The organism is Microbacterium sp. TWP3-1-2b2, assembly GCF_049896145.1.
GTDB lineage: Bacteria > Actinomycetota > Actinomycetes > Actinomycetales > Microbacteriaceae > Microbacterium.
In genome coordinates, this window is record NZ_JAFCTS010000001.1 from 2,733,202 (window position 1) to 2,789,497 (window position 56,296).

Sequence of the window (56,296 nt, forward strand, 5' to 3'; positions counted from 1 at the left end):
GCTCGGACTGCTGCCACGGCAGGCGCAGACCTCCGGTTCGATCCGGCTCGGCGGCGAGGAACTGCTCGGGATGCCGCGTCGCGCGCTGAACCGCGTCCGTGGCAACCGGATCGCGATGATCTTCCAGGATCCGTCGGCGTCGCTGCATCCACAGCTCACCGTCGGCACGCAGCTGACCGACCACATGCGTGTTCACCTCGGCCTCAAGGGCAAGGCGGCCGAGCAGCGGGCGATCGAGCTGCTCGACACGGTGCAGGTGCCACGAGCTGCGGATTCACTCGGCCGCTACCCGCACCAGTTCTCCGGCGGGCAGCGTCAGCGCATCGCGATCGCATGCGCTCTGGCGTGCGACCCCGAGGTGCTGCTGGCGGATGAGCCGACCACGGCGCTCGATGTCACAGTGCAGGCCGGCATCCTTCAGCTGCTTCGCGACCTCGCGCTCGAGCGGGAGCTCGCCGTGCTGCTGGTCACGCACGATCTGGGCGTGATGAGTGCGATCGCCGACGACGTCGCCATCATGAAGGACGGACGCATCGTCGAACGCGCCGACCGTGCGACGCTGTTCGCCGATCCGCAGCACGAGTACACGCAGACGCTGCTCGCCGCGCTCCCGGGTTCGAGGATCGAAGGAGCAGGCGATGAGTGACGCCCTGGTGCTCGACGCGCAGGGCGTCGTGGTCCGTTACCCGGGCTCCCCGCCCGTGGTCGCCGTCGACGATGTCTCGGTCCAGGTCTCGGCCGGGCAGACCGTCGCTCTGGTCGGCGAATCCGGCAGCGGGAAGTCTTCGCTCGCTCGCGCCGCCGCGGGGATCGAGAAGACGGCCGCCGGCACCGTGCTGTTCAACGGGATGTCGGTGTCGACCATGGGCTTGCGGCGCCGTTCGACTGCGCTGACCGGCATCCAGATGGTCTTCCAGGATCCCTCGACGTCACTGAACCCCCGTCGCCGCATCGGGGCTCAGATCAAGGACGGCATCCAGACCGCCCTGGCTCGCGGCGATGAGGGCTCACGTGTCGAGGAATGGCTCGAACGAGTGGGCTTGGACCCCGCGTGGACCACCCGGTTCCCGCATCAGTTCTCGGGCGGCCAGAAGCAGCGCATCGCGATCGCACGTGCGCTCGCCGCCAGGCCGAAGCTCCTGATCGCCGACGAGCCGATCTCCGCACTCGACGCCTCGACGCAGACCAGCGTCGCCGCGCTCATGCGCGATCTCGTCGCCGAGGTCGGCGCCGGGATGCTGTTCATCTCGCACGATCTCGCGGTCGTACGCCGCATCGCCGATCGCACACTGGTGATGTACGCGGGTCAGGTGCTCGAGTCCGGCCCGACGGCAGCCCTGTGGGCAGATCCGCAGCATCCGTACACGCGCTCACTGCTGGCCGCGATCCCCGAACCCGACGGGAGGGGCCGCATCCCCGCCGGCCCCACGGCCGACGATCGCGCGTCCTGGTCGACGGTCCCGCCGATCGCGCGCTGACCGCCCACTCGCCGCCGCGGAGTGAGAAGGTATCTGCTGCATGAGACTCCGCCACGCAGATCCCTTCTCACGCGGCAGATCCCTCTTCGCGCGGGTGACTACCCGGCACACTGCCCCTTGCGCGCACCGCTCACCACCAACTCCACGCCCGCATCCGTCGGCTCGAGCGCGTTCTGGGTGCAGGTGAGTGATCCGTTCACAGTGAGGCCGGAGAGCACTGTCGCCAGAGAACTGCCGCTGCCCGAGATCGTCACTGCGCCGGTGACCTCCGAGCGATCCACCACGACGGGGCCAGACGTCTCGGTGACACGCAGTGGTCCGATGACGGTGGAGGGGTCGCATCCGGCGGTGGTGTCTCCCACCGCGACGCCGCCCGTGGTGTCCGACAGAGTCACCTGACCCTCGATCCGCGATCCGCAGATCGCGATGACGGATGCTCCGGTGGCCGTGACGGGGCCGGTGATGTCGGAGTCCTGGATGATGAGTCTGCCGCCGCCTTCTACGGAGACCGAGCCGCTGACGGTCGCATCGATGAGGCACAGCCCACCCGCGCCGGCCGTGAGCCGACCGTCATGGCTGCCGGTGATGGTCTGCTCGCACGGTGGATCGATCGTGACCTGCCTCGACCAGACCTCCCAAGGTGCTGCGCGTCCGCGGTCGCCGGCGGCGATGACGGTGGTCGGGTCGAGCACGGTGAAGCTGCCGTTCTCGGTGTTGACGTAGTCGATCCCGACCGGGACACTCCAGTCGTCGCCGAGTCCGCTCTCGGAGATGGTCATGACGAGGCCGGGTCGTCCGACCATGAGCAGCAGTTCGCCGGTGGGCAGCAACTCAAGCGTGGGCTGGACGCTGAGCAGGTCCTGCCCGGCAGGGCCGACCTCGATCTGCTGGGGCTCGCTCCACGTCGCGCCGTTGTCGGTCGAGCGCGAGTAGATCATAGGCAGTCGCCATCCGACGCGCATCACCATGATCAAGGACCCGTCGGCGAGCCGCTCGATCGCGCCCTCGCACGGTCCCTCGTATGCCACGACATCCGACTGGGCCGGGTCGGCTACCGCCACCGTTCCCGCGACCGACCAGTCGACACCGCCGTTGCGCGACACGAGCACGATCTGGCGGAAGTTCTCGTCTGCGGCGTAGTACCCGTAGGCCGACATGTAGAGCGTTCCGTCCGGGTCCTCGACGACGGTGTGGAGAAGTACGAAGCCGCCCAGCGTCGTCCCCGGCCGTTCAGAGGCGCCGATCGGGCGCATCGGTTCCGGCGACGTCATGACCCCTTCGCGATGCGTCCAGCTCGCCCCGCTGTCGCCGGACACCGCGGTCTCCACGAGAGCCTGACGATCGTCGGTGTCCGCCATCATGTAGGCGTGGAAGTTGACCGCCAGCAGGTCGCCGTTGCGCAGTCTGGTCATCGTCACTCCGGAGGTGTCCGGCATCGGGTTCATCTCCTGGCCGTTGAACCAGCTCGCGCCGCCGTCATCCGAAGCGCCGAGGAAGATACCTCCAGCATCGTCGACATCCGGATGCCCCGAGTACGGGATCAGCACGCGCTTGCGGCCATCGCCGTTCGACACCACGACACCGGGGTTGGGGAAGCCGACCTGCTCGCCGCTGCCGTCGATCGCGACGGTGTCGCCGATGTGGAACGGGGCTGTGCCCACGGCGGCTGGTGGAGTGGATGCCGGTGAGCCGAATATGATGTCGTCCACGAACACGTCGTCCTGGACGGCCGCCGCACCGCTGCCCGTGGTCGTGAAAGCGAGACCGGTGATTCCGGTGACCTCGTTGTGCTTCGACGAGTTGTTGCCGATCGTGGGACCAGCGGATCCGACGTATGCGCCGTCGACGCTCACCCGCACGGCCGCGTTGTCGGCCGGTACCGCAAGTTCCATCCGGGTCCATCTGTCCAGCGGAACGCTACCCGCGGGACTCAGTTCGCGCCAGGTCGCGGTCCACTGCTCGTACCACTGGACCGCGCCGTCGGCACGCAGCGCCAGGCGGAACAACGAGTTGGCGGGCTGGCCGGTCGGGATCAGCGACCTTCCGATCAGGTCGACGGTGAAATCCTGCAGTGACCGAGGGTTGACCTGGAAGGACAGGTAGGCGCCTTGCTGGGCGAGCACGGTGCACGTCATGCCGGCCGATGCCGTCGCACTCGTGTCGTGCACACGCAGGGAGTGCTCACCCTCGTACGAGGATTCATCGCTGACGGCGGCCGGAATGTACCCCTCGAGCGTGGAGCAGTCCGGCGGTATGGAGCCGACGGGGTCGGATTCGAAGGTGAGCTCCGAGAACGCTCCGGCGACGGTGATCTGCTGAGTGCTCACGGACTGAACGCCGTCCGCATCGGTGACGACTGTCCGCAGACTGCTCGCACCAGCCTGCGAGAACGTGTGGGTGATGGATACCGTCACCCAGCCGTCCGTATCAGGCCCGCTGAGCACTGCAGGGATCGACTGGTCGCGCCACTGGGCGGTCGCCGAGTAGTCGGCGACCGCTGCGCCGTCAGGGAGGAGGAATCGGGCGATGGGTGCATCGACGATCTCTGTCCCCTTGACGGCGCCGGTGTCGTCGAAAACGGGTTCGATGGTCACTCCGGCGAAGGCGTTGTCAGGGAGTTGTTCGGTGACGGTGAGGTCGTCGATGTAGTAGTCGACGCCGACGGCGCTGGCTCCGGCTGATCCGAAGTAGATGTCGCCCATGGTGGGGGATGCTGCGTTGCGTCGGTCTGTCTGGAAGCGGACGCCGTTGACGATGAGTTCTGCGCGGTCGAGGGTGGCGTTGATGGTGACGTCGACCCATTCGCCCAGGGCTGCGCCGCCGGTGATGCGGGCGACGTCGGCGAAGGAGGAGCCGTTGTAGGCGGCGATGCGGATGTCGTCGCCGTCGCGGTTGAAGGTGAAGCGCCAGACGCCGTTGGCGCTGGTACCGGGTGCGCCTTGGATGGCCACGTAGGGTCCGGCATTGATCTGTGCGGGGGAGAATCGGTAGGAGACGGATCGTTCTGTGGTCTGGGGGTAGTGGCACCAGGCGCGGGTGTAGACGGTGTTGCTCTGGTCGACCAGGTGCATGGCGCTGTTGGTGGCGGGTGCGCCGCCGAAGCCGGCGTCGGCGACGGTGACGTCACCGACGATGTCGCAGTCCGCCGGTGGTGCACCGACCGTCTCGTCATCGAAAGTGCGAACCGTGCCGTCAGCGGGTGCCGCTGCGGCCAACTGGCCCGGCACGACCGCGACACACAATGCCGCCGCCAGGGCAACGGCAATGATCTGCCACCGTCGGCGGGTCGTTCTGACTGGAAGGTGAGCGATCACGTTCGACTCCTTCACGTCGTGGGTTCGCCGAAAGTATGGGCATGAACCTGCGTTCCATGTCGAGGGTTCCACGTCGCTTAATCGGATCGTTACCGTCGCTTCCTGGCCACGGTCGCGTTCCACGTCGCGTAATCAATCAGTAACGTGGAACCCCTTTCCATGTCGCGAGTTCTCCGCTACGTTGGCCGACATGGAACAGCGTGCCACGTCATACCACTCCCAGGGCCTGCAGCGCGCGCTGGAGATTCTGCGACTGCTCGGCAACGCGCCGGCGCCGCTGACGCTGGCCTCGATCGCGACCCAGCTGGACCTGCCGAAGTCGACCGTCGTGCGCCTCCTCCAGGTCATGGGAGAGCAGGGATTCGTGCGCCGGTTCGGAGAGCCCCCCGCGTATTCGATCGGTCACGCGATCCACGAGATCGCCGAGGGGTATCGACCGCCGAGCATGGCGGAGATCACGGCTCCCGTGCTTACCCGGCTCGCCGATGAGGTGGGGTTCACGGCCAACCTCGGCCTGCTCGAGGGACGATCGGTGCTTCACCTGTACGTGGCCGAACCCCAGCGCGCCCTTCGTTTCGCGACGGGCGGCATGCTCGACTTCGCCTACTGCACGGGCCTCGGCAAGCTGCTCATGTCGGTCCTTCCGGAGGATGAGATCGACGAGCACCTTCCGGAGAGCGAGCCGTATACGAGCTGGACCCCGCAGACCATCACGACGCGGGAGGGGGTCATCGCCGAGCTCGAGCGGATCCGCCAGACGGGATACAGCGTCGACGACGAGGAGCGCAACAGAGGTGTCACGTGCATGGCGGTACTGCTGCCGACTGATGACGCGCCGACACTCGCACTGTCGGTATCGGCGCCCAGCGGCGAGCTCGATGAGACGGCTCGCAAGAGCCTCCTGCCTGTGTTGAACGCGGCGGCGGCCGAGCTCGTCGCGCTGCCGGGGTTCGACGCCGCCCTCGCTCCGCTTCGCACCAGGATGGCCCTTTCATGATCATCGACGTCCACAGCCACTGCCTGCAGCCTGAGCACTGGGGGCACGAGCACGAAGACCACTGGCAGGGCGCCTACGGCGGAGACCTGTATCCCGTCGTCACGCCAGAGTCATACGACCAGGTGATGGGGGAAGCAGGCGTCGATGTCGCCGTTGTGTTCGGTCTCGCGGCATCCCAAGCCGGTGTGCGGACGCCGAACGTATTCGTCGCCGACTTCGTCTCGAAGATGCAGACGCCCGCCATCCCGTTCTGCTCGATCGATCCGCTCGACGAGGACTGGCGCGACCAGTTGGATGAGGCGGTCGAGCTCGGTTTCCAGGGCGTGAAACTCTACCCGGTGCTCTCGCTGTTCGACCCGCTGGATCCCGAGTTCGACGACTTCTACACGACGTTGACCTCGAATCGGATGGTCGCGCTCTGGCACATGGGCGCGACGCCCAGTCCGATCGGCAGGCTCGCGGTGAGTCAACCGATGGTGATCGACGAGGTCGCCCGACGGCATCCGGAGCTGACCCAGGTGATGGCGCACATGGGGCACCCCTGGCAGCGCGACACGAACGTCGTGCTGCGCAAGAACAGGCGCGTGTTCGCCGACGTCTCTGGCGTCCCCTCACGACCGATGGACGCGTTCTTCGCCCTTGTCGGCGCACAGGAGTGGCGCACGGTCGACAAGCTGGTGTTCGGCTCCGACTATCCGCTCTGGACTCCTACGCAGGCCATCGAGAATCTCCGCTCCATCGCTCAGTTCCGCGCCGGGAACCTCCCCTACGTGCTCGACGACACGATCGAGCAGATCATCCACTGCGACGCCCTGACCATGCTCGAACTCTCCGACCCCCGACGCTGAACCGACCCTCGGTCGATGCACACCGATCAACGCAAGGAGCACCACGTGACATCCGTCTCCCGCCGCCTCATCGAGTCGGCAGAGCGCATCATCCCCGGCGGAGTGAATTCCGCCACCCGACGCATCGACGCCCCGATGGCGTGGAAATCCGCGCACGGGGCAACCATCACCGACATGGACGGCAAGGTCTACACCGACTACCACGCCGCTTTCGGCGCGATCCTGCTCGGGCACGGCGACGAGCGCGTCAACGACGCCGTCACGCGCGCCATCGCCGACATCGACCTCGTCGGCCTCGGCACGACAGAGCTCGAGGTCGAGGCGGCGCAGCTGATCGTGGACGCGATCCCCAGCGCCGAGATGGTCATCAGCACGATGAGCGGCTCGGAGGCGACATTCCAGGCGATCCGCCTCGCCCGCGGAACGACAGGGCGTCCGTACATCCTGAAGTTCCAGGGATGCTTCCACGGCTCTTACGACGCCCTCGCCCGCAACGTCATCTCGACGCCCGATCTCGCATGGCAGCGCGACCCCAACTCGTCCGGCATCCTCGACGACGCCGTCGACCACACGCTCATCGCCGAGTTCAACGACCTCGGGTCGGTGGAGGCGCTCTTCGCGCAGCATCCGGATCAGATCGCGGCCGTGATCCTCGAGCCCGTTCCGCACAACGTCGGAGCGCTGCTCCCCGAGCAGGCGTTCCTCGAGGGCCTGCGCAGGATCACCAAGGAGCAGGGCACCCTCCTCATCTTCGACGAGGTGATCACCGGTTTCCGCCATGCGCTCGGCGGCTATCAGGAGATCTGCGGCGTTACGCCCGACCTTACGACGTTCGGCAAGGCGATGGGCAATGGCTTCCCGGTCGCGGGTCTTGCCGGCAGCGCGGAGATCATGTCGAACTTCACGCCCGCCGGTGGCACCGTGATGCTGGCGGGCACCTTCAACGGCAATGCCTCGTCGATGGCAGCGGCCATCGCGACCATTCAGGTGCTGAAAGATCCAGAGGTCGACTTCTACAGGCACGTGTATCGGCTCGGGGACCGGATGCGCAGAGGGCTGCAGTCCATCGCCGATGACAACGGCATCGCCGCGCGCATCACCGGCATCGGATCGGTGTTCATCCCGTACTTCCTTGAGGGAGAGGTGCGCGGATACCGCGACCTGCTGCGCAACGACGACGAGGCCTACGCGACGTTCCACCGTCGCATGATCGACAAGGGATCGTTCATGTACCCGATGTCGCTGAAGCGCAACCACATCTCGCTCGCGCACACCGAGGCCGACATCGATCGCACGCTCGCACAGGCCGAGGAGGTCCTCGGCGCGATGGCGCACGAGGGTCTGTTCCAGGGGACCCGGGCCGGGGTCTGACATGTCCTCGATCTCCCGAACCGTGCTGCGCGGAGGCCTTGTCGCCGACGGGCTCGGCGGTGAGCCCTTCCTCGGCGACGTCGTCATGGCCGAGGAACGGATCACCGCCGTCGTCCCGGCGAGCGCGCGACCCCTCGGCGGGTACGACGCGGAGATCATCGACTGCACAGGACGGGTGATCGCCCCAGGATTCGTCGACATCCACTGCCACTCCGACCTCACCCTGCTCGCCTATCCGGACAATGAGAGTCGGATCACCCAGGGCATCACGACCGAGGTGGTCGGCAACTGCGGCATGACCCCTGCCCCGATGGGCGGCGACCCAGCGGGCCTTGCCCGAGTGATCGGCACGATCGATGTCACGCCGGAGCTCGAGTGGACCTGGAACGACGTCGCCGGATGGCTGCAGGCGCTCGACGATTGCACAACGGCCACCAACGTCGCGGCCCAGGTCGGACACGGCTCAGCCCGGTTCGCCGTGAGCGGCACCAGCACGGCGAGTCTGGACGACAGCCACCTGGCAGCGCTCGAGCGCGAGCTGGAGGAAGCGTTCTCGGCGGGCGTCGTCGGCGCAAGCGTCGGATTGATGTACGCCCCCGGTGAGTCGGCAGGCGCCGAAGAGCTCGCGTCTGTCGCCCGCGTCGTCGCCGCGCACGACGGGATGCTGTCCGCGCACCTGCGCGACTACCGCACCGGTGAGCTGCGCCGCTCGATCGACGAGCTCGCCGATGCGGTCAGCGGCGACGGCCCTCGGCTCCAGATCTCGCACCTGCGCGGAATCGGCGGCGGCGAAGGCTTCGCGGAGGCACTCGCCCACGTCGAGACGCTGCGGGAGTCGAAGGACATCGCAGCCGACGCGTACCCGTACGTGCACGGGCACACCACGCTGACGCAACTGCTGCCGTCACAGCTGCGGGCCGCGGGCCCGGATGCCGTGATCGAGGCCTGTCTGACCGACCCCGCGGCGATCGCGCAGCACTTCGCGACGGCCGGCTACGGGTTCGATCAGATCATCGTCATGAAGGCCGCGAACACTCCCGACGCGGTCGGGCTGGATCTCACCGATTTCGCGGGTGATCCGTGGCGAGGACTGGTCGATCTGCTGGTCGTGAACGAGGGGCTCGTGGACGTCGCGGTCGAGAGCGGGCTGTGGAGCGATGTCGATCTGACCCTCGCCACGCCATGGGTCAGCATCGCATCCGACGGCACCGCGCTGAACCGGACGCACCGCTCCTCTGCCGCGCACCCCCGCTCATGGGGGGCCTTCTCCGCCGGATACCGACGGATGCGGCAGCACGGCACAGCCATCGGCGAGGCCGTCCGTCGCCTGTCCACCGCGCCGGCCGCGCGCGCCGGCCTCCTCAGCGGAATCGCAGAGGGGCATCGAGCGGACCTCGTCGTCTTCGATGACGCGACCTTCGATTCCGCGGCGACATTCGGGCAGCCGGCAGTGCCATCAGTCGGACTCGATCACGTCTACGTCAACGGCTCTGCCGTCATCGCCGCCACCCGCCCCACCGGGGCACGCCCGGGAACACTCATCAGGAAGGGCCAGCAGTGACCGAGAACGAAGCGCCCCTCGGCGTCGGAATCGTGGGAGTCGGCGGCATCGCGCTGTCCCACATGGCCGCGTTGCGCGTGTCGACGCGCGCGCGCCTCGTCGCAGTGTGCGATGTGGATGCCGCACGCGCCAGCGAAGTGGCGTACGCCGAGCGATGCGCCGGATACGGTTCGGCCGAAGAACTGCTCGCGGACGAGGCTGTCGAGGCCGTCATCGTGTGCACTCCGAACATGACGCACGAGGAACTGGGCGTCCAGGTTCTCGAAGCGGGCAAGCACCTGCTGATGGAGAAACCGCTCGCGCTGACTCCCGACGGAGCACGGGTAGTCGCCGACGAAGCAGCCGCACGCGGTCTCGCGCTCGCCGTCGGCCACAGCCATCGCTTCACCGATCAGAGCCTGGCGATCCGCGAGATCATCGACGCGGGCGATATCGGTACACCGCAGTTCGTGCGCGTCGTGATGAACGGCGGGTGGATCTGGCCGGGCTGGCAGTCGTGGGTGCTGAACCCCGCGCTGTCCGGAGGACACTCGCTTCATAACGGCACCCACCTCGTCGACATGGCGAGCTGGTGGATCGGCGAGCCCGCGACGAGCGTCTTCGCCGTCGGGCAGCATGCCACGAGCGAAGCGCTGGAGATCCACGACTACCTCGTCATGGAGCTCGGGTTCGCGAGTGGAGCATCCGCCGTGTGCGAGATCAGCCGGGGTGAACGACCCCGCAGCGCCAGCTACCTGGAGCTCACCGTCGTCGGCACCGAGGGCGTCATCTCGCGCTCATGGGATGCGGAAGGCGTCCTCGCCTGGACAGATTCCGGGCTGACCGCCTGGGGTGTGGACGGCTCCGGGAGCCGCACCTTCGCCCGCGAACTCGACGCCTTCGTCGCGGCGGCGCGCGGTGAGGCCGAGGTCGTTCCGCCCGTGTCCGCGGCGATCCACGCCGTCGACATCGCCGTCGCTTCGGAGGAATCGCTCCGTTCAGGACGCACGATCGAGATCGGAGCATCGGCATGACCGCCTCGCTGACCACCCGACCCGGATTCGGCCGCGCGCTCGCCGCGGTCCGCGGCGCCGAGATCGGGCTGCTGCGTGCTGTGGCGCTCGACATCGTCGCCGTCGGCGGGCCGGATGCACTGGGCACGCTCGGCGCCGAGGCGATCTCACTCATCCGCGCCGCGACCGGTCCGACCTCCGTCGACCTGCAGGCGCATTCGACGGCAGACGGCGACGCCACGACCTTCCTCGGCCGTGCCGGCCGGGGAGTCGCGGTGAGCGCGCACCTGTCGGTCGTCGCGGGGGAGAGTCAGCAGCCGCTGCGGGCGACGATCCGCCTCGTCGGCACGCACGGCTCAGTGCTCGTCGATCTGCTCCGCCCACTGCTCGACGTGCGAACCGTTGCCGGCAGGACCGAGGTTCCTTTCGGAGCTCACGGGGGCGATGCACCCGTGCCCGAGGCATCCGATGCACTCTCCGCTATCGCCGAATCCGCGCGATCCGGCCGAACGACGACGATCACCTGGTGATGGAGGACAGAACATGAAGTGGCTGACATTCGACGACGAGGGCACGACCCGGCACGGGTATGTCGAGGGCGACGAGATCGTCGTGACCGGCGACGGCGACCTGGCGGCCGTGGTGCGCGGCGACGCCGGCACCACCGAAACCGCTCGTCGTCCGGTCGAGGGTGCGCGCATCCTCGCACCGCTGCTCGCCCCGGGCAAGGTGATCGCGGTCGCCGCGAATTATCAGGCGCACGTCAAGGAGGCGGGCGCTCAGGCGCGCGAGAAGAAGACGGCGACGCCGCGACTCTTCCTCAAGCCCGACACCTCGATCACCGGCCCCGATGCGCCGGTGGTGCTCAACCCGATCACCACCCAGCTGGACTGGGAGGTCGAGATCGCTGTGGTGATCGGGAGCCGCATCCAGGATGCGTCCGTCGAGGATGCCCTGTCGTACGTGTTCGGCTACGCCACGAGCAACGACATCTCCGCGCGCAGCCTGGACCTGGGCGTCGAGCGCGATGGTGAGGCGTGGACCGGCTTCTTCGACTGGCTCGAGGGCAAATGGCTCGACGGCTCGGCGCCGATGGGCCCGTACCTGGTCACCGCAGACGAGGTGCCCGATCCGCAGAACCTCGCGCTCACGCTCGAGCTCAACGGCCAGGTCATGCAGAGCGGCAGCTCGACCGACATGGTGCACACCGTCGCCGAGCTCGTCTCCTTCAGCTCGCGGCTCATGACGCTCAACCCTGGTGATGTCATTCTCACCGGCACGCCATCCGGCGTCGGCGCCACCACCGGCGTCTTCCTCAAGCCCGGCGACAGCATGATCGCCGAGGTGCAGGGACTCGGATCCCTGACCACCCCGATTGTGGCGGCCGAGGGCCGTTCGCAGTAGCAGTACCCGATCACGAACGCATCACCCATCCACACCCATCCACCAGATCACGAGGAGCAATCATGCGATCACGTACCATCGTCGGCGCAATCGCGCTCGGCATCACCACCGTCCTATTGGCGGGCTGCACCGGCGGCGGTGCAGACGACGGCGGCTCGAGCGGCGACAGCCCGAGTTCGGCCAATCTGTACCTGTACCAGAAGCCGGTGCAGTTCAATCCGCTGGCACCGGGGCAGGGCGCCGAGCAGCTCACGATGTCACTGGTATACAACGGCCTGTTCAACGTGAGTCCCGACTTCGAGCCTGTTCCCCGTCTTGCGGAGTCGTGGGACGTGTCCGATGACGCCAAGACCTACACGTTCCACCTGCGGGACGGGCTCGAGTGGAGCGATGGCGAGCCCATCACGGCCGACGACGTCATCTTCACGTACAACCTGTTCGCCGACCCTGAGGTCGCCAGCCCCAACGCCGCACCGTTCGCGGGAGTCGTGGGATATCCGGCCGTCCAGGACGGCACTGCCGACAGCCTCGAGGGCATCGTCGCCGATGACGACCAGACCGTGACGATCACACTGACGGAGTCGACCCCCGGCTTCCTCGCACTCTTCGGCAGCGGTTACGGGATCCTCCCCGAGCACGTGCTCGGCGAGGTCGAGCCCGCCGCGATCATGACGGACGAGTTCTTCAAGCTCCCGACCGTGAGCTCTGGACCGTACGTCATGAAGGAGTTCAACGTCGACGAGAACGTCGTTCTCGAGGCCAACCCGAACTACTGGTCCGAGGTCGGCATCGACACGCTCTACCTCCAGATGCTCACCAGCGACGTGGCCACCGCCCAGCTCGCCACCGGTGAGACCGACCTCGTGCAGATCTCACCGCAGGATCTCACGACGGTCGAGGGGCTCGACGGCGTCACCGTCAGCTCGGCGCCTTCGCCTGGGTTCCTCCGACTGCTCGTGAACTTCACGAAGTTCGGTGATGAGCGCATCCGCCAGGCGTTCCTCTACGCCATCGATCGCCAGGGCATCATCGACGGCGTCCTCGGGGGCCACGGCGAGGTCATCAACAGCACGATCATGACACCCTGGGCGCTCCCCGACGACCTGGAGGCCTATGAGTACGACCCCGAGAAGGCGAAGTCCCTCCTCGAAGAGGCCGGGTTCGATTTCTCCCAGGAGCTCAAGCTGAGCTGGATCCCCGGGACGGCAGACCGTGACGCAGCAGTCGAGGTCGCACTCGAGAACCTGAAGGCGATCGGCATCAACGCGGTCGCGAACCAGATCGAAAGTGCGAACCAGCTCGGCATGATCGAGAACGCGGAGTACGACCTCATGGTCTCGGGCGGCGGAACGTACACTCCCGATCCGACGGTCTCGGCCAATGCGCTTCTCTGCGACCGCGTGTTCCCGGCCGGTGGCAACACCTCCCTCTTCTGCGACCCGGAGCTCGACGCGCTGCTGAACAAGGGCGCGGTGACGGCCGACGAGGCTGAGCGCACCGCGACGTACCAGGATGCTGTCCGCCTGGACAACAAGCTGGTGCCGTACCTGTGGCTCTATGTGCCGGACACCCTCTGGGCCGCGAGCGACCGCCTGCAGGGTTTCGAGCCGCACGGCGACTTCGCCAACGGCTTCTGGAACGCCGCCGACTGGACGGTGACGGACTGATCACATGCTGAGGGTTCTCGTCACACGCCTCGCCTCGAGCGTCGCCGTCTTCCTGCTCATCGCTGTCGGATTGTTCGCCCTCGTCCGCCTCGCCCCCGGCGACCCCATCGAGATGATGGTGCCGCCGGAGGTGTCGGGCGCGGATCGAGAGGCGTACACCGCGGCGGTCAGGGAACGGTTCGGGCTCGACCAGCCGATCATCGTGCAGTTCTGGCGATGGCTCGGGGGCCTGGTGACGGGAGATCTCGGCTACTCCTACACGAACGGACAGCCGGTCGGCGAACTCCTCGCCGACCGGCTGGGCCCGACGGCGCTTCTGATGGGAAGCGCACTCGTCATCGGCCTGCTCATCGCCGTTCCGGCCGGCGTGATCGCCGCGGTGCGGCGCAACACCGTGGCCGACTACACGATCAGCACCGTCAGCGTCGTGGCCATCGCCGTTCCGAGCTTCTTCCTTGGGATGCTCGCCATCTATACCTTCGCGGTGAAGCTGCGCGTGCTCCCGTCGGCCGGAATGCACGGCACAGGCCGCGACGATTTCGGCGACCTGTTGCTGCACATGATCATGCCGGTGGGATTGCTCGCCCTCGCCAACGCGGCGACGTTCATCCGCTACGTCCGCAGCGGGGTGCTCGAGGAGCTCGGCAAGGACTACGTCCGCACCATCGTCGCCAAGGGAGGGACCCCGTCGCGGGCGCTGCGACATGCGCTGCGCAACAGCCTCATGTCGCTGATCACCGTGGTCGCCATGACGGTCCCTGCCGCCTTCTCCGGCGCGGTCGTGCTCGAGCAGATATTCGCCTGGCCGGGCATGGGCCAGCTTGCGATCTACGCGCTCACGAACCGCGACTATCCGATCCTCATCGGCTTCGGCCTCTACACGGCGCTGCTCGTGCTCATCTGCAACCTGATCGCGGATCTCTCCTACACGATCATCGACCCGAGAGTGAGGACTGCACGATGATCAAGCGTCCCAGCCTCCTTCCCACGTCGGCCGTCAACCTCGTCTCGAACGGGCAGGCGTCCTCGCCCGACAAACTCGCGCTGCGCCGGTTCGTGCGCAACCCGATTGCGGTGATCGGTGTGATCGCGCTGCTGATCACGGTGATCGCGAGTGTGCTCGCCCCGGTCATCAGCCCGTATGCGCCGACTGCGATCGACCTGGCGAACGTGCGTCAGCCTCCGTCCGCCGAACACCTGCTCGGAACCGACTCGACGGGCCGCGATGTCCTCAGCCGCTTGCTCGCCGGCGGCCAGATCTCGCTCATGGTCGGTTTCCTGGCCGCCCTGATGGCTGTCGTGATCGGCACACTGGCCGGAGTCGCAGCCGGATGGTTCGGCGGAGTCGTGGACGGCGTCATCAGTCGCGTCATCGACATCATGCTGTCGGTGCCCGCAGTGCTCGTCATCATCGTGCTGGCCGGGGTGATCGGTCCGAGCGTGCCGATGCTCATCGTCGTGATCGCGGGGCTGGCGTGGCCGTCGCCGGCGCGCATCGCCCGCAGTGTGGTGCTCAGCCTGCGGGAGGAGGAGTTCGTCCAAGCCGCTCGGGCGTTCGGTTCGCGGACGCGATACATCATCTTCCGACACCTCGTGCCCGGCGTGCTTCCTCCGATCGTGGTCTCGGCGACACTGCTCGTGGCAGAAGCCGTCCTACTCGAATCGTCGCTGTCGTTCCTCGGCGCCGGGGTCCAGCCGCCGCAATCCAGCTGGGGCAACATGCTCAACGAGGCGCAGTCCCTCACCGTCCTGTCATCCATGCCATGGCTGTGGGTGCCGCCGGGACTCATGATCGCCATCACCGTCCTGTCGGCCATGGCCATCGGCGACGGCATCCGTGACGCCATCGACCCCCGGAAGAACAACTGACATGACCGACGAGACATCGAAGGCGCCTTTGCTCGCCGTGCGCGGCCTCACGCTCGACATCTCCACTCCGAACGGTACAGTGCGGATCCTCGAGGAGGTCGCGCTCGAGATCCGCCCTGGCGAGATCGTCGGCGTCGTTGGCGAATCCGGCTCCGGCAAGAGCATGACGGCGCTCAGCGTATTGCGCATCCTGCCGCCGGGCGCGCGGGTGGTCAGCGGAGGCATCGACTTCGAAGGGGTCGACCTCGCCACGCTGAACTCATCTAAGATGCGCAGCATCCGGGGCCGGCGGATCGCGATGGTCTTCCAGGACCACATGACCACGCTCGACCCCGTGGCCACCATCGGTGCGCAGATCGAAGAGGCGTTCCGCATCCATCATCCGCGCGCCTCCCGCACTCAGGCGCACGCGCGGATGGTCGAGGCGCTGACCCAGGTCGGCGTCCTCGACGCGGAGGAGCGCTCGACGCAGTATCCCCACCAATGGTCGGGAGGAATGCGCCAGCGCGCCGTGATCGCGATGGCCCTCGTCAACGATCCCGACCTCATCATCGCCGACGAGCCGACCACCGCGCTCGACGTCACGATCCAGGCCGAGATCCTCGCGCTTCTGCGGGGACTGCGCGACAGTCGCGGACTGTCGATCATGCTGATCACTCACGACATGGGTGTCATCGCCGATATGGCCGACCGCATCGTCGTGATGAAGGAGGGGAAGGTCGTCGAGACGGCCGAGGCGCATGCCCTGTTCGCTTCGCCCGAGCACCCTTACACCCGCAGACTGCTCGACGCTGTTCCCCGACCCTCGCATGAGAAGCCTGCACCGGGTGAATCGGATGCCGCGGCAGCGCCCGTCGCACTCGCCGTGGACGACCTCGTCGTGCAGTACAACCGCTCGTGGCGGCGGCAGGGCTTCCGCGCCGTGGACGGCGTGAGCTTCTCGGTGCCAGCCGGCAAGGTGGTCGGCCTGGTCGGCGAATCCGGCTCGGGCAAGTCCACGATCGGCAAGGCCATCGTGGGGCTCGCGCCCATCGCTTCCGGCAGCATCCGTCTCGGCGGCGTCGAGTTGAAGGAACTTCGCGGACGTGCCGCCCGCGCGGCGAGCGAGACCTACGGCATGGTCTTCCAGGATCCCGCGTCGTCGCTGAACCCGAGAATGACAGTGGGAGAGTGCATCGCCGAGCCGCTCGTGGCGCACCGCCGCACGATGGGGCGCACCGCGCGCCGTGCCCGCGTCGTCGAACTCCTCGAACAGGTCGAGCTGCCGTCTGCATGGATGACGCGCTTCCCGCACGAGCTCTCCGGAGGCCAGAGACAGCGCATCGGCATCGCGCGGGCCCTTGCTCTCGAGCCCGAGCTGCTCATCGCGGACGAACCGACGTCGGCACTCGACGTCTCCGTCCAGGCCGCCGTCCTCGACGTGTTCCAGGAGCTGCAGCAGCGGCTCGGGTTCTCGTGCCTCTTCATCAGTCACGACCTCGCGGTCGTCGAGCTGCTGGCCGAGAGCGTCGTCGTCCTGCAGCACGGCGAGATCGTCGAGCAAGGCGACGCGTGGTCGGTGCTCAATGACCCGCGGACCGAGTACGCTCGCCGGCTCGTCGATGCCGCACCGATTCCCGATCCCGCGCTTCAGCGCGCGCGTCATCTCACGACCACCATCACCGTCTAGAACCATCCGATCAGTCAGAACGCCCCCAACAAGGAGAAACACGCAATGCGCATCATGACCGTCTACGCACATCCCGCAGACACGATCACCAACTGCGGTGGCACGCTTGCACTGCACGCCGACGCCGGTGACGAGATCGTCGCAGTGATCCTCACGCACGGTGGTCGCATCCACCCCAACGTCTACGCGGAGGAGGGGCGCAAGGAGGATGCGGACGAGAGCCTCATCGCCGCGGATCGTGCCGAGATCATCGAGAACAAGAAGGGCGAACTTCGACGTGCCGCCGACATCATCGGGATCGGCACCATCGAGTTCCTCGACCACGACGACGCCATCAGCGTCGTGCGTGAGGACATGGTGGACCAGGTCGCCGAGATGATCGCCAAGCACCGCCCCGACGTCATCATCGCCGACTACCCGCAGAACCCAGTGGTGACGAACTCGGCGCACACGATCGCGACGATGACGCTGATCGCCGCGCTCGATCGCGCTGCGCAGTTCTTGAAGAACCTGGACGGCAAGGACGAGGTCAACGTCAAGCAGGTGTTCCTGGGCGGCCTTCCGGTGCTCGCCAGCGACGCGCTGTCCACCTATGGCGTGCGCAACGACCTGATGATCGACATCAGTTCCGTCGTAGGACGCAAGATCGCGGCCATGGACTGCTTCGTCAGCCAGGGCTACGACGGACCGTTCGCCCGCAAGCTCATCGAGGCGAGCAACGGTGAATTCGGGCGCTCGGCCGGCGTGGCCCTCGCCGAGCCGTACGTGCGCTTCCGAAGCGAGACCAGGGCACTGCTGCCGGTGACCGACTACGCGGAAGCGGCGGATCCGCTCATCCGTCACATCTCGTACTCGCAGTTCGACGTGCGGCGCGAGTTCCCGATCAAGTAGCGCACCCGCCGTTTCGTCCCGAACCATCCACCGAAGACAGGAGAACCGTGACCGGCGTGAACGACCTCATCGACCGACCGACCGAAGAGTTGCCGAGCCCTGCCGTGCTGATCGACCTGCCGACGCTGCGCCGGAACATCGCCGAGATGGCGAAGCTCGCGGACGGTTTCGATGTCGCTCTGCGGCCGCACTGGAAGACGAGCAAGTGCGCCGAGGTCGGGCGCCTGCAACTGGAGGCGGGGGCGGTCGGGCTGACGGCGGCGACAGCCGCGGAGGTCGAAGCGCTCGTCGTGGCCGGGTTCGAGGACGTCTTCTGGGCGTATCCGCCCGTGGGCCCGCACCGTATCGCCACGGCGCTGCGCGCGGCACGACAGGCACGACTGATCGTCGGCGTCGACTCGCTCGCGTCGGCGGAACCGCTGGCGGAGGCCGCGGCGGCGGCGGGCCTGACCATCGAGGTCCGACTCGAGGTCGACACCGGGTTGGGGAGAACCGGTGTCGACCCCGACGAGGCGCTCGATATCGCATGGCGGCTGGCGCACACGCCGGGGCTCGTGCTGGAGGGCGTCTTCACCCACGAAGGCCACGTTCAGGGCGTCGGCGCCGATCCTGAACGTCGCACCGAGCTCGGCACCGCAGCGGGTCGGCTGCTCGCCGAGGTCGCCGAGCGGATGCGTTCGGACGGGCTCGAGATCCCGAGCGTCTCGGTCGGCTCGACCGCGGGTGCGCGTTCCGCTCCGAGCGTCGCGGGAGTGACCGAAGCCCGACCCGGCACCTATGTCTACGGTGACGAGAACCAGGTCGCGATCGGGACGATCGACCCGGCCGACACCGCGATGACGGTGCTCAGCCGCGTGATCAGCACCGAGCGTGGCGAGACCGTACTGGTCGACGCCGGGATCAAGGCCATGAGCTCGGACGGTTCCATGCACGGCGACGGCCGGATCGGCACCGTCGTGTCGGGCAGTGACGGGGTGTCGGACGGCGAGGGCGTGCTCGCGACAGGGCATGAAGAGCACGGCTTCCTCCGCGGGTCGTCACCGAAGCGGGTCGGCGAGTTGATCCGCATCCGCCCCAACCATGCCTGCGGTCTCACCAACATGCACTCGCACGTCTTCGCCGTCGAGAACGGCGTCGTCGTCGACATCTGGCCCGTCCTGGGCCGCTACTAGAAAGGAAATGTCTTGCAGCAGATCTCATCCCCCACGGCTCCGGAGCCGGCGGGCACCTACTCATCCGGCATCGTCAGCGGGGGCTTCCTCTTCCTCGCGGGGCAGGGTCCGTTCAACACTGAGACCGAGATCGTCGGCGAGAGCTTCGCGGATCAGGTGCGGCAGACGTTCGCGAACCTCGAGGCCGTCGCCGCGGCGGCCGGCACATCGATGACCAATGCCGTGCGCATGGGCGTCTACCTCAACGATCTCGCCGATTGGGCCGAGTTCAACGAGGTTTCCAAGGAGTTCCTCACCACCCCGTACCCGGCACGCACGGCGGTCCAGGCAGATCTGAACGGCTTCCTCGTCGAGGTGGACGCCATCGTCGCTCTGCCTGACGACCGCAGTTAGCAACGTTGGCCGGCGCGAGACCGAGTTTCCCGCACGAGACCGACCCCATCCGGGTGGGTCTCATGCTGCAGGCTCGGTCTCGCTGCCGCAGCCGACCCAGACACCCCCCGTTCACCCGGGCTTTGACCCGCGGCAAGGTGCGGGTGACAGCATCCGAACCCATGCACCGCCCGCTCGTCACCGTCATCCTTCCCGCGAAGGATGCCGCGCCCTATATCGGCACCACGCTCGAGACTCTGCTGCGGCAGTTCGATGATCCGGCCGCGCTGAAGCTCGTCGCGGTGGATGACGGATCCAGTGACAGCACCGGCGATCAGATGCGCACCTTCGCGGAGCGCTTCGCTCATGCCGAGGTGCTCGTCAACCCACGAACGGTCGGGCTCGCGAGCGCACGGAACCAAGGGCTCGCGCACGTCGAAGGCGAGGCGTTCTGCTTCATCGACGGCGACGATTGGATGCAGCCGCTCCGGCTGCAGGTGCTCGCTTCACGGCTGCACGAACTCGGATGCGACTTCCTCCGAACCGATCACGTGCGCGTCACCGGATCCGCGCGCAAGATCGTGCGCGCCCCCCTCGCCTGGCGCGGGGTCGTCGCATCACCGCGCGACGCAATCCTCCCCGCCGACGACACGACGATGGTCGACTACCCGTACGCGTGGGCCGGGATCTTCCACCGGCGCATCCTCGACCAGGGCCTGGCAGCGTTCCCCGAGGGGCTCTTCACCGCCGAGGATCGCCCGTGGATCTGGCGACTGCACCTGCAGGCCGCGTCGTTCGCCGCTGTCGACGCCCCCGCGATGCTCTACCGTCGCGGCATCGCGACCTCGCTCACCCAGGTGCGCGATCGGCGCCAACTCGACTTTCCGCGTGCGCTCGCGCAGGTGGTGCAGATCGTGGAGCAGGATGCCGAGGCTCCGCGCTTCATGCCGAAGGTGGTCCGCACGGCGCTTGCGCTGAGTTCGCACCACATCGTGCGATCCCGCCGTATGACGCCGTCCTTGCGGCGGGAGATGCGCGACAGCATCCGCGACCTGCTCGCCACACTCGCTCCGACACAGGTCGCGCATGCCCTGGAACGCCTGGAGGGGTCGAAGCGGCGGGTGCTCGCACGGACTCTGCGCGAAGCGGGGCACGCCAGATGACCCAGCTCTTCGTGCTTCACAGCGCCTACGGCCTCACGACGGCAGCGGCCGCTCTCGACGAGGGTCTCATCGAAGCGGGCGAGGAGCGTGTGCTCGTGCCGGTGAACTCCGCACGCGTACCCGAGACGAGCCTTGCGATCCATGAGCAGCCGAACCTCCGGTCGCTGTGCGCGCGCTTCGACCGCATCGAGCCCCTCGGTGAGATCCTGTCGCCGCAGCATCCGAGTTCCTGGCATCCTGTCGCGGCGGACCTTCCGATCCTGAACCGCCTGCTCTCACGCGCATGGAGGCTTGACCACGACCTGGAACTGTTCGTGCAGAGCCCGCAGGTCGCGCCCGCGCGAACGCTGCTCTCGCTGTTCCCGAACGCCCGCATCACGATCATCGGCGATGGGCTGATGACCTACTCGCCGATGCGGGTGAAGCTGCCGCGCACGGTCGTCGAGAGGGTCGGCCGTGTTGTGTACGCCGACGTCGTCCCCGGCGTTGAACCGCTTGTCTTCGGCGCCGCCGGTGGAGATGCGGCCGCCGGTGGAGGAGGTGCACGGCGGATCCCGGTACCCCCGGCGGCGTTCCGAAAGGTCCTCCTGGAGACCACGGCCGCCGACTCGAACCTGGACGCGCTCTCCGACGGCACGCCGACCGCGCTCGTGCTCGGGCAGTATCTGTCCGCTCTGGGCCTCGTCTCGGCTTCGGAGGAAGTCGCGATGCAGTGCGACATGGTCGACCGTGCAGCGGCATGGAACCCGCAGCGGATCGTCTTCAAGCCGCATCCGTCCGCGCCTCCGCTGGTCACCGACGCAGTTCGGCAGCGCGCCGCAGCCCACGGGGCGGAGTACGTCGAGTACCGCGGGGTCGAATCGGCCGAGCTCGTCGCAGAACGCCTGGATGTCGCTGGCGTCGTCGCAGGGTTCTCCACCGCCCTCCCGACCGTGCAGACGCTGTTCGATCGTCCCATCGCGGCGTCCGGCACGCAGACCGTGCTGCGCCGGCTCACCCCGTACGAGAACAGCAATCGCGTTCCCGCTACGATCGTCGACGCGCTGACACGAGCGGACGACCGATATCGCGAACCGGCGCAGCTGCAGCTGCTCATCGACGCGGTCGGCTATGCGATGCAGCCGAAGATCGCCGCCCACCTACGACCTCGTGCGCAGGAGCTGCTCACACGGCTCGACCCTGCGGAACGCGATCGCTACTTCGACAGGGACCGTCTCATCGACCTCCGATTGCCCGGTGCTCCCTCCGAGCCGATCGTGCGCCGCGCACTGCGTTCGGTCGGCGGAGTGGGCAGGGCTGAGGAGATCCGGCTCACGATCAGAGGTGCACGCAGACGGGCCGCACGAGTGTGGAAGGTGGCGCGCGGACTATGACCGAATCACAGCAGAGGCGTGCCGGTCTCACCGTCGCGGTCATCCCGGCACGCGGCGGGTCCAAGGGCGTGCCGCGCAAGAATCTCCGCCGCATCGGAGGCGTCCCGCTGATCCAGCGCGCCGTGCGGGCGGCAGCGGCCGCACGGCAGGTGGACCTCGTCGTGGTCTCCACCGACGATGCCGAGATCGCGGAACTCAGCGCTGCTGCCGGGGCACGCGTCATCCGTCGACCGGCCGAGATCTCCGGTGCCACTGCCTCATCCGAGAGCGCCGTGCTGCACGCTCTCGACGCGCTGGAGTCTGCCGGGGACACGGTCGATGTCGTGGTCTTCATCCAGGCGACGTCGCCGTTCATCCCCAGCGACCGCATCGACGTCGCTGTCGACGAGGTGCGTTCGCGCCGGTACGACAGCATGTTCTCCGCACACGAGACCTACGGCTTCCTGTGGCGACGCGACGATTCCGGGGAAGGCAAGGACGGGGCCGCGGAGGCGATCAACCATGACGCCACCCACCGCTCCCGCCGCCAGGACCGTGAGCCGCATTACCTCGAGACCGGCGCCTTCTACGTGTTCCGGGCGGGGGGCTTCAGGAAGGCAGGGCATCGCTTCTTCGGCCGGGTCGGAATCGTCGAGGTTCCGGAGTGGAGTGCGGTCGAGATCGACGACGTGCAGCATGTCGCCGTGGCATCCGCTCTCGCCGCCCTCGTCGACCAGCCCGAGAGCATCGATGTGAAGGCGGTCGTGACCGACTTCGACGGCGTGCACACCGATGACACCGTGCTCATCGACACCGCCGGCGAGGAACAGGTGCGGGTCAGCAGGGAGGACGGGATGGGGGTCGCGCGGCTCAGGCGTGCCGGCATCCCGATGCTCATCCTCTCCACCGAGGTCAACCCGGTGGTGCGGGCACGCGCGCACAAGCTCCGGGTGCCGGTGCTGCACGGCATCGAGGACAAGGCGGAGGCGCTCGCCGCGTGGGCGGGCGAGAACGGCATCGCCCTCGCAGACATCGCGTACCTCGGCAATGACGTCAACGACCTGCCGGCCATGCGCATCGTCGGGTGGCCGGTCGCCGTCGCGAACGCGCATCCTGAGGTGCGTGCCGCAGCCAGGGCCGTGCTCGCGAGGTCCGGCGGGCAGGGCGCTGTGCGCGAGCTGATCGAGCGCGTTCTGACAGCCGACCGACCCCGGTAACCCCGGGTTCGCGTGGTGTTCACAGTCGCGGCGTACTCAGGAATGAGGGGTACGACGACTGGAGGACCACCATGACTGTCAGCATCGGATCGCGCGTGATCGGCGGCGGTCGACCCGCCTATGTCATCGCCGAGATCGGCCTGAACCACAACGGCGACGTCGACACCGCCAAGCGACTCATCGACGTCGCGGCGGACGCCGGGGCGGATGCCGTGAAGTTCCAGAAGCGCACCCCCGAGATCTCGACGCCGGAGCACATGCGCGACGTCCCGCGGGAGACCCCGTGGGGCACGATGACGTATCTCGACTACCGCCGCCGCGTCGAGTTCGGCCGCGACGAGTACGTCGAGGTCGGCGACCACGCCACGCTGCGCGGACTCGACTGGTTCGCCTCGCCGTGGGATGTCCCCAGCGTGGCGTTCCTCGAGGAGTTGAACGTCGTGGCGCACAAGGTCGCCTCGGCCAGTGTCACCGATATCGAGCTGCTGACCGCGCTGCGCGAGACGGGCAAGCCGATCATCCTCTCGAGCGGCATGTCGACCATCGAGCAGATCGATCGTGCACTCGAGACCCTCGGGACCGACCGTGTCGTGCTCATGCACGCGACGTCGACGTATCCGATGGAGCCGGAGGAGGCCAATCTCCGCGTCATCACGACACTCCGCGATCGTTACCCCGGTGTGCCGATCGGTTACTCGGGACACGAGCGCGGCCTGCAGATCTCCCTTGCAGCCGTCGCACTCGGCGCTGTGGCCGTCGAGCGGCACATCACGCTCGACCGCACCATGTGGGGCTCCGATCACGCCGCGTCCCTCGAGCCCACCGGCCTCTCTCACCTCGTGCGCGACATCCGGGTGATCGAGACCGCGCTCGGCGACGGAGTCAAGCGCGTGTTCCCAGGCGAGCAGGCACCGATGGCGAAGCTGCGTCGCGTTACGGCATGAGCACCGTCACCAGCACCGCCGAGCTGCGAGTCGTCGCGATCGCGGATGCCGACTCGTTCGTGAAGTGGTCGGCATCGTTGCTGTCCGGCATCGCCGGCATCCGCCGCCACATGCTGTTGGTGCGCACGCCGCTCGCGGTGAGCGCTGCGCAGGAGCGTACGGCGCTCGCCGGGACGAGCTTCACGGATGCCGACATCACGCGCCTCGGCTTCGACGAGCTGCACGGATGGCTGACAGGCCACCAGCCCGACGTCGTGGTGCTCTCCGGACGAGGACCCTTCGTGCGGCTCATGGCACGGCAGATCGATCGGTTGACTCAACGACCCGTCGTGGTGAGTGGACTGCCGGGGATGTCGATCCCCGCCCAGCGCGGAGCGCTCGAGTACCGACGCGAGAGCGACCTGATGGTCGTGCACTCGCACCGTGAGGAGCGGGCATTCGCGGAGCTGGGGCGTCGTATCGGCATCCAGGTGCCGACCGCCCTCGCGACACTGCCCTTCGCGCGGAAGGCGACGGACGCTGACGCCTCCCGTGCCGCGTCGATCCGGGTCGCAGAACGGGAACTGGTCGGTGTATCGGCCGGCGGCTCGGCCGGCGTCGCTCTCGCCGACCGCACAACACCTTCCGCGCCGGCAGCGCGACCGGGGGGAACGGATCTCGTGTTCGCGGCCCAGGCGCTGGTGCCGGCGGCGCGTCACGAGCGAGAGCAGATCGCCGAGATGCTGCGCCTGGCCGCCGACGCGGATCCCAACAAACGCGTCGTCGTCAAACTGCGCTCGCGCCCGGGCGAAGCCGAGGCGCATCTCGAACGCGATGCCTACGCCGACCTGCTGGCGGCACGTCCGGCCAACCTGGTCATCTCGCATGAGCCGATGTCGACGGCACTCGCGCGCGCCGAGGGTCTGGTGACCGTCAGTTCGACCGCGGCGATCGAAGCGCTCGCGCAGAACGTGCCCGTCATCGCGCTCGACACATTCGGTGTGCACAAGACGCTGCTGAACACGGTGTTCACCGGCAGCGGTCTGCTGGGCGGGGCCGAGGAGGTCGTCGGACGCCGGTTCCGGCATCCGCTCGCCGGCTGGCAGAGAGACAACTACTTCCAGCCGGAATCGGACACGACCTGGTGGCGCTGCGTCGAAGAGCTCGTCGCACTGCGCCGCGAGGGGCGCCTGCGGGCGAAGGGTGTGCCTGTGGGTCGTGGTGGCGCGCTTCACGCTGCGTGGCATCGCAAGAGCGTGCTGGCGGGCGAGGACCGTTCGATGGTCGGCCGCGTGGCGCTGGGCGTCGGGGCGCCGATCGTGCACGGCATCCTGTCGCTGCGGCGGGCGCGCGGCAAGGCGGGGGAGGACACGTGGTCGGATGCGACGACCGATTACACGCTGGAGCCGACGCCGCTGCACGACCCCATCAGGCGTTGAGTCAGCGGTCGGCCGCCCTGGCTGTGGCGAGACCGACCCTGCAGCACGAGACCGAGTCCTGCCAGCACGGTCTGGTGCCGGAAACTCGGTCTCACGCGTAGAGCGGGTTTCGGCCGATCGGACCCGTTCGCGACACGCCCGGAACTCCGCTAGACTGTCGAGGTTGTCTGTCTTCTGCGTGCATCCTGCATGTACAGACCGGCACGTGCACACACCCTCCTGCTTTCGGGAAATGCCCGGAAGCCGTTCTAGTCCGAAGGAGGTGGGTAAGTGACGCACCAGTACGAACTCATGGTCATTCTGACCCCCGAGATCGACGAGCGCCAGGTAGCCCCTACGCTCGACAAGTTCCTCAAGGTCATCACCAACGATGGTGGCACTGTGGACAAGGTCGACATCTGGGGCAAGCGCCGTCTTGCATACGAGATCCAGAAGAAGACCGAGGGCATCTACGCCGTCGTCAACTTCACCGCGACGAGCGCTGCCACGCAGGAGCTCGACCGCCAGCTGGGCCTGAACGAGCAGATCATGCGCACCAAGGTTCTTCGTTCCGAAGAAGCTCAGGCTATGGTCGCTTTCGAAGCCAAGCGCTCCGAGGAGAAGGCAGCTCGTAAGGCTGCCAAGGCAGCGAAGGCCTAAGGCTCATGGCCGGCGAAACCGTCATCACCGTGGTGGGAAACCTCACGGCCGACCCCGAGCTGCGTTACACGCAGAACGGGCTGCCGGTGGCGAACTTCACCATCGCATCGACGCCGCGAACCTTCGACCGTCAGGCGAACGAGTGGAAGGACGGCGACGCGCTGTTCCTCCGTGCGTCCGTGTGGCGCGAGTTCGCTGAGCACGTGGCGGGTTCTCTGACGAAGGGCATGCGTGTTGTTGCGCAGGGTCGTCTTCGCCAGCGCTCCTACCAGGACCGTGAGGGCAACAACCGCACGGCGATCGAGCTCGAGGTCGACGAGATCGGCCCGTCCCTGCGATACGCGACGGCACAGGTCACCCGTGCGGCTTCCGGCGGAGCCGGTGGCGGCGGTGGGGGACAGCGCCCAGCGCAGCAGCAGCAGGTGTCGGAGGAGCCGTGGTCAACGCCCGGTTCTTCGACCAGTGCCGATGCCTGGAGCACTCCGGGCAGCTTCGGCGACGACACCCCGTTCTAAACAACTTCTGGATCCGATCCTCGCAAGAGGCCCGGCATCCGCTCATCAATAAGGAATAACCATGGCTGGAAAGTCGAGCGGCGACCGCCGCAAGCCGCGGAAGGGTGGCAAGCCCACCGCTCCCGCGAAGTCGATCCGGGTCGGCGTCATTGATTACAAGGACGTCGCAACGCTTCGCAAGTTCGTCTCGGAGCGCGGCAAGATCCGCGCCCGTCGTATCACCGGTGTCTCGGTGCAGGAGCAGCGTCTGATCGCCACGGCGATCAAGAACGCACGCGAGATGGCACTCCTGCCTTACGCCGGCGCTGGCCGCTAAGGGGTATCGACATGGCAAAGCTGATTCTCACGAATGAGGTCGCCGGGCTCGGAAGCGCCGGTGACGTGATCGAGGTCAAGAACGGGTACGCCCGTAACTACCTCATCCCCCAGGGCCTCGCCACGGCGTGGACCCGTGGTGGCGCAAAGCAGGTCGAGTCGATCCAGGCTGCACGCAAGTCGCGCGCGATCCACGATCGCGACGAGGCTGTGGCCCTCAAGGACAAGATCGAGGACACGAAGGTTCGTCTGGCCGTCAAGGCCGGCGGCGCCGGACGTCTGTTCGGTTCGGTCAAGACCGAGCACGTCGCAAACGCTGTCGAGGCTGCCGGCCTCGGCACGATCGACAAGCGCAAGGTCACCATCACCTCGCCGATCAAGGCGACCGGTGAGCACGAGGCGACTGTGCGTCTGCACGAGGACGTCGTCGCCGTCATCACCCTTCAGGTGGTCGCGGCCAAGTAGTCGTCACTGCATCGTTCGGATGCCCCGGAGTCTTCGGACTCCGGGGCATCCGTCGTTGACGCGTCTGTGTCCCTGGTTCAGGGCGCATCGGATGCCCCGGGCTGGGGACCCGGGGCATCCGGCCATGTGCGTCTCGCAGAGGGGCTGCGTCAGACATCCGCAGCGAGAACCGCTCAGGAGGGGATGCCTGAGCTTGCTCTGCACGCACTCCGACAGGGTCGGCGACGGCTTGCGCGGCCGGGCCTGTCGGCGGTCGTCACGCCGTGATGCGGCGGCGCATGAGTCCGGCTCCGATCAACAGCATCGCGAGCGCAAGCGCCGCCGAAGCGTACGGGAAGTCCGATCCGGTCGCGGCGAGTGCGGCACCGCCTGCCTGAACGACGTTGCCGGCCTGACCGCTCGGGGTCGAGTCGACTCCAGAATCTGTGTCGGTTCCGGGGTTCGTTTCCGGGCCGGTGCCAGGGTTGGTTCCTGGGTTGGGTCCGGGGTCCGTCCCTGGGTTGGTTCCCGGGTTGGTGCCAGGATCCGTTCCCGGGTCGGTGCCAGGGTCAGTGCCCGGGTCGGTTACGGGATCAGTCCCCGGGCCAGCGACTGTCGCGTCACCGACGACACCGACGGCGTTGCCGCCGATCGTGATCGGAGCGGTGATGGGCAGCACCACCTGGGTTCCGCCGAGCAGCGAGCCAGTACCGTCGGTCTGGCCCCCGCCTGCCGGAGGCGTGCCATCGGTGGATGCACCGCCACCGGTCGCTGCGCTGGCCCCGAGGATGGAGATCGCGTTGCCGGTCGTGTTCACCGGAGCGGTGACGGGTGCGACGGCCTGGGTGCCGGTGGCGGTGCCGTCAGCGCCGCCGGTGGTCGGTGCCGCGTCGCGGTCTCCGGGTGTTCCGGTTGCGGCGCCGTCAGCCGTGGCTGCGCTGGCCCCGAGGATGGAGATCGCGTTGCCGGTCGTGTTCACCGGAGCGGTGACAGGTGCGGCGACCTGGGTGCCGCTGGCGGTGCCATCAGCCCCGTCGGTGGTCGGCTGTACCGCGGGTGCCGCACTAGTGTCTCCGGATGCCGCGCCGTCGGAGGTCGCTGCGCTGTCCCCGAGGATGGAGATGGCGTTGCCGGTCGTGTTCACCGGAGCGGTGACAGGTGCGGCGACCTGGGTGCCGCTGGCGGTGCCATCAGCGCCCTCGGTGGTCGGTGCCGCGTCATTGCTTCCCGGTGTTCCGGTTGCCGTGCCGTCAGCTGTGGCCGCGCTGTCCCCGAGGACGGAGATGGCGTTGCCGGTCGCGTTCACTGGAGCGGTGACGGGTGCGGCGACCTGCGAGCCACTGGTGGTGCCGTCAGCGCCCTCGGTGGTCGGTGCCGCGTCATTGCTTCCCGGTGTTCCGGTTGCCGTGCCGTCAGCTGTGGTTGCGCTGGCCCCGAGGATGGAGATCGCGTTGCCCGATGCGTTCACTGGAGCGGTGACGGGTGCGGTCACTTGCGGGCCGCTGGCGGTACCGTCAGCGCCGCCCGTGGTCGGCCGTACGGCGGCTGCCGCACTGATGTCTCCGGTTGTGGCGCCGTCAGCCGTGGCTGCGCTGTCCCCGAGGACGGAGATGGCGTTGCCGGTCGCGTTCACGGGAGCGGTGACGGGTGCGACGACCTGGGTGCCGGTGGCGGTACCGTCAGCGCCGTCTGTGGTCGGCTGTACGGCGGGTGCCGCACTGGTGTCTCCGGATGCCGTGGCGTCAGCCGTGGCTGCGCTGTCCCCAAGGATCGAGATGGCGTTGCCGGTGACGCTCACGGGGGCGGTGACGGGTGCGGCCACTTGCGAGCCGCTGGCGGTGCCATCAGCGCCGTCGGTGGTCGGCTGCGCGGCGGGTGCCGCACTGGTGTCTCCCGTTGCCGTGCCGTCAGACGAAGCTGCACTGTTCCCGAGGACGGAGACCGCGGTGCCCGTCGCGTTCACTGGAGCGGTGACCGGGGCGACGACCTGGGTGCCGCTGGCGGTGCCGTCGGATCCATCGGTGGTCGCTTCAGTGGCTGGCGCGCCGTCGCTGTCAGCCGGAGTCGAGGAATCGGGCGCCGCGGCATCCGAGTCCGAGACTTGGCTGTCACCGGCAACCGCGAGCGAGTTTCCGCTCACGGTGATCGGCGCGTTCACGGCGACCAGTGCCTGTGTGCCTGACAACACTCCTTCCATGCCAGAGGTGGTGACGGCCGGTGCGGGTGATGCCGCAAGTTCGTCTGTCGTCGATGTGGATGCGGGTGCGGTCTCGGAGGTGCCGAGTACAGCGACCGCGACGTTCTCGACTGACACCGGAGCATCGACGGTGACGACGGCCTGGGTTCCCGAACCCGCACCCCCTTCACCACTCGTGCTCGCCTCGGGTGCGGGTGCGGGTGCGGGTGCCGGTGCGGGTGCCGGTGCGGGAGCGGGAGCGGGAGCAGGTGCTTCCGCGGTCGAAGTTCCGAGCACCGAGACGGCATTGTCTGTGACGTTGACGGGTACCGAGACGGGGATGATCGCCTGGGTTCCGGAAAGGATGCTGTCCTCTCCGTCGGTTTCGGCCGCATTGGCGGCCGTGGCGCCGAGCAGGGTGATCCCGCCGGCTACCAGCACTCCCCAGAGGGCGCGCTTCATGATGGTTCGCATGATGATTCAGCTCCTGACTGAAAATGGGTTGGTTGAAAGCGCGCGATCTGAGTGCGCGCGCAGCACCATGTCTGTCATCCGCGAGGGATGACACGACCCCGGTCAGTCAGGAGAGACGTCAGTGTCGGCGACCGGTGACGACGGCAGTTCGTCATCCGGTGCCTCGTGCATCCGCGTCCAAGCACGGAGCGGCTCAAGTCGGTTGGCGCGGAACTGTGCGCCGTCGCCCATGTGTCCTCCACCGTTTCCCGCGGAAGACGTTGGAGCGGTCGATGCCGGGGGAGCATGAGCAGCCTTGGCGGGCGTTGTGGGCACACTCGTGTCGTCCACACCCGGGTCAGCACTGGCAGTCGCGGCATAGAACGCGGCGAAAGCGAGTCCGTCGGTGGCGAAGGCGCTGCTGGCGCGCGAAGGAACGACGCCTTCGTCGGCGACTACGGCAACGAGTAGATCGAGGCCGACCGGCACGTTCCCGGGCGCGCTGTCAACGGGTGCCATCGGTGCGAGAGTGCCGATGGAAGTCGGTGAAGTCAGATCGAGATCGTCGACGATGGGGGCAACGGTGTTGTCTACAGCATCTCCGAGCAGTCCGGTCGTGGCATCGACCGCGTCCACGATCGCGGTCACGCCGGTGGTGACGCCGAGGTCGTCGAGCACCTTTCCGACGACAGGAACATCGGCGACCGCCGAGAGCACAGGGGCCGTGGTCTCCGAGAGGGGTGAGTCCTGCAGGACGTCGGTGACGGGGTCGACCACGGCGTCGGCAGTGTCGGAGACTGCCGGTGCGATGGCATCGACGACCGGCACGGTCTGCGCGACCGGAGTGACGACCTTCTCCACGACTGGAGTGACGACCTTCTGCACGACCGGTTTCACGACCGGGGCAGCCACCTTCTGCACGACGGGGGTGACGACCTCTACGACCACGGGTTCCACGACGGGAGCGACGGTGTCATCCAGCGTCGAACTCACCACACCGGCGAGCTCGCCGAGCGGGGAAACGGACTCATCGTCAGCGTGCGCGGAGCCACCGCCGGTGAGGATGCTGAACGCAGCCCATGCGAGCACGCCGAAAGCGCCCCAAACGACACCGTAAGGAATCCGACGGGATTCGGCAGTGGCCACGTTCACCTCCCCTCCGAAGCGAAACGTTCTTGACGCAACGCGCGTCATTGACCTGAAGATACTCCGGCACTGGTCGTCTGTCCAGGGGGTTATTGAGGTTTGACCAGCGCGTTCCCCGACGATCAGAGCGGGACGCGCCCGAGATATTTCGGGCTTGACTTCTCCCCAGGTTGTACACATGTCACCCCCAACGGGCTCAACCTTCAATCAGCCGTTTAAGCAGATTGTCATCCACAGGCTGGGGAAGTGTAAAAGACCAGATCAAAGCAAATAAAAACTGACCAAACAGAACTGCGACACAGAGTTATGCACACTCGTTGTGCACAGACACTCCGGCGTTCTCCGCACACTCTCCACAGAGTTATCCACAGGCTGTGTTGCGGGTGAAGTATGGCGCTTCTAGCGTGGACGAGCGACGAGATGTCGGTGGTGCGTGGTTCGCTCATTGCTACCGCAGAACGCGCCGCCGTCGCACGGCAATCGGGGTCAGTCATCCCGCGCCGCACCAGCATCCAGCGCATCGAAGGGAGCACAGTGTCGATTGCCGACATCTCAGAGGAGCGCCTCGGGGGCCAGCGCAAGCCAGAGCGCACGCCGCCGCACGACCTCCTCGCCGAACAGAGCGCCCTGGGCGGAATGCTCCTCTCGAAGGATGCTGTCGCCGATGTGATCGAAACCCTCAAGGGCGCCGACTTCTACATCCCCAAGCACGAGCTCATCTTCGAGGCCATCCTCTCGCTGTACTCCCACGGCGAGCCCACCGACGTGGTCGCCGTCACCGACGAACTGATCAAGACGGGCGAACTGGGGCGCGCCGGCGGTGCTGACTACCTGCACACCCTGACCTCGATCGTTCCGACCGCGGCGAACGCCGGGTATTACGCCGGCATCGTCGCCGAGCGTTCGATTCTGCGCCGCCTCGTCGACGCCGGTACGCGCATCGTTCAGCTCGGATACGACGGCCAGGGCGACGCCACCGATCTCGTCAACAACGCGCAGGCCGAGATCTACGCGGTCACCGGTACGGAGACTGCCGAGGACTACGTGCCTCTGACGGTCGCAGTGGATGCCGCGCTCGAGGAGATCGAGGCCGCCAGCGGCCGCGACGGCTCCATGACGGGCGTGCCGACCGGGTTCAAAGAGCTCGACGAACTCACCAACGGCTTGCACGGCGGACAGATGATCGTCGTAGCCGCTCGCCCTGCGATGGGTAAGTCGACGCTCGCGCTCGACTTCGCTCGGGCTGCGGCGATCGGCCACGGCCAGCCGGCGATCTTCTTCTCGCTCGAGATGGGCAAGAGCGAGATCGCGATGCGCCTGCTCAGCGCCGAGGGCGCGATCCCGCTGCAGCACATGCGCAAGGGAACGCTCGACCCACGCGACTGGACCACGGTCGCCGCGACGCGCGGACGCATCAACGACGCGCCGCTCTACATCGACGACAGCCCGAACATGACGCTGGTCGAGATCCGCGCGAAGTGTCGGCGCCTGAAGCAGCGCGAGGGTCTGCGCATGGTCGTGATCGACTACCTGCAGCTGATGACGAGCGGTAAGCGTGTCGAGTCGCGTCAGCAGGAGGTCTCGGAGTTCTCACGTGCGCTGAAGCTGCTCGCGAAGGAGCTGCAGGTTCCGGTCATCGCGCTCTCGCAGCTGAACCGTGGTTCTGAGGCACGTCAGGACAAGAAACCGCAGATCAGCGACCTGCGAGAGTCGGGCTCGATCGAGCAGGACGCCGACATGGTGATCCTGCTGCATCGCGACTCGGTCTACGACAAGGATGTGCGCCCGGGCGAGGCCGACCTCATCGTGGCCAAGCACCGTAACGGTCCGACCGCGACGATCAATGTCGCATTCCAGGGGCACTATTCGCGATTCGCCGACATGGCTCCTGGCGGCGACTTCAACTGAGGGTAGCGATCAGCTGACGGCGACATCAGCCAGTGGCGCCTCGGGGGTCACTGACTGTGTGCGTCCGACTGGCGGGCGCGACTCCAACTGACGAGCGGATGCAGCAAAGAGATCAGCTGCTTCCCTGGCACAGTGAGCGTGTAACTGATCGACACCGGTGTCGTCGGCTCCACGGAGCGCTCGATGAGCCCCTCGGACTCGAGCTCCTTCATCCGGGCCGACAGGAGACGAGCAGAGATCCCGTCAACGAGCGACTGATACTCCGAGAATCGTCGCGCACCGCGCGCGCCCGCCAACAGGATGGCCGCGTTCCATTTTCGCCCGGCCAACTCGACGGATGCCTGAAAGCGGCGGCACTCTTCTTCGTCGATGTGCGCGAATATCTGATCGGTCATACCCGAAGCTTACTATTAGTTAGCAACTAATGGCCCATTCGCGTCGTCGAACGCGAACTGCGAGCGTGGATACCAGCGCGGATGCCGCGCCAGTTCGGAGGAGGCAGCAGGACATGGTTCACACGATCGGAATACTCGGCGTCGGGCGGGTCGGATCTGCGATCGCTCGAACGGCGGTGTCGGCCGGATTCGTTGTCAATGTCGCAGGGTCAGGGAGCGCCGAGGACATCCAGCTGCTGGCTGACGTCGTCGTGCCGGGTGCGCACGCGATGTCTGCGGCAGACGTCGTCGCCAGTGCTGACCTCGTGATCGTGGCGATCCCGCTGCACAAGTACCGAAGCATCCCGCAGAGCCTGCTGACCGGGAAGCTCGTCGTCGACACCATGAACTACTGGCCTCCGATCGATGGTGTCTTGGAAGATTTCGAGCAGCAGACAACGAGCAGTGAAGTCGTCCGCGACCACTTCACGGGCGCTGAGATCGTGAAGACGCTGAATCACATCGGCTACCACGACCTGGAGATCGGTGCCCGCCCGGCCGGCGCCCCCGGCAGGAGGGCGCTCGGGATGGCTGGCGACAGTCTGGCTGGCGTGGCCGCGGTCGCTGATGTGATCGAACGCTTCGGCTTCGACGCCGTCGCGACGGGACCGCTTCGAAGCGGGGCCGTGCTGCAGCCGGGGCAACCGATCTTCGGCGGCCACCATACCGCCGTGCAACTCCGTGATGCCCTCCCGCATCCGGAGAACGACATGTCTCTCAGCATCCTCGATCACGCCTGAACAGTGCAGCACTCATTGAAATCGGAGAAGACGACCATCATGGAAATCGGCGCCTACAGCTTCGGCGACACTCAACTCGACGAAGATGGCACGCCTCGCTCGACGGCGGAGGCCATCGGCAACCTCCACCGAGCGATCATCCACGCCGACCAGGTCGGACTCGACTACTTCGCTGTCGGCGAGCACCACACAGTCAGCATGCCCGCGTCCTCACCCGGAACGATAATCGCCGCGGCGGCCGCGGCGACCAAGAACATCATCCTCGGCAGTGGCGCGAGCATCATCGGCACCGATGACCCGGTCCGAGTGTTCCAGCAGTTCGCGATCGCCGACGCCATCTCGGGCGGCGGACGGGTGGAGATCACCGCCGGCCGTGGGTCATCCGTCGAGACGTTCCCGCTCTTCGGGTACGACCTACAGGACTACGACCACCTCTATGCAGAGAAGCTCGACCTGCTGATGACGATCAACAACAGCCCATCCGAAGCCGTCACGTGGTCCGGAACGGTACGCCCTGCGCTCGACGACCTGGCCGTCGTTCCCCGCCCCGTGCGCGGAACCCTCCCGATCTGGCTGGCCACCGGTGGCAACGCCTCCTCTTCGGTTCGCGCCGGACAGCTCGGTCTCCCGATCTCCTACGGCATCATCGGGGGCGAGCCGCGCCGGTTCGCACCGCTCGCTGACCTCTATCGTCGCGCCGCCGCCCAGGCCGGTCAGACCGGGGATTCCATCAAGGTGGCCGTGGCCTCCCTCGGATTGGTCGCACCGACGAAACAGGAGGCGATGGACCGGTTCTACCCGGGCTGGCACAACCTCACCCTCGAGATGGGTCGCCTCCGGGGGTGGGCTCCCCAGGACCGCCGTGTCTTCGAGTCTCAGACCGGTGAGCACGGCGGGTTCTATGTGGGCGACCCGGATGAGATCGCTGACCGTTTCGTCGCCCTCCAGGCGCACATGGGCCACATGCGCCACTTCCTGCAGACCGACATCGGCGGCCTCCCGCAGGAGCACCTTCTCGAATCGATCACGCTCCTCGCCACCGACGTGAAACCCCGCGTGCAGCGGCTGCTTGAGAAGAAGTAGACCAATACATGCGCGAAGCGGCCCGTCCGATCCGAGGATCGAACGGGCCGCTTGTTGAGGAGCGGTCAGCGCTTCTCGATGTTGCGCTGAGCGAGCAGGTCTTCGAGCACGTCAGGCCGGTTCGTGATGATTCCGTCGACGCCGTAGTCGAGCAGGCGCGCCATGTCGGCGACCTCGTTGACCGTGTAGGTGTTGATGACCATGCCGGCATCGTGCACCGCGTTGACGTAGTCGGCCGTCACGGCACCGAAGTTCGGGTTCACCTGGTCAGCCCACTGACCGTAGGCGGCGAGGTCCGAGACAGGCACCGTGCCGAGCAGGCCCACCGGCACCTCGGGCTGCAGCTCAGCGTAGGTCGCCATCGAGTCCCAGTTGAAGCTCTGCACCGCGAGGCGCTCGCTCGCGAGCGCCGAGTTGATGTAGCCGGGGAACGAATCGAAGACGTCGATGACCTCCTGCTCGACGCCCGGGTACAGCTCGGGTGACTTGAGCTCCATGATGATGCCCGATCGGCTCGACCGCACCTGCGCCACCATCTCAGCGAGCGTGGGGACCTGCTCGCCGGTGAACTCCTCACCGAACCATGAGCCGGCGTCGAGCTGCTTGATCTCCTCGAGCGTGAAGTCGGCGACCTTCCAGGGCGCGCGGTCGGGGAAGACTTCCTCGACGTTCGTGGTGCGGGTCAGGGTGGTGTCGTGGATCAGGACAGCCACACCGTCCTTGCTGAGCTGTACGTCGGACTCGATCCAGGTGGCCTTCTGCTCGATGCCGACCTCGAATGCGGCGAGCGTGTTCTCGGGTGCGTAGGCCATTGCGCCGCGGTGCGCCGTCGTGATGACCGAGACCTTCTCCGGCTGGGCGGCGATGGCAGGGGTCGCGACGAGCGAGAGCCCGACGATACCGGCCGCGGCGGCCAGCGTGAGTGTGCGAGTGCGCATTGTTTGATCTCCTTAGGAGGTGGGGAGCACTGAACCCTCCCACGGTCCCGCCGGCGCATGACGTCACCGTGTCTTCGAGATGAATGATCACGGAAAGGTGACGACCCGGCGCTGGGCAGCGCGTGCCGAAGCCCGCAGCCCAGCGCCGAGCGGGTACCGAGATGGGTGCCGCACCCGACGCGCTCAGATCACGGTCGCGCCCCCGTCGGCAACCAGTTCCATTCCGTTGACGTAGCTCGAATCGTCCGAGGCGAGGAACAACGCCACCGACGCGATCTCCTCAGGTCGGCCCATCTTGCGCCGCGGGATCACCGACTCGAACGCGGCCTTCATCTCCGCATCCATCACCTTCTCCATCATCGGCGAACCGACCTGGCCGGGGGTCAGCACGTTCACGCGGATGTTCCTGTCCCTCAGCTCCGACACCCACACCCGCGCGTAGGCGGGCAGAACGGCCTTGCTCGCCGCGTACACGCTCCAGTCGGGGTAACCCCTGAGCGAAGCGTTTGACCCGGTCATGAAGATCGAGCCGCCATCGTTGAACAGCGGCAGGGCCTTCTGAACCGTGAACAGCGTGCCGCGCGCGTTCACCGAGAACGCGGCATCGAACTGCTGGTCTGTGATCTCGCCGAGCCTGCCTTGCTCGCCCATTCCCGCGCTTGCCCACAGCACATCGATCGCGCCCTTCTCCTGTCTGACCGTCGCGAACAGGCGATCCAGGTCATCGAGATCGGCCGAATCGGCCTGCACGCCGGTGACGTTCCGTCCGATCAGCTTCACGGCTTCGTCCACCGCGTCCTTGCGTCGACCGGTGATGAAGACGTGAGCTCCTTCCTCAACGAACAATTTCGCGCCTGCCAGCGCCATGCCACTCGTCGCCCCTGTGATCACCGCGACCTTGCCATCGAGCTTTCCCATGATCACTCCGCTCGTCCGAGGTTGACGGCGAGGGAGATGTCGAACCCCAGGCCGGCGCGGGCCAGACCCATCTCCAGCAGGCCTGCGCTCTCCAACCAGTGCGCCATGTTCAGGTCACCGGCGTCCCGAGGACGAAGCCCGAGGCTCGTGATGAACGCGGAGACGCTCGCCTTGGCCTGCGCGTCATCGCCTGCCATGAACACGTCCACTGGATGTCCCGCTGCAATCACGTGGCTGAAGAGGGTGTTGAACGCCTTCACGACGTGGGTGCTCGCAGGGGTGGCCTCGGCGACCATCTGCGCGACGGAGGTGTCATGAGCAATGGCGAGCCCTGTGGCGTCGGCGTTGAACGGGTTGGTGATGTCGACGACGATCTTGCCGGCCAGCGCCTCGCCGTACTGCTTGACGACCGGAACGGCGCCGGCGAATAGTACGGCGAGGATGACGATGTCTCCGGAGGGCGCGACGCCCCATGTTCCGGCCGTGGCCCCGTCACCGAGCGCTCGCACCAGGGCGCCGGCCTTGTTCGGATCCCGACTTGTGATCTCGACGGTGTTGCCGCCTTTGAGAGCCAGGGTGCCGATGGCTCTGGCCATGTTCCCCGAGCCGATGATGCTGATGCTCGTCATGATGTGCTCCTTCGTGGTGTCTGTGTTGTTGACCGTGCGGCCTCAAGATGAGGTACCCCTCCGGTTAGGGATAGAACCGGAGGGGTGCCTCATCTATTCCGAGGATTCGCGGGAGACCCTTGACGGGACTAGCGCTGGACGGCAGGGACGTGTGCGGAGTACCGGAGGGTGGCCTCGATTTCGAGGTAAATTGGTTCTGTGACTATCAGTGGCGTGGAGCGGGCGGGGGTGCCATTGCGCCGCGATGCCCAGGAGCGTCGTGACAGGCTGATCGCCGCTGCGCAGCGCGAGTTCGCCGCCCGTGGCGTGGATGCTTCCCTGGAGCGGATCGCCCGCGACGCCGATGTCGCGATCGGGACCCTGTATCGGCACTTCCCGACCCGCATGGATCTGCTCCTCGCCGCCCTTGAGCCTCGTGTTCAGGAGTTCCTCGACGGGTCCGAGGAAGCGCTGGAGATCGACGATCCGTGGGAAGGGTTCGTCTCCTATCTGGAGAACCTGTTCCGTGTGCAGGCGGGAGACCGAGGTTTCAACGACTTCCTGTCCCGTCGCTTCCCCGGCAATGCGAACACCGAGCGCATTCATGACCTGATGTGTCGCCAGATCGAGGATGTCCTCATCCGCGCCCAAGAAGCCGGCGTAGCCCGCCCTGACATCACGCGGGCCGACATCGTCAACCTCATCTGGTCCAACGGCCGGATGATCGACGCGACCAGCATCACCGTCCCCAACGCGTGGCGGCGTCACCTCTACCTCATGCTCGACGCGTACCGGGCAGAGCGGGCGCACCCGCTTCCCGAACCCCCGATGACGGAAACGCAGCTCTACGACGCCATGGTCCAACTCAACACGAACTAGGTGCGGCAACCCTGGGCATCTCGCGATGCATCGGCATCGCAAGCGACCGCTGTCTGCCGCTCGTCGGATACGTCGACACTCGCTGGGACGGCGTGGCGTCCCTGAGTATCTCGCCCGTTTGAGGGCGACTTCGCGGCCCTACAGCTTTTAGCGCGCTCGCAGGCCGAGCGCTAGGCCTATTGCGCATGGTTGTTCGGTGGAATAAAATGAACGTAAGTTCATTGAAAGGATCATCGTGCCGCGGACGACGGAGCAGAACGAGGCGTTGCGCTCAGCCACGCGCTCCGCTGTGGAGACGGCTGCCGTTCGCGTATTCGCACACCGCGGTTTCGCCGCCGCGAACATTCGGCAGATCGCCGTTGAGGCGGGGATCAGCATCGGCTCGATCTATCGGCACTACGCGAGCAAGGAAGAGCTGTTCGACGAACTGATCGAACAGGCCTCGCGTGGACTCGGCGCCGTCGCCGCTCAGCTTTCGACCGACGGCGACCCGATCGCCATGATCCGTTCTTTCACTGAGACGTACGTGGCCGACCTCACGGCGAACAACGGCGCAGCCGAGTTCTACATGGTGATCAACCAGGGCTTCACGACGGACACTCCTGAGGGGACTGCGGCACGGCTGGCCGCAACGCAGGGAACGCTCTGGCGGGCCTTCGCCTTGCTTATCGGTCGAGGCCAGGCCGCAGGCCAGATCACCGCGGGAGACCCAGCCAGAATGGCCGCTCACTACTTCGCCATGCTTGCCGGTATGACGACGATGCACGTTGCTCTGCGGGAGGAATCTGCGGAGCCTGATGTCGACCTGATCCTACGAATGTTCACAGGAGGACCCCGATGAAGATTGAAGTCGCACGCGCAGACGAACTGGGTGAGGAGTATCGGCGCCGGATCGCGGAAGTTCTCGTGCAAGGGTTCGCCGAGGACTTCGCCTTCTTCTCCAAAGACGAGGATGTACTCGCCGATGCGTTCGCGCCCATGCTCATCCTGGAACGTTTCCACGTCGCGCTCGTCGACGGCGAGCCGGCCGCCGTCGCGGTCGTCACCGAAGGGGAGCAGGAGTGCTTCGAGCCGGATCGACACAACCTTCAGCGCGTGCTCGGTCCGGTGCACGGGGTGATCAGCTGCCAGATCATCCGAAGCCAGTTCATGGGGGCCTATGAAGGTGCCCGCGAGGGTCTCACGGAGATCGCGTTCGTCACGACGGCCCCTCAGTATCAGGGCAAAGGCGTTGCCACGGCACTTATGCGTCGGCTGCTGGAGCTGCCTTCTAACGAGTTCGTGCTGCGTGACATCAAGGACACTAACGTCCCTGCGCTCCGGCTGTACGCCAAGCTCGGATTCACCGAGATTCAGCGGCGTCGCATCCGGTTCGCGAAGCGAGCGGGGTTCTCCGCGTATATCTCGATGGGCCTCCGTTCCGCGAAGACAGATGCGATGAAGGACTGAAATCTCTAGCGTTCGCCGCTCGGTCGACCGATCGCGGTCAACCCGCGATCCCAGGGTTCAGTCGTTCCCCACTGTCCACGTCGAACAGGTGAAGACGTCCGGGCTTGGGTGTCGCCGTCACCGTGTCGCCTGCCTTCGGGTGCGTCCGTCCGTCGACGCGTGCGGTGAGGTTCACCCGCTCGTCGTCGATGATCGCGTGGCCGTAGAGGTAGCCGTCGGCGCCGAGTTCCTCGACGAGATCGACGGTCATCGTGAGGCCGGGCTCTGTCGCGCTCGCAAGGGTGATGTCCTCAGGGCGAACGCCGATCGTGACGCGGGTGCCGCCGGCGTCGCGTGTCGCGCGATCCACCGCAACCGTCTGCGTCCCGAAGCGCACCCCGTGTTCGGTCACATCCGTGGTGAACAGGTTCATGGCCGGCGAGCCGATGAACCCGGCGACGAACACGTTCTTCGGCTCCTCATACAGATCGCGCGGCGTGCCCAACTGCTGCAGGGTGCCGTCGGCGAGCACGGCGATCCGGTCTCCCATCGTCAGCGCCTCCACCTGGTCGTGCGTTACGTAGACGGTCGTGACGCCCAGCCGCCGCTGCAGTGATGAGATCTGGGTGCGGGTCTGCACTCTCAGCTTCGCGTCGAGGTTCGACAGCGGCTCGTCCATGAGGAACACCTGGGGGCTGCGAACGATCGCCCGGCCCATCGCGACGCGCTGACGCTGACCACCCGACAGGGCTTTCGGCTTGCGCTCCAGGAACGGGACGAGATCCAGGAGCTTCGCGGCCTCGAGTACCCGCTGCGCGCGTTCCTCTTTGCCGACGCCGGCGATCTTCAGGGCGAAGCCCATGTTCTCGGCGACTGTCATGTGGGGGTAGAGCGCGTAGTTCTGGAAGACCATCGCGATGTCGCGGTCCTTCGGCGGCACGTCGGTGACGTCGCGGTCACCGATCAGGATGCGGCCGTCGTTGACCTCTTCCAGCCCGGCGAGCATCCGCAGTGACGTGGATTTGCCAGAGCCGGAAGGGCCGACGAGCACGAGGAACTCGCCGTCGGCGACCTCCAGATCCAGCTTGTCGACAGCGGGGCGTTGCACTCCGGCGAACGTTCGTGTCGCCTGGTTGAACCTCACGGTTGCCATTTCTTCTTTCCTTTCACCGGCAGGTACGTGCCGGACGATCCATTGTGATGGGAAGTGTTCTGCAGTGAGCGTCAGGCGGCGTTCTCGATGGGCTCCGGGTTGCGCACGCTTTCGAGTGCCTGCGACCACGCGATGAGCTGATCGAACATCGTGTCCAGGAGAACGGCCTGATGGTCGCTCGGGGTGAAGGTGGAGTACTTCTCGAAGTCGGTCGTGAGTGACAGCGTCAGTGTCTGCCGCACTGTGGCGACCTGTAGTTCGGCGAGCACGAGCCGCAGGTGCTCGATCGCGCGGGCCCCGCCGACCCCGCCGTATCCGACCAACGCGGCGGCCTTGTTGTTCCACTCGCGATGCAGGTAATCGATCGCGTTCTTCAGCACACCGGAAGTGGAGTGGTTGTACTCAGGGGTGACGAAGACGTACCCGTCGAACTCGGCGATCTTCTCGGCCCACTTCCTGGTGTGGTCGTTCCTGTACTGGCCCATCGCCGGCGGCATCGGCTCGTCGAGATGCGGGAGAGGGTGGTCGGCGAGGTCGACGAGTTCGAACTCGGCGTCATCGCGCCGGGTGGCCTGCTCGAGAATCCAGTCCGCCACCTGCTTTCCATTGCGACCGGGACGAGTGCTGCCGAGGATGATGGCGATCTTGGTCATGATGATGGTGCTCCTTCTGGGTGTCGGTCGTGGCGAGTGAGAGATCAAGAGGAGGTGCGCGTGGGGGAGTGTTCGGCGGCGGCGAGGTCGATGAGTCGGCGTAGATCATCGATCGGGACGTCGGCACCGAAGGTGGGTTTGCCCGGCTCCAAGAGGACGCCGGCGGCCAAGGGCCCGGCGATGAGGGAGTCGAACCCCAGCGCATCGATGAACTCTCCGACGCGCGCGAGGTCATCCTCGCGGTCGCCCGCGATCGCGATCGCCTTCCGGCCCACTGCCCCGGCCGGTCGAGCTTCTTCCTCGAGGTCGTGGTAGCCCATGTGGTTGAGCGCCTTCACCACGCGCGATCCAGAGAGGAACTCCTGCACTATCTCGCTCGTCGATGTGCGCGGATCGTTCAGGTCGTCGCGGATCCCATCCGTCTCCCACCAGTAGTTCATGGCATCCACCACGAGCCTGCCCTCTAGCTCCGCGACCGGCAGGCTCCGGTACTTGCCGAGCGGCAGCGCCAGAACGACGATGTCCGCCTCGCGGGCAGCATCCTCCGAACGGACGGCCGTCGCGCCAGGCGAGAGCACATCGATCGTGAGAGCGATCCGCTCCGGATCGCCGGATCCTGCAATGAGCACGCGGTACCCCGCGGCAAAGGCAAGGCGGGCGAGCACCGTGCCGACCTTGCCGGCCCCGAGGATGCCGACGGTCTCGCCGTTGCCGCCGGTGTCATTCCGCTCACTCATGACCTGGACCCCGCCCCGGTCATCGACTGCGCGGGTGCCTCCGCCAGCAGTTCGCGCACCATTGGGATCACCTTCGTGCCGTACAGCTCGACCGCGCGAAGACGCGCGCTCGCCGACATGGCGCCTCCGGCCGAGTAGATGAGGTCGAACCGTCCGACATCGAGCGTGCGGATGGCAGCTGCCATCTTCCGAGCGACGGTCTCCGGCGAACCGATGTACAGCGATCCGCTCTCGACGTCGGCCTCGAAGTCCGAGCGAGTCAGGGGCGGCCAGCCACGCAATGCACCGATCCGGTCTCGGACCACCTTGTACCCGGGGTAGAAGGTCTCCATCGCCTCCTCGTCGGTCGCGGCGATGAAACCGGGGGAGTGCATACCCACCGGGTGGGCGGTGGTGCCCAGCTGCTCGGTCGCCCGCCGGTACAGGTCGACGTACGGCGCGAAGCGGGCAGGTGCGCCGCCGATGATGGCGAGCATGAGCTCGAACCCGTAGTGCGCCGTGCGGAGCACGGACTGCGGGGACCCGCCCACGCCCACCCACGTGCGCAGCCGCCCCGAATCCGTCTTCGGGAAGACGTCGGCCTCGTGCAGGGCAGCGCGCGTCGTCCCTTCCCAGGTGACCGGCTTCTCGTCGAGCAGGGCGTGGAAGAGATCGATCTTCTCGTCGAAGAGCAGCTCGTAGTCGGAGAGGTCGTAGCCGAACAGCGGGAACGACTCGGTGAAGGATCCTCGTCCGAGGATGATCTCGGCGCGCCCGTTCGAGAGGGCGTCGACGGTCGCGAATCGCTGGAACACTCGCACAGGGTCGTCAGACGACAGCACAGTGACGCCGGAGCCGAGCCGGATGCGCTCGGTCGCCGTGGCGATGCCGGCCAGCACGGTCTCCGGTGAGGAGATCGCGAACTCGGGGCGGTGGTGCTCTCCGATGGCGACCGCGTCGATGCCCACCTCGTCGGCGAGCACCGCCTCCGCCACCGTGGCGCGGATCGCCGCTGCATACGAGACGACGGCGCCCTGGTCATCGCGGGGCAGGTCGCCGAACGTGTCGATGCCGAACTCGAGGTCGGTGAAGTCGTTCATGATCTCTTTCTTCTCGTAGGTTTCAGGCATGGGCGGCTTTGCCGCCCTTGACGATCTCGGCAGGGGCGCGCCCGGTGAGGTGCCACTCTCCAGGGTCCTCGTCGAGCAGCTCGCGTACCCGGGGAGCCACGCGCTCGCCGAACAGGCGGATGCTGCGCTCACGCGCCTCGCGCGGCAGGTGCAGCACGTCGTACTTCAGGTCGAAGCGAGACAGATGATTGGCGCGGACGATGCCCGCGATCTTCCGCGACACGGTCTCAGGGGAGCCGACGTACAGCGCCCCTGTATCGACCTCGGTTTTGTACCGCTCAAGGGTGGGTGCGTAGAACCCGCGCTCCTTGCTCATCGCGGTGACGACCGGCTGCCAGTGCCTCCAGTGGATGTTCTTCGCCTCCTCATCGGTGTCGGCGATGAAGCCGAGGGAGTGCTGGCCGATCGGGAGCTCCGGCTGTCCGAATCGCGAAAGCGCACGAAGGTAGAGTTCGGCGTGCCCTGCGAATCGGTCGGGGCGGCCGCCGATGATGGCCATCATCAGGGGCAGTCCGTTCCGTGCCGCGCGGACGACGGAGTCGGGGCTTCCGCCGATCCCGATCCAGGTGGGGATTCCGCCCTGCGGCATTCGCGGGTGCAGACGTACGTTCTCGAGCGGTGCGCGGTACTGCCCGGTCCACGTCACACGATCCTCATTCATGAGGCGCAGGAAGAGGCCGAGCTTCTCCTCGAAGATCTGCTCGTACTCGGCGATGTCGTACCCGAACAGTCCGAACGACTCGATTGCCGACGCGCGTCCGAGCACCAGGTGCGCCCGCCCGCCCGACAGGCCGTCGACCGTGGCGAACTGCTGATACAGCCGTACCGGATCCTGCGTCGACAGGACGGTCACCGAGGTGCCAAGACGGATGGTCGATGTGGCCTGCGCTGCGGCTGCGAGGATCACAGGAGTAGCCGAGTCGACCATCCCCTCCCGGTAGTGCTCGCCGATGCTGAACACATCGAGCCCGACGGATTCCGCCAGTTGAGCCTCGTCGACGAGCAGCCGTAGCGATTCAGCATCCGACATCACCCGCCCGTCATCGGTGGCGATGTCGCCGAAGGAGTTCAGTCCGAACTCGATGTCACCGATCCGGATAGCCATGATCCGTCCTCCTCGCCCCGGACCTTCCGGATTGACGTGTCAATGCTGCAACATGGGTATTGACGTGTCTATTCCGAGGAGACCTGATGGCCCGCAATCACCGGACGATGCCGACGCGCGAGCAGCTTCGCATCTGGCGAGATTACATCGAGACGTCGCTGGCTCTTCGCACGCGTCTGGGCAGTCGGATGCTGAGTGAGTCGTCGCTGTCGGCGGGCGACTACCAGGTTCTGCTCGCTCTGACGGAGGCGCCGCAGCACACTCTGAGGTCAGCAGAACTGGCGGCGCTGGTCGGATGGGAGCGAAGTCGGCTCTCGCATCATCTGGGGCGGATGGAGAAGCGCCGCCTGATCCGACGGGTCCCGTGCGTCGATGACGTGCACGGGGTGGACGTCATCGTGACGGAATCCGGGCGGGAGGCGTTCCGAGCCGGGTCGGTTCCACACCTGCGCGCGGTGCGCGAGCTGTTCATCGATGCTCTCAGCCCCGAACAGCTCGCGCACCTCGACGACATCTCCGCCGCGCTCCGCGCGCACCTGGGTCTGAACGACGGGTTCAGTCGCCCCGACTGAACCCCACGCCATCCTGGCGCGCCGACTCCGCGATCATCGCGGCATACCCCTCGACGTATGTCGGGTACGCCAGATCACCCAGCAGAGAGCGCAGCAGCGATCCATCATGCACCAGCCCGGTCGGCCCGGCTGAGGGATCGTCGCGCGGTGTGTCGACGTCGAGCGCGCGGGCGATGTACTCGACCACCTCGCCCAACGGGGCGGGGGCCGCATCCACCGCGTGCACGAGCGGCGGCGGCTCCGGCATCCGCAGCAGGAGATCGAGCGCCCGTACGAGATCGTCCTCGTGGATGCGGTTCGTGCGCCGACGATGGTTCACGACGGCGTTCTCCCGCACCTGCCGCAAAAGGAATCCTCGCCCGAAACCATAGATCCCGGCAGGACGCACGATCACCGCGGAGAACAGCTCGATCGCCGCTCGCTCGCCATCGTGCAGCCCTCGCGCTCGTTCGCTGGTCGGCGCGGGTTCGTCCTGCTCGGTGATCGGATGGGCGGATGCTGAGCCATCGAACACGCCGGTCGATGACACGAAGAGCGTCCGTGCGGGAACCGCGAGCAGAGCATCCGCGAGATGCGTCAGTGCCGTGCGATACCCGGAGACGCCTCCCGGTGGCGGGAGGGTCACGACCATCGAATCGACGGCAGGCAAGCGCGCTTTCAGAGGAGCGGCCAGATCCGCGCGGACGCCGATGACGCCATCGGGCAGGTCGCCCTCGCTGCGGCGCAGCGCGATGACGTCGCCGCCATCGGCGAGAAGCCGGGGGGCGAGACTGCGCCCGAGTTTGCCGAACCCCACGAGGAGGGTTCGGCCGGGCGATTCGGTCATTCGCGGATCAAGGGAGTTCATCGATCCCAATCTGTCACACGACGCTGATGTGCCGGTTGCGGGAATACCCCCGACGCCGCTACGTTGGATTACAGGTACCCGGTAGGGGTATCCCAACTCGAAGGAGAACACCATGACCATCAGCACCAGCGAGTACCAGGTGACGGGCATGACGTGCGGGCACTGCGAGATGTCGGTCCGAGAAGAAGTCAGTCAGATCGCGGGAGTACAGGAGATTCAGGTCAGCGCACAGACCGGCAAGCTCGTCGTGAGCTCCCACGGCGACCTCGACAATGACAAGATCCTCGCTGCTGTCGAGGAGGCCGGCTACTCGGCCGAGCGCATCTGATGAACGCCGGAGCACGATTGGGACTGTTCACAGGAGGTCTGGTGGTGGCGTTCGGCGCCGCGTTCGGACTCGCCGGCCTGCTCGTCCCCCAGAGTCTCGTCGCAGGCTGGACGGAAGGGGACACAGTGCGATCGCACGACGAAGGACACAGCGACTCGAAGACACAGCCCGCAGTGACGTCACTCAAGGGCCTCTCACTGTCCGACGGCGGGATGGTCCTCTCTCCGGTGAGTGCACCGCACGCCACCGATGAAGAAGGAAACCTCAGTTTCCGTGTGGAGGAGACCGACGGCTCGATCGTCACCGAGTTCGCAGAAGCGCACGACAAGAAGCTGCACCTCATCATCGTCCGCAGTGACGGTTCAGAGTTCCGGCACGTGCACCCCACGATGGATGCCGACGGCACCTGGACGATCCCGTGGACGTGGCACGAGGCGGGCAGCTACCGCGCCTTCGCCGACTTCACCCCCGAAGGCGAAGACGCCACGGGCGTCACGCTGACACAGACCATCCACGTCGATGGGGCCTTCGCCTCGGTGCCCACCGAGGCGAGCCGCGTCGACGTGGTCGACGGATTCACCGTGGAGCTGGACGGCGAACTGGTCGCCGGCTCGGCCGGCGATCTGACCGTCACCGTCTCCCGCGATGGCGAGCCGGTCACCACGCTCGAGCCGTACCTCGGCGCTTTCGGCCACCTCGTCGCACTGCGTGAGGGCGATCTGGCCTACCTCCACGTCCACGCGGAAGGCGACGAACCTCGCGCCGGCGAGACCGCAGGGCCGGAGGTCGGGTTCGGTGCGGAGGCTCCGACTGCCGGCCGCTATCTTCTGTACCTGGACTTCCAGGTCGACGGCGCCGTCCATACCGCCGAGTTCGTCCTCGACGTCGCGCACGGCGACCACGCGGACGACTCAGAGAGTTCCGACGACCAGACGCATTCGGACGGGCACTGACCCGAAGGTCAGATGGCCCGAACTCACGAAGGAAATCACATGAGCACATCAGCACCCGCGAGCGGGACGACTGGCATCGAGTTGGAGATCGGCGGCATGACCTGCGCCTCCTGCGCGATGCGGATCGAGAAGAAGCTGAACAAGCTCGACGGCATCACGGCCACCGTGAACTACGCCACCGAGAAGGCCAAGGTCACCGTCCCCGATGGGTACGACGCTGCTGCACTGATCGCCGAGGTCGAGAAGACCGGCTACACCGCGGCCCTCCCCGCCCCGAGGAACGCCAAGGGTGCTGAGGAAGAGGAGGGCGAGAGCGACCCCGAGCTCGACTCGCTGCGCACCCGTCTCATCGTCACGGTGCTGCTGACGATTCCCGTCATCGCCATGGCCATGGTGCCCGCGTTCCAGTTCACCTACTGGCAGTGGGCTTCGCTGGCGCTCGCAGCGCCGGTCATCGTCTGGAGCGCGCTCCCGTTCCACACAGCGGCGTGGACGAACCTCAAGCACGGTGCGGCCACGATGGACACGCTCATCTCGATGGGCACCAGCGCGGCGTTCCTGTGGTCGCTGTACGCGCTGTTCTTCGGCACCGCGGGCACCCCGGGCATGGTGCATCCCTTCGAGTTCACACTTGCGCCGTCCGACGGTGCCGCGAACATCTACCTCGAAGTCGGTGCCGGGGTGACGATGTTCATCCTCGCCGGCCGCTACTTCGAGAAGCGCTCCAAGCGTCAGGCCGGTGCCGCACTGCGCGCACTGCTCGAACTCGGGGCGAAGGAAGTCGCCGTACTCCGCGACGGCATCGAGACGAAGATTCCCGTCGAAGAGCTGCGGGTCGGCGATGAGTTCATCGTCCGTCCTGGCGAGAAGATCGCCACCGACGGAATCGTCGCGTCCGGCACCTCTGCCGTCGATGCCTCCATGCTGACCGGTGAGTCCGTGCCGGTAGAGGTCAGCGAGGGCGACGCGGTCACGGGAGCGACGGTGAACGCCGGCGGTCGACTCGTGGTCAGGGCGACACGGATCGGCTCCGACACCCAGCTCGCCCAGATGGCGCGGCTCGTTGAGGATGCACAGACCGGCAAGGCCGAAGTCCAGCGACTCGCCGACCGGATCTCGGGCGTCTTCGTCCCGATCGTGATCGTCATCGCGGTCGTCGCTCTCGGCGGCTGGCTCGGTGCGGGCTTCCCCGTAGCGGCGGCCTTCACGGCCGCGGTCGCCGTGCTCGTCATCGCCTGCCCATGCGCTCTGGGCCTCGCCACCCCTACTGCCCTGCTCGTAGGAACGGGCCGGGGCGCCCAGATGGGCATTCTCATCAAGGGGCCTGAGGTCCTCGAATCCACTCGCAAGGTCGACACCGTCGTTCTGGACAAGACGGGTACGGTCACGAGCGGGAGGATGACGCTCGTGGACGTCGTGCTCGAGGCGGGGAACGACCGCGCCGAGCTGCTGCGTCTCGCTGGAGCGCTCGAGGATGCCTCAGAGCACCCCATCGCCCAGGCGATCGCGAAAGGCGCCACTCAAGAGATCGGAGTCCTCGCCACGGTCGAGGGCTTCACGAACATCGAGGGCAAGGGCGTGCAGGGAGTCGTGGACGGCCGAGCGGTCATCGTCGGTCGCGAATCGCTTCTCGCCGAATGGTCGCAGCAGCTCAGCCGTGAGGTCGCCTCCGCGAAGGCGCGAGCGGAAGGCGAAGGCAAGACGGTCGTCGCCGTGGGCTGGGACGGGCAGGCCCGCGGCATCCTCGTGGTCGCCGACACCGTGAAGCCCACGAGCGCCGAAGCCATCGCGCAGCTGAAGGCCATCGGGCTCACCCCGGTGCTCCTCACCGGCGACAACGAGGCCGTCGCGCGACAGATCGCCCTGGAGGTCGGCATCGACGAGGTGATCGCCGAAGTGCTGCCGAAGGACAAGGTGGATGTGATCACCCGCCTGCAGTCCGAGGGGAAGACCGTCGCGATGGTCGGCGACGGCGTGAACGACGCGCCCGCCCTCGCACAGGCAGACCTCGGCTTGGCGATGGGTACGGGAACCGACGTCGCGATCGAAGCATCCGATATCACGCTGGTCCGCGGTGACCTCCGTAGTGCCGTCGACGCCATCCGCTTGTCGCGGAAGACCCTCGGGACCATCAAGACCAACCTGTTCTGGGCCTTCGCCTACAACGTCGCCGCGATCCCCGTCGCCGCGCTCGGACTGCTCAACCCGATGCTCGCCGGCGCAGCCATGGCACTGTCCAGCGTCTTCGTGGTCGGCAACAGCCTCAGACTGCGCGGCTTCAAGAGCATCACGCGATGACATCCGATCCGAACGATACGCGAGCATGGCATAAGTCTCCGTGGAAGGAACGCTGATGACCGATCCGCACGCACACCACAACCATGCATCGACGGCGAACAGTGCCGATGTCCACGAGGTTCACGAGGTTCACGAGGGACAGACCGGTCACGCCGGTCACGCCGGTCACGGTGATCACGTGGGGCAGTTCCGACGCCTGTTCTGGATCAATCTCGTCATCGCGGTGCCGGTCGTGGCGCTCTCGCCGATGTTCGCGATGATCCTCGGTTACGGGGTGCCCGGATGGGCGCGCCTCATCGCCCCCATCCTCGGCACCGTCATGTACGTGTGGGGCGGGTGGCCGTTCCTCACCGGCGCCCTCAGCGAGATCAGGACGCGCAAGCCGGGGATGATGCTGCTGATCGGGCTCGCCATCACCGTCGCTTTCTTCGCATCGTGGGGCGCCACCCTCGGCATCCTCCACCATGAGCTCGAGTTCTGGTGGGAGCTCGCGCTCCTGATCGTCATCATGCTGCTCGGTCACTGGATCGAGATGCGGTCACTCGCGCAGACGACATCCGCGCTCGACTCGCTCGCCGCTCTCCTTCCTGATGAGGCGGAGCGGCTTGAGGGCGGCGAGGTCGTCAAGGTCTCGCCGGGGGACCTCGTCGTCGGCGACCTGGTCGTCGTCCGACCTGGCGGAAGCGTTCCTGCAGACGGCCGCATCGTCGATGGAGCCGCCGCGATGGACGAGTCGATGGTGACGGGCGAGTCGCGCCCGGTCACCCGAGCGTCGGGTGATGCGGTGACGGCAGGAACCGTCGCGACCGACTCCGGGCTCCGCGTCGAGATCACGGCCACCGGTGACGACACCGCGCTGGCCGGCATCCAGCGTCTGGTGACCGAAGCTCAGAACTCCTCCTCACGCGCGCAGCGGATCGCCGATCGTGCCGCGGCCCTGCTGTTCTGGTTCGCACTGCTGTCGGCCGCCGTCACTGCAGCGGTGTGGACCCTCGTCGGCAATCCGGATGACGCCGTGGTGCGAAGTATCACCGTGCTGGTCATCGCCTGCCCTCACGCGCTGGGCTTGGCGATCCCCTTGGTCGTGTCGATCGCCACGGAGCGCGCAGCCCGCGGTGGCGTGCTCGTCAAGGACCGCCTGGCGCTGGAGAGCATGCGCACGGTCGACGCGGTTCTGTTCGACAAGACGGGCACCCTCACCAAGGGGGCGCCCACCGTCACGTCCGTCGCGCCGACCGGTGACGTCGACGCCGATCGACTCCTCCTCCTCGCCGCATCCGCCGAGGCCGACAGCGAGCACCCCCTGGCCCACGCCATCGTGCGCGCCGCGCAGGAGAAGGGCTTGACGCTGCTCGGTGCGGCCGGGTTCACCTCATCGCCCGCGGTGGGTGTGACGGCGAGCGTCGACGGCAGCGAGATCCGCGTCGGCGGACCGAAGCTCCTCGATGAGGTCGGAGGGCAGGAGATCCCGGCCGCGGATGAATGGCGACGCGAGGGAGCCATCATCCTCCACGTGGTCGTCGATGGGAAGGTGATGGGCGGCCTGAAACTCGCCGACGAGGTGCGTCCCGAATCGAGACAGGCGGTCGACGCACTGCACAGGCTCGGCGTCGAGGTCGTCATGATCACCGGCGACGCCCAAGCCGTCGCAGAATCGGTGGCAGCGGATCTCGGCATCGACCGCGTGTTCGCCGGCGTGCGTCCCGAAGACAAATCGGCGAAGGTCAAGGAGCTTCAGGCGGAGGGCAAGAAGGTCGCGATGGTCGGGGACGGCGTGAACGATGCCCCCGCTCTCGCACAAGCCGACGTCGGGATCGCCATCGGCGCGGGAACGGACGTCGCCATCGCTTCCGCCGGCGTGATCCTTGCCAGTTCCGACCCGCGGTCGGTGATCTCCGTCATCGAGCTCTCCCGTGCTGCGTACCGCAAGATGAAGCAGAATCTGTGGTGGGCCGCCGGGTACAACCTCCTCTCGGTGCCCCTGGCGGCAGGAGTGCTCGCGCCCGTCGGCTTCGTGCTTCCCATGTCGATCGGGGCTGTTCTGATGTCCCTGTCGACGGTGGTCGTCGCCCTCAACGCGCAGCTGCTGCGGCGCATCGATCTCACCCCCGAAGCCAGCACACGGGCCGTTCTGGACCGTTGAGCACTCACCACCGAACGAAGGATCAGACATGACCGCGCAGGCGACGACCGAAGAACATGCCCACGGCTACATCACCGACAAGGAGAAGTACCTGAACCGGATGCGCCGTATCGAGGGCCAGGCGCGCGGCGTGACGAAGATGGTCGATGACGAGAAGTACTGCATCGACATCCTCACCCAGATCAGCGCGCTCACCAGCGCCCTGCAGGCCGTGGCCGTCGGGCTCCTCGATGATCACCTCAAGCACTGCGTCCTGGACGCGGCCCGCATGGACTCGGCGGACGCCGAGGAGAAGATCAAGGAAGCATCCGACGCGATCGCGCGTCTCGTGCGCTCCTGACCGCGTCACATGATGGCCCATGCCTGGATGAGCGTCTGTGGCTACTGTGGAAGCCGTGACGCATCAGCTGACGCGGGGGCAGGCGCGGCGTCTTGTGCTGCGCGCGCAGGCACTGGATGCCGACCGTCCGGGTGACGTCGTCGAGGTGGCCGAACGCCTCGGTGCGATCAAGATCGACCCGACAGCCGTGATCGCGTCATGCGAGCACACTGTGCTGTGGTCGCGCATCGGGTGGGGATACGAGACCACCCAGCTTCGCAGGGCGGTCGAGGACGATCGGATGCTGTTCGAGTTCGACGGTGCGTTTCGGCCGATGAGTCTGCTGCCTCTGATGCTGCCCGCCATGCGCCGGTGGCCGACGCACGACAGGAGCCGCGAGTGGCTTGCGGCGAACGAGAAGTTCCGCCGCGAGGTGCTCGCGCATCTTCGTGCGGAGGGCCCGCTGATGGCCGGCGACATCCCGGACACTGCGCAGGTCCGACGCGCACCTGATGGCTGGTACGGGCCGAACCAGGCGGTTCACATGCTGGAGTTCCTGATGCGACAGGGTGAGGTCGCGATCACACGGCGGGAGGGTCGCCAACGTGTGTGGGACCTGGCCGAGCGGGTGTATCCGAAGGATCTCCCCGAGTACGGCGACGACGAAGTCGCACACCTGCTCGAAGAACGTCATCTGCAGGCGGCGGGAATCGCGAAACCGCACCGGCATTGGAACGGAGTGGGCGAAGAGGCCGGCGAACCGGCAACGGTCGAGGGCAGTCGGTGGAAGTTCCGCGTCGATCCGGTCGCGCTCGCCGTGCTCGAGCGGGATGAGCCTGGCGGGCGAGCGAGCTTCCTCAATCCGTACGACAGCGTGCTGTATGACCGTGGCCGGCTGACCGAGCTGTTCGACTTCACCTACGTTCTGGAGCAGTTCAAGAGAAGGATATGGTGCGCGCTGAGCTCACTGATCTGGCCGGTTGGCTCGGCGTGGGAGTGGAAGACCCCTGGTGAGTCGGTCCGAGTACGACGGTGTCGAAATCCCGGGGCGGCATGCGAGCGCGGCGGGTGCACCATCCCTCGACGCACCCACCACGCAGCGCACTCATCGCATGCGCGCTACTTGCGCGGCGGGTTGAGGGGCAGCCACTCATCCAGGCGGGTCTCGAAGATCTCCGCGTCGTCGAGCGGGATGAGTGTGCGTTCCTCGATCCTGGCGCCGTAGTACGTAGCATCGTCGTCGCGTACGACAGTACGGGGGTCTTTGCGGAATGTCAGCCCGCGGCGGATGAACTCGTCCATCCCGAAGGCCTCCGGTCCGGCGATCTCGACATCACCGAGAGGCGTGCCGGCTGCCGCACGCGCCACGGCTGTGGCGACGTCTTCGGCAGCGATGGGCTGGATGAGCGCGCCGGGAAGGCGCACAGTGTCTCCATCGGTCGAGATGTCGGCGATGCTCCCGACGAACTCGAAGAACTGGGTGGCGTGCACGAGGGAGTAGTCGATGCCGGATTCGCGGATGAGCTTCTCCTGCGCGACCTTCGCCGCGAAGTAGGGGATGCTCTGCGGGCGGTTCGTGCCGACGATCGTGAGCGCGACGTGGTGGTCGACGCCAGCGGCCGCCTCGGCCTCGAGGAGGTTGCGGGTCGAGGTGGTGAAGAACTCCAGCACATCATCCGGTGCGAAGGACGGCGAGTTGGACACGTCGACGACCACGTTCGCACCGGCGAGTACTTCGGCGAGACCTTCGCCGGTGAGCGTATTGACCCCCGTGTTGGGCGATGCGGCCACGGCCTCGTGGCCGTGCTCTGTGAGCTTCGCGACGACCTTCGAGCCGATGAGGCCGGTGCCTCCGATGACGACGATCTTTGCCATTTTCATGCCTTTCGATTCGTGGGTGCCTTGTGGCATCCGTCAGCTAAGACAGCGGTGCGCCAGCAGATGTGACGGACGTGCGGCCATCCGACTCGGGGCGCGACTCGACCGAGCTCTGCACACGCCAGTCGTGGTACCGCGTCGACGCGATGGTGGCTGTCGCCTCGGGAAGCAGGTCGCGACGCGCCAGCCGGGCGCCGAAGTACGTGCCGAGGGGGTCGGGAACGACCTCGCGCTCATCCTGGCGGTAGCGCAGATCGAGCACGGCCAGCTCGTTGAGACTGAAGACCTCCGGTCCGCCGAACTCAACCGTGCCGTAGAGCGGCTCGCCGAGTGCCGTCTGCGCGACAGCTGCCGCGACATCGTCGGCGGCCATGGGCTGGATGAGCACGTCTGCGACGCGCACGACACCGCTGCGCACGGCGTGATCGGTGATGTTGCGGATGAACTCGAAGAACTGGGTCGCGTGCACGAGCGAGAACGGTCTCTGCGACGCTGAGATGAGTCGCTCCTGCTGCTCCTTGGCGATGAAGTACCCGCCTTCGGCACGTGCCAGCCGATCGGTGCCGACCACAGACAGTGCGACGTGATGGCCGACACCGGCCGCTTCGCCGTAGCTGAGCAGATTCATCGTGGAGGTGAAGAAGAACTCACGGGCGCCCTCCTCGTCGGTGTACGAGGAGTTGGAGACGTCGACGACCACTTCCGCACCGGCCAGAGCGCCTTCCAGCCCCTCGCCGGTGTACGAGTTGACGCCGGTCGAGCGCGCGGCGACGACGATCTCATGACCGGCCGATCGCAGAGCACGAACCAGCCGTGCGCCGATCAGACCGGTTCCGCCGATGACTGTGATTCTCATGTCGCTCCTTCGAATGTCATTTGGTCACGGACGTCTGTCCTCACTCGATGGACCGGACAGCCCTCTCATCTGTGACAGAGCCCTGGCTGAGCTGTCACAGAACACTGCACTGCACGGTCAGAGCTTCCGAGAGGAGCCGTGCGGATGGATCATGAGAGAGGGAAAGGCGAATGGTGACAGTGACGAACGACGCTCAAGAACGAACCGATGACCTCGACGACGCGATCGAGATCTTCGCCGCGCAGCGCCGGCGCCTGTTCGGAATCGCGTACCGGATGCTCGGCACCGTGGCCGACGCGGAGGACATCGTGCAGGACACCTGGATCCGGTGGCAGAACACCGACCGGGCAGGAGTTCTCGAGCCGGCGGCGTTCCTGGCGACGATCGCGACGAGGTTGTCGATCAACGTCCTGCAATCCGCCCACACGCGGCGGGAGACGTATATCGGACCCTGGCTTCCCGAGCCCGTGAACACAGACGACGACCCTGCTCTCGGCGCAGAGCGCGCCGAGGCGCTGCAGTTCGCGATCCTGCTGACACTGGAGAAGCTGACTCCGACCGAGCGCGCGGCGTACATTCTGCGCGAGGCCTTCGACTATCCGTATCCGCGTATCGCCGAGGTGATCTCGTCCAGCGTCGTCGGCGCCAGACAACTGGTCAGCAGAGCACGCGCACACCTGGAATCCACTCGTCACGTGACGGTCGAGCCATCTGCCCAGCGCAGGCTGCTCGAGGCGTTCCTCACTGCGGCGCAGAAGGGCGACGCCCAAGAACTCGAGAACCTCTTCGCCGCCGACGTCGTCAGCTACACGGACGGCAACGGGGTGAAGCTCGCAGCCAGGACACCTGTGTTCGGGCGTGGGCGGGTGGCCAAATTCGTCGCAGCGTTCGCCCACCATTTCTGGGCAGGAAAATCGATCGACTGGGTGCAGGTGAACGGCCAGCCGGCAGCGACTCTCACGGAAGACGGAGAGGTCACCACGATGGTGACCTTGACGACGTCGAGCGACGGCATCCGTCAG

General features: G+C 66.8%; 54 protein-coding genes (2 of these 54 running past the window's edge). 39 read left to right on the forward strand and 15 right to left on the reverse strand.

The window, feature by feature from the left end:
* Both ACP7AR_RS13480 and ACP7AR_RS13485 read left to right on the forward strand, forming a co-directional pair.
* Positions 1-646, forward strand: partial view of an ABC transporter ATP-binding protein gene (locus ACP7AR_RS13480; RefSeq protein WP_426186670.1) — the 3' portion only. It extends 146 nt beyond the left edge of the window; the window shows 646 of its 792 coding nt (coding positions 147-792); its start codon lies beyond the left edge, outside the window; its stop codon occupies positions 644-646.
* Positions 639-1,478, forward strand: a complete 840-nt coding sequence (locus ACP7AR_RS13485) for an ABC transporter ATP-binding protein (RefSeq protein ID WP_426186673.1) — start codon at positions 639-641, stop codon at positions 1,476-1,478. Before ACP7AR_RS13480 ends, ACP7AR_RS13485 begins: the two co-directional genes overlap by 8 nt.
* A gap of 98 nt (positions 1,479-1,576) precedes the next feature.
* Here ACP7AR_RS13485 and ACP7AR_RS13490 read toward each other — a convergent pair whose 3' ends face one another.
* Positions 1,577-4,792, reverse strand: coding sequence for a sialidase family protein (locus ACP7AR_RS13490; RefSeq protein ID WP_426186676.1), 3,216 nt, complete (start codon positions 4,790-4,792; stop codon positions 1,577-1,579).
* 190 nt (positions 4,793-4,982) lie between these two features.
* Here ACP7AR_RS13490 and ACP7AR_RS13495 point away from each other — a divergent pair, with 190 nt between their 5' ends.
* The 23 genes from ACP7AR_RS13495 to rplI all read left to right on the forward strand — a co-directional run bounded on the left by ACP7AR_RS13495 (position 4,983) and on the right by rplI (position 27,633).
* On the forward strand, positions 4,983-5,789 hold the full coding sequence (locus ACP7AR_RS13495; RefSeq protein ID WP_426186679.1) for an IclR family transcriptional regulator: 807 nt from the start codon (positions 4,983-4,985) through the stop codon (positions 5,787-5,789).
* On the forward strand, positions 5,786-6,637 hold the full coding sequence (locus ACP7AR_RS13500; protein ID WP_426186682.1) for an amidohydrolase family protein: 852 nt from the start codon (positions 5,786-5,788) through the stop codon (positions 6,635-6,637). The genes ACP7AR_RS13495 and ACP7AR_RS13500 overlap by 4 nt, the downstream gene beginning before the upstream one ends.
* A 45-nt stretch (positions 6,638-6,682) precedes the next feature.
* On the forward strand, positions 6,683-8,008 hold the full coding sequence (locus ACP7AR_RS13505) for an aspartate aminotransferase family protein (protein ID WP_426186685.1): 1,326 nt from the start codon (positions 6,683-6,685) through the stop codon (positions 8,006-8,008).
* A gap of 1 nt (position 8,009) precedes the next feature.
* A complete protein-coding gene (locus ACP7AR_RS13510) occupies positions 8,010-9,569 on the forward strand; it encodes an N-acyl-D-amino-acid deacylase family protein (RefSeq protein WP_426186688.1) in 1,560 nt (519 codons plus the stop codon).
* The gene (locus ACP7AR_RS13515) at positions 9,566-10,582 is read left to right on the forward strand and encodes a Gfo/Idh/MocA family protein (protein WP_426186691.1); all 1,017 of its coding nucleotides are present in this window, start codon (positions 9,566-9,568) and stop codon (positions 10,580-10,582) included. Before ACP7AR_RS13510 ends, ACP7AR_RS13515 begins: the two co-directional genes overlap by 4 nt.
* Positions 10,579-11,091 (forward strand): hypothetical protein, encoded by a 513-nt coding sequence (locus ACP7AR_RS13520; RefSeq protein WP_426186694.1) that lies wholly within the window; start codon positions 10,579-10,581, stop codon positions 11,089-11,091. Before ACP7AR_RS13515 ends, ACP7AR_RS13520 begins: the two co-directional genes overlap by 4 nt.
* 13 nt (positions 11,092-11,104) lie before the next feature.
* Entirely contained in the window at positions 11,105-11,965 is an 861-nt protein-coding gene (locus ACP7AR_RS13525; RefSeq protein WP_426186697.1) for a fumarylacetoacetate hydrolase family protein, read from the forward strand.
* A gap of 62 nt (positions 11,966-12,027) precedes the next feature.
* Positions 12,028-13,632 carry an ABC transporter substrate-binding protein gene (locus tag ACP7AR_RS13530; RefSeq protein ID WP_426186700.1) on the forward strand — a complete coding sequence of 535 codons (1,605 nt, stop codon included), beginning with the start codon at positions 12,028-12,030 and terminating at the stop codon, positions 13,630-13,632.
* Between the two features lie 4 nt (positions 13,633-13,636).
* On the forward strand, positions 13,637-14,596 hold the full coding sequence (locus tag ACP7AR_RS13535) for an ABC transporter permease (protein WP_426186703.1): 960 nt from the start codon (positions 13,637-13,639) through the stop codon (positions 14,594-14,596).
* Positions 14,593-15,501 (forward strand): oligopeptide ABC transporter permease, encoded by a 909-nt coding sequence (opp4C, locus tag ACP7AR_RS13540; protein ID WP_426186706.1) that lies wholly within the window; start codon positions 14,593-14,595, stop codon positions 15,499-15,501. The genes ACP7AR_RS13535 and opp4C overlap by 4 nt, the downstream gene beginning before the upstream one ends.
* A gap of 1 nt (position 15,502) precedes the next feature.
* Positions 15,503-17,170, forward strand: coding sequence for a dipeptide ABC transporter ATP-binding protein (locus ACP7AR_RS13545; protein WP_426186709.1), 1,668 nt, complete (start codon positions 15,503-15,505; stop codon positions 17,168-17,170).
* Between the two features lie 45 nt (positions 17,171-17,215).
* Positions 17,216-18,061, forward strand: a complete 846-nt coding sequence (locus ACP7AR_RS13550; protein WP_426186712.1) for a PIG-L deacetylase family protein — start codon at positions 17,216-17,218, stop codon at positions 18,059-18,061.
* 47 nt (positions 18,062-18,108) lie between these two features.
* Positions 18,109-19,233 carry an alanine racemase gene (locus ACP7AR_RS13555; protein ID WP_426186715.1) on the forward strand — a complete coding sequence of 375 codons (1,125 nt, stop codon included), beginning with the start codon at positions 18,109-18,111 and terminating at the stop codon, positions 19,231-19,233.
* A gap of 12 nt (positions 19,234-19,245) precedes the next feature.
* Complete coding sequence (locus tag ACP7AR_RS13560) at positions 19,246-19,626, forward strand: RidA family protein (protein WP_426186718.1); 381 nt, start codon at positions 19,246-19,248, stop codon at positions 19,624-19,626.
* A 161-nt stretch (positions 19,627-19,787) separates the two neighbouring features.
* Positions 19,788-20,768 carry a glycosyltransferase family 2 protein gene (locus ACP7AR_RS13565; protein WP_426186721.1) on the forward strand — a complete coding sequence of 327 codons (981 nt, stop codon included), beginning with the start codon at positions 19,788-19,790 and terminating at the stop codon, positions 20,766-20,768.
* Positions 20,765-22,141 carry a polysialyltransferase family glycosyltransferase gene (locus tag ACP7AR_RS13570; RefSeq protein ID WP_426186724.1) on the forward strand — a complete coding sequence of 459 codons (1,377 nt, stop codon included), beginning with the start codon at positions 20,765-20,767 and terminating at the stop codon, positions 22,139-22,141. Before ACP7AR_RS13565 ends, ACP7AR_RS13570 begins: the two co-directional genes overlap by 4 nt.
* Entirely contained in the window at positions 22,138-23,337 is a 1,200-nt protein-coding gene (locus ACP7AR_RS13575; RefSeq protein ID WP_426186727.1) for a cytidylyltransferase domain-containing protein, read from the forward strand. Before ACP7AR_RS13570 ends, ACP7AR_RS13575 begins: the two co-directional genes overlap by 4 nt.
* A gap of 71 nt (positions 23,338-23,408) precedes the next feature.
* The gene (locus ACP7AR_RS13580) at positions 23,409-24,281 is read left to right on the forward strand and encodes an N-acetylneuraminate synthase family protein (RefSeq protein ID WP_426186730.1); all 873 of its coding nucleotides are present in this window, start codon (positions 23,409-23,411) and stop codon (positions 24,279-24,281) included.
* Positions 24,278-25,699: a DUF6716 putative glycosyltransferase gene (locus tag ACP7AR_RS13585; RefSeq protein ID WP_426186733.1), complete on the forward strand. Its 1,422-nt coding sequence runs from the start codon at positions 24,278-24,280 to the stop codon at positions 25,697-25,699. Before ACP7AR_RS13580 ends, ACP7AR_RS13585 begins: the two co-directional genes overlap by 4 nt.
* Positions 25,700-25,969: 270 nt before the next feature.
* Positions 25,970-26,338, forward strand: coding sequence for a 30S ribosomal protein S6 (gene rpsF, locus ACP7AR_RS13590; protein ID WP_426186736.1), 369 nt, complete (start codon positions 25,970-25,972; stop codon positions 26,336-26,338).
* Between the two features lie 5 nt (positions 26,339-26,343).
* Positions 26,344-26,853, forward strand: a complete 510-nt coding sequence (locus tag ACP7AR_RS13595; protein ID WP_033105627.1) for a single-stranded DNA-binding protein — start codon at positions 26,344-26,346, stop codon at positions 26,851-26,853.
* 61 nt (positions 26,854-26,914) lie between these two features.
* A complete protein-coding gene (gene rpsR, locus ACP7AR_RS13600) occupies positions 26,915-27,169 on the forward strand; it encodes a 30S ribosomal protein S18 (protein WP_017829850.1) in 255 nt (84 codons plus the stop codon).
* Between the two features lie 11 nt (positions 27,170-27,180).
* Positions 27,181-27,633 (forward strand): 50S ribosomal protein L9, encoded by a 453-nt coding sequence (gene rplI, locus ACP7AR_RS13605; RefSeq protein WP_426186740.1) that lies wholly within the window; start codon positions 27,181-27,183, stop codon positions 27,631-27,633.
* 256 nt (positions 27,634-27,889) lie between these two features.
* Here the strand turns inward: rplI and ACP7AR_RS13610 are convergent, their stop codons facing one another.
* On the reverse strand, positions 27,890-30,262 hold the full coding sequence (locus ACP7AR_RS13610; RefSeq protein ID WP_426186743.1) for a beta strand repeat-containing protein: 2,373 nt from the start codon (positions 30,260-30,262) through the stop codon (positions 27,890-27,892).
* Positions 30,263-30,364: 102 nt separating this feature from the next.
* Positions 30,365-31,387 (reverse strand): hypothetical protein, encoded by a 1,023-nt coding sequence (locus ACP7AR_RS13615; protein WP_426186746.1) that lies wholly within the window; start codon positions 31,385-31,387, stop codon positions 30,365-30,367.
* 534 nt (positions 31,388-31,921) lie between these two features.
* Between ACP7AR_RS13615 and dnaB the strand changes: the two genes are divergently transcribed.
* Positions 31,922-33,295 (forward strand): replicative DNA helicase, encoded by a 1,374-nt coding sequence (gene dnaB, locus ACP7AR_RS13620; protein WP_426186749.1) that lies wholly within the window; start codon positions 31,922-31,924, stop codon positions 33,293-33,295.
* A gap of 47 nt (positions 33,296-33,342) precedes the next feature.
* Here the strand turns inward: dnaB and ACP7AR_RS13625 are convergent, their stop codons facing one another.
* Positions 33,343-33,690, reverse strand: coding sequence for a winged helix-turn-helix transcriptional regulator (locus tag ACP7AR_RS13625; RefSeq protein WP_426186752.1), 348 nt, complete (start codon positions 33,688-33,690; stop codon positions 33,343-33,345).
* A 113-nt stretch (positions 33,691-33,803) separates the two neighbouring features.
* Here ACP7AR_RS13625 and ACP7AR_RS13630 point away from each other — a divergent pair, with 113 nt between their 5' ends.
* The gene (locus tag ACP7AR_RS13630) at positions 33,804-34,469 is read left to right on the forward strand and encodes an NADPH-dependent F420 reductase (RefSeq protein WP_426186755.1); all 666 of its coding nucleotides are present in this window, start codon (positions 33,804-33,806) and stop codon (positions 34,467-34,469) included.
* A 39-nt stretch (positions 34,470-34,508) separates the two neighbouring features.
* The gene (locus ACP7AR_RS13635; RefSeq protein WP_426186758.1) at positions 34,509-35,552 is read left to right on the forward strand and encodes an LLM class flavin-dependent oxidoreductase; all 1,044 of its coding nucleotides are present in this window, start codon (positions 34,509-34,511) and stop codon (positions 35,550-35,552) included.
* Positions 35,553-35,617: 65 nt separating this feature from the next.
* On the opposite strand, the gene ACP7AR_RS13640 is transcribed toward ACP7AR_RS13635, so the two are convergent.
* From ACP7AR_RS13640 to ACP7AR_RS13650, 3 genes are all read right to left on the reverse strand, one after another.
* Complete coding sequence (locus ACP7AR_RS13640; RefSeq protein ID WP_426186761.1) at positions 35,618-36,490, reverse strand: glycerophosphodiester phosphodiesterase; 873 nt, start codon at positions 36,488-36,490, stop codon at positions 35,618-35,620.
* 183 nt (positions 36,491-36,673) lie between these two features.
* On the reverse strand, positions 36,674-37,408 hold the full coding sequence (locus ACP7AR_RS13645; RefSeq protein WP_426186764.1) for an SDR family NAD(P)-dependent oxidoreductase: 735 nt from the start codon (positions 37,406-37,408) through the stop codon (positions 36,674-36,676).
* Positions 37,409-37,410: 2 nt separating this feature from the next.
* Positions 37,411-38,037 (reverse strand): NADPH-dependent F420 reductase, encoded by a 627-nt coding sequence (locus ACP7AR_RS13650; RefSeq protein WP_426186767.1) that lies wholly within the window; start codon positions 38,035-38,037, stop codon positions 37,411-37,413.
* Positions 38,038-38,235: 198 nt separating this feature from the next.
* On the opposite strand from ACP7AR_RS13650, the gene ACP7AR_RS13655 reads away from it, so the two are divergent.
* The 3 genes from ACP7AR_RS13655 (at position 38,236) to ACP7AR_RS13665 (ending at position 40,344) form a co-directional block, all read left to right on the forward strand.
* The gene (locus tag ACP7AR_RS13655) at positions 38,236-38,895 is read left to right on the forward strand and encodes a TetR/AcrR family transcriptional regulator (protein WP_426186770.1); all 660 of its coding nucleotides are present in this window, start codon (positions 38,236-38,238) and stop codon (positions 38,893-38,895) included.
* A 235-nt stretch (positions 38,896-39,130) separates the two neighbouring features.
* Positions 39,131-39,736 carry a TetR/AcrR family transcriptional regulator gene (locus ACP7AR_RS13660; protein ID WP_426186773.1) on the forward strand — a complete coding sequence of 202 codons (606 nt, stop codon included), beginning with the start codon at positions 39,131-39,133 and terminating at the stop codon, positions 39,734-39,736.
* On the forward strand, positions 39,733-40,344 hold the full coding sequence (locus ACP7AR_RS13665) for a GNAT family N-acetyltransferase (RefSeq protein WP_426186776.1): 612 nt from the start codon (positions 39,733-39,735) through the stop codon (positions 40,342-40,344). The genes ACP7AR_RS13660 and ACP7AR_RS13665 overlap by 4 nt, the downstream gene beginning before the upstream one ends.
* A 37-nt stretch (positions 40,345-40,381) precedes the next feature.
* Here ACP7AR_RS13665 and ACP7AR_RS13670 read toward each other — a convergent pair whose 3' ends face one another.
* The 5 genes from ACP7AR_RS13670 to ACP7AR_RS13690 all read right to left on the reverse strand — a co-directional run bounded on the left by ACP7AR_RS13670 (position 40,382) and on the right by ACP7AR_RS13690 (position 45,080).
* The gene (locus tag ACP7AR_RS13670) at positions 40,382-41,476 is read right to left on the reverse strand and encodes an ABC transporter ATP-binding protein (protein WP_426186779.1); all 1,095 of its coding nucleotides are present in this window, start codon (positions 41,474-41,476) and stop codon (positions 40,382-40,384) included.
* A 71-nt stretch (positions 41,477-41,547) separates the two neighbouring features.
* Positions 41,548-42,129, reverse strand: coding sequence for an NADPH-dependent FMN reductase (locus tag ACP7AR_RS13675; RefSeq protein ID WP_426186782.1), 582 nt, complete (start codon positions 42,127-42,129; stop codon positions 41,548-41,550).
* A gap of 44 nt (positions 42,130-42,173) precedes the next feature.
* On the reverse strand, positions 42,174-42,866 hold the full coding sequence (locus tag ACP7AR_RS13680) for an NADPH-dependent F420 reductase (RefSeq protein ID WP_426186785.1): 693 nt from the start codon (positions 42,864-42,866) through the stop codon (positions 42,174-42,176).
* Positions 42,863-43,945: an LLM class flavin-dependent oxidoreductase gene (locus tag ACP7AR_RS13685; RefSeq protein WP_426186788.1), complete on the reverse strand. Its 1,083-nt coding sequence runs from the start codon at positions 43,943-43,945 to the stop codon at positions 42,863-42,865. Before ACP7AR_RS13685 ends, ACP7AR_RS13680 begins: the two co-directional genes overlap by 4 nt.
* Positions 43,946-43,967: 22 nt before the next feature.
* On the reverse strand, positions 43,968-45,080 hold the full coding sequence (locus ACP7AR_RS13690) for an LLM class flavin-dependent oxidoreductase (RefSeq protein ID WP_426186791.1): 1,113 nt from the start codon (positions 45,078-45,080) through the stop codon (positions 43,968-43,970).
* Positions 45,081-45,166: 86 nt separating this feature from the next.
* Between ACP7AR_RS13690 and ACP7AR_RS13695 the strand changes: the two genes are divergently transcribed.
* The gene (locus tag ACP7AR_RS13695; protein ID WP_426186794.1) at positions 45,167-45,652 is read left to right on the forward strand and encodes a MarR family winged helix-turn-helix transcriptional regulator; all 486 of its coding nucleotides are present in this window, start codon (positions 45,167-45,169) and stop codon (positions 45,650-45,652) included.
* Here the strand turns inward: ACP7AR_RS13695 and ACP7AR_RS13700 are convergent.
* A complete protein-coding gene (locus ACP7AR_RS13700) occupies positions 45,636-46,478 on the reverse strand; it encodes a sugar nucleotide-binding protein (protein ID WP_426186797.1) in 843 nt (280 codons plus the stop codon). The two genes, ACP7AR_RS13695 and ACP7AR_RS13700, sit on opposite strands and share 17 nt — an antisense overlap.
* Positions 46,479-46,617: 139 nt before the next feature.
* On the opposite strand from ACP7AR_RS13700, the gene ACP7AR_RS13705 reads away from it, so the two are divergent.
* Genes ACP7AR_RS13705 through ACP7AR_RS13730 form a run of 6 tightly spaced genes read left to right on the forward strand, consistent with a single transcriptional unit; the run spans position 46,618 to position 53,765 of the window.
* Positions 46,618-46,827: a heavy-metal-associated domain-containing protein gene (locus ACP7AR_RS13705; protein ID WP_426187755.1), complete on the forward strand. Its 210-nt coding sequence runs from the start codon at positions 46,618-46,620 to the stop codon at positions 46,825-46,827.
* Positions 46,827-47,780 carry a heavy-metal-associated domain-containing protein gene (locus tag ACP7AR_RS13710; protein ID WP_426186800.1) on the forward strand — a complete coding sequence of 318 codons (954 nt, stop codon included), beginning with the start codon at positions 46,827-46,829 and terminating at the stop codon, positions 47,778-47,780. The genes ACP7AR_RS13705 and ACP7AR_RS13710 overlap by 1 nt, the downstream gene beginning before the upstream one ends.
* A 39-nt stretch (positions 47,781-47,819) precedes the next feature.
* Positions 47,820-50,078 (forward strand): heavy metal translocating P-type ATPase, encoded by a 2,259-nt coding sequence (locus ACP7AR_RS13715; protein WP_426186803.1) that lies wholly within the window; start codon positions 47,820-47,822, stop codon positions 50,076-50,078.
* Positions 50,079-50,133: 55 nt separating this feature from the next.
* Positions 50,134-52,221 (forward strand): heavy metal translocating P-type ATPase, encoded by a 2,088-nt coding sequence (locus ACP7AR_RS13720; protein WP_426186806.1) that lies wholly within the window; start codon positions 50,134-50,136, stop codon positions 52,219-52,221.
* A gap of 28 nt (positions 52,222-52,249) precedes the next feature.
* Positions 52,250-52,561, forward strand: a complete 312-nt coding sequence (locus tag ACP7AR_RS13725; RefSeq protein ID WP_426186809.1) for a metal-sensitive transcriptional regulator — start codon at positions 52,250-52,252, stop codon at positions 52,559-52,561.
* A 55-nt stretch (positions 52,562-52,616) separates the two neighbouring features.
* Positions 52,617-53,765, forward strand: coding sequence for a DNA glycosylase AlkZ-like family protein (locus tag ACP7AR_RS13730; protein WP_426186812.1), 1,149 nt, complete (start codon positions 52,617-52,619; stop codon positions 53,763-53,765).
* Here ACP7AR_RS13730 and ACP7AR_RS13735 read toward each other — a convergent pair.
* Positions 53,660-54,415 (reverse strand): SDR family oxidoreductase, encoded by a 756-nt coding sequence (locus ACP7AR_RS13735; protein WP_426186815.1) that lies wholly within the window; start codon positions 54,413-54,415, stop codon positions 53,660-53,662. The two genes, ACP7AR_RS13730 and ACP7AR_RS13735, sit on opposite strands and share 106 nt — an antisense overlap.
* A gap of 43 nt (positions 54,416-54,458) precedes the next feature.
* A complete protein-coding gene (locus tag ACP7AR_RS13740; RefSeq protein ID WP_426186819.1) occupies positions 54,459-55,274 on the reverse strand; it encodes an SDR family oxidoreductase in 816 nt (271 codons plus the stop codon).
* Between the two features lie 170 nt (positions 55,275-55,444).
* Here ACP7AR_RS13740 and ACP7AR_RS13745 point away from each other — a divergent pair, with 170 nt between their 5' ends.
* On the forward strand, positions 55,445-56,296 hold the 5' portion of the coding sequence (locus tag ACP7AR_RS13745) for an RNA polymerase sigma-70 factor (RefSeq protein ID WP_426186822.1). 57 nt of this gene lie beyond the right edge of the window; only the first 852 of its 909 coding nucleotides appear in the window; the start codon lies at positions 55,445-55,447; its stop codon lies off the right edge, out of view.

What these genes read in the sequence shown, in the direction of transcription:
- ACP7AR_RS13685 (WP_426186788.1), bottom strand. Translation starts at nt 43,945, where the DNA reads ATGAACGACTTCACCGACCTCGAGTTCGGCATCGACACGTTCGGCGAC.
- ACP7AR_RS13595 (WP_033105627.1), top strand. Translation starts at nt 26,344, where the DNA reads ATGGCCGGCGAAACCGTCATCACCGTGGTGGGAAACCTCACGGCCGAC.
- ACP7AR_RS13650 (WP_426186767.1), bottom strand. Translation starts at nt 38,037, where the DNA reads ATGACGAGCATCAGCATCATCGGCTCGGGGAACATGGCCAGAGCCATC.
- ACP7AR_RS13630 (WP_426186755.1), top strand. Translation starts at nt 33,804, where the DNA reads ATGGTTCACACGATCGGAATACTCGGCGTCGGGCGGGTCGGATCTGCG.
- ACP7AR_RS13725 (WP_426186809.1), top strand. Translation starts at nt 52,250, where the DNA reads ATGACCGCGCAGGCGACGACCGAAGAACATGCCCACGGCTACATCACC.
- ACP7AR_RS13675 (WP_426186782.1), bottom strand. Translation starts at nt 42,129, where the DNA reads ATGACCAAGATCGCCATCATCCTCGGCAGCACTCGTCCCGGTCGCAAT.
- ACP7AR_RS13575 (WP_426186727.1), top strand. Translation starts at nt 22,138, where the DNA reads ATGACCGAATCACAGCAGAGGCGTGCCGGTCTCACCGTCGCGGTCATC.
- ACP7AR_RS13545 (WP_426186709.1), top strand. Translation starts at nt 15,503, where the DNA reads ATGACCGACGAGACATCGAAGGCGCCTTTGCTCGCCGTGCGCGGCCTC.
- ACP7AR_RS13735 (WP_426186815.1), bottom strand. Translation starts at nt 54,415, where the DNA reads ATGGCAAAGATCGTCGTCATCGGAGGCACCGGCCTCATCGGCTCGAAG.
- rpsR (WP_017829850.1), top strand. Translation starts at nt 26,915, where the DNA reads ATGGCTGGAAAGTCGAGCGGCGACCGCCGCAAGCCGCGGAAGGGTGGC.
- ACP7AR_RS13510 (WP_426186688.1), top strand. Translation starts at nt 8,010, where the DNA reads ATGTCCTCGATCTCCCGAACCGTGCTGCGCGGAGGCCTTGTCGCCGAC.
- ACP7AR_RS13580 (WP_426186730.1), top strand. Translation starts at nt 23,409, where the DNA reads ATGACTGTCAGCATCGGATCGCGCGTGATCGGCGGCGGTCGACCCGCC.
- ACP7AR_RS13485 (WP_426186673.1), top strand. Translation starts at nt 639, where the DNA reads ATGAGTGACGCCCTGGTGCTCGACGCGCAGGGCGTCGTGGTCCGTTAC.
- ACP7AR_RS13670 (WP_426186779.1), bottom strand. Translation starts at nt 41,476, where the DNA reads ATGGCAACCGTGAGGTTCAACCAGGCGACACGAACGTTCGCCGGAGTG.
- ACP7AR_RS13680 (WP_426186785.1), bottom strand. Translation starts at nt 42,866, where the DNA reads ATGAGTGAGCGGAATGACACCGGCGGCAACGGCGAGACCGTCGGCATC.
- ACP7AR_RS13520 (WP_426186694.1), top strand. Translation starts at nt 10,579, where the DNA reads ATGACCGCCTCGCTGACCACCCGACCCGGATTCGGCCGCGCGCTCGCC.
- ACP7AR_RS13710 (WP_426186800.1), top strand. Translation starts at nt 46,827, where the DNA reads ATGAACGCCGGAGCACGATTGGGACTGTTCACAGGAGGTCTGGTGGTG.
- ACP7AR_RS13715 (WP_426186803.1), top strand. Translation starts at nt 47,820, where the DNA reads ATGAGCACATCAGCACCCGCGAGCGGGACGACTGGCATCGAGTTGGAG.
- opp4C (WP_426186706.1), top strand. Translation starts at nt 14,593, where the DNA reads ATGATCAAGCGTCCCAGCCTCCTTCCCACGTCGGCCGTCAACCTCGTC.
- ACP7AR_RS13625 (WP_426186752.1), bottom strand. Translation starts at nt 33,690, where the DNA reads ATGACCGATCAGATATTCGCGCACATCGACGAAGAAGAGTGCCGCCGC.
- rplI (WP_426186740.1), top strand. Translation starts at nt 27,181, where the DNA reads ATGGCAAAGCTGATTCTCACGAATGAGGTCGCCGGGCTCGGAAGCGCC.
- ACP7AR_RS13550 (WP_426186712.1), top strand. Translation starts at nt 17,216, where the DNA reads ATGCGCATCATGACCGTCTACGCACATCCCGCAGACACGATCACCAAC.
- ACP7AR_RS13610 (WP_426186743.1), bottom strand. Translation starts at nt 30,262, where the DNA reads ATGCGAACCATCATGAAGCGCGCCCTCTGGGGAGTGCTGGTAGCCGGC.
- ACP7AR_RS13695 (WP_426186794.1), top strand. Translation starts at nt 45,167, where the DNA reads ATGGCCCGCAATCACCGGACGATGCCGACGCGCGAGCAGCTTCGCATC.
- ACP7AR_RS13585 (WP_426186733.1), top strand. Translation starts at nt 24,278, where the DNA reads ATGAGCACCGTCACCAGCACCGCCGAGCTGCGAGTCGTCGCGATCGCG.
- ACP7AR_RS13565 (WP_426186721.1), top strand. Translation starts at nt 19,788, where the DNA reads ATGCACCGCCCGCTCGTCACCGTCATCCTTCCCGCGAAGGATGCCGCG.
- ACP7AR_RS13690 (WP_426186791.1), bottom strand. Translation starts at nt 45,080, where the DNA reads ATGGCTATCCGGATCGGTGACATCGAGTTCGGACTGAACTCCTTCGGC.
- ACP7AR_RS13500 (WP_426186682.1), top strand. Translation starts at nt 5,786, where the DNA reads ATGATCATCGACGTCCACAGCCACTGCCTGCAGCCTGAGCACTGGGGG.
- ACP7AR_RS13740 (WP_426186819.1), bottom strand. Translation starts at nt 55,274, where the DNA reads ATGAGAATCACAGTCATCGGCGGAACCGGTCTGATCGGCGCACGGCTG.
- ACP7AR_RS13645 (WP_426186764.1), bottom strand. Translation starts at nt 37,408, where the DNA reads ATGGGAAAGCTCGATGGCAAGGTCGCGGTGATCACAGGGGCGACGAGT.
- ACP7AR_RS13525 (WP_426186697.1), top strand. Translation starts at nt 11,105, where the DNA reads ATGAAGTGGCTGACATTCGACGACGAGGGCACGACCCGGCACGGGTAT.
- ACP7AR_RS13700 (WP_426186797.1), bottom strand. Translation starts at nt 46,478, where the DNA reads ATGACCGAATCGCCCGGCCGAACCCTCCTCGTGGGGTTCGGCAAACTC.
- ACP7AR_RS13665 (WP_426186776.1), top strand. Translation starts at nt 39,733, where the DNA reads ATGAAGATTGAAGTCGCACGCGCAGACGAACTGGGTGAGGAGTATCGG.
- ACP7AR_RS13570 (WP_426186724.1), top strand. Translation starts at nt 20,765, where the DNA reads ATGACCCAGCTCTTCGTGCTTCACAGCGCCTACGGCCTCACGACGGCA.
- ACP7AR_RS13495 (WP_426186679.1), top strand. Translation starts at nt 4,983, where the DNA reads ATGGAACAGCGTGCCACGTCATACCACTCCCAGGGCCTGCAGCGCGCG.
- ACP7AR_RS13635 (WP_426186758.1), top strand. Translation starts at nt 34,509, where the DNA reads ATGGAAATCGGCGCCTACAGCTTCGGCGACACTCAACTCGACGAAGAT.
- ACP7AR_RS13640 (WP_426186761.1), bottom strand. Translation starts at nt 36,490, where the DNA reads ATGCGCACTCGCACACTCACGCTGGCCGCCGCGGCCGGTATCGTCGGG.
- ACP7AR_RS13530 (WP_426186700.1), top strand. Translation starts at nt 12,028, where the DNA reads ATGCGATCACGTACCATCGTCGGCGCAATCGCGCTCGGCATCACCACC.
- ACP7AR_RS13720 (WP_426186806.1), top strand. Translation starts at nt 50,134, where the DNA reads ATGACCGATCCGCACGCACACCACAACCATGCATCGACGGCGAACAGT.
- ACP7AR_RS13535 (WP_426186703.1), top strand. Translation starts at nt 13,637, where the DNA reads ATGCTGAGGGTTCTCGTCACACGCCTCGCCTCGAGCGTCGCCGTCTTC.